Consider the following 49,285-nt stretch of genomic DNA (forward strand, 5'->3'; position numbering starts at 1 on the left):
TGTGTTAATGGACTTTACATCCTTTGTTAAGACCAATTATACTTTCAAACAATTCTGAAACAACAAAATTGTAAGATTATCTAACGAGGTTTTTGGAGTAAGCCCTTACAAGGTAGGTAGAGATAAATAAAATAGGAGCGAGATTTATATATCCGCTCCCCATTACAAACATCATATAAAATCAAAACGAGCCCCTTCATCCAATTGCTGTAAGAATTTCAACAACAGTTGTTTCGTAGCTTCCACATCATTTAGGTCAATTACCTCTACTGGAGAATGAGCATATCGAGAAGGTATGGACAGAACTCCCGTTGGAATACCTTTATTTGCTAAGCTAACCGCTCCGCCATCTGTACCTATCCCAGGGAAAATCTCTAGTTGATGAGTGATATTGTGTTTTCTCGCTACACTAACTAATTTCTCCTTTACGGTAGGGTGTGAAATTAAGCTCATGTCCAATATTTTTACACCAGTACCTGCACCAAGCATTAGCGTATTATCCATTGTTTCTTCTGGTGTATCACTCACGGCCGTAGTATCTAAGGCAATTGCAACATCAGCATCCACACCATAGGCTGCTACTTTCGCCCCCCGTAACCCTACTTCCTCTTGAACAGTAAACATTGTAACTAACTCTCCACAAAAATTCTCATTTTTTAAATCCTTTAATAACTCTATCATAATTGCACAACCTACCCGATCATCAAACCCTTTCCCAATTATTCTACCTGTTTGCTCATTTCCTAGAAAATCAAAGGATGGTAACCACGTAATGGGATTTCCTACTTCTACACCCATATTTTCTGCTTCTTCCTTTGTACTTGTTCCAATATCTATATACAACTGTCGATGGTTTCGGACTTTATTTGGATCATCAAATTTCACATAATGTGCTGACATTGTTCCAATAACTCCTGTAAGAAGTTGATATTTCGTACGAACTTGAACTTTTTGTGCTAACAGAATACGATCATCATGCCCGCCGAGTTTTTCAAATCGAAGTAGTCCATTATTTTCAATTTTTTTCACAATAAACCCAATTTCATCCATATGAGCAGTAACAATAACCCTTGGACCTGGTTGTTTGCCTTTTTTTCTAGCAATAACATTTCCAAAAGCATCAACATGAATATCGTCTACTAAATTTCCAATTGATTCTTTGATCCATTTAGATACAGGTTGTTCATAGCCACATGGACCATGAAGTGCAGTAATCTCTTTTAATAAATTAATCATTTTAATACCCTCACATTCATGATAAGAAATTTCCTGGGAAAGCGCAGAAAACGACACAATTATTATTTTACTAAGCTTTCAAGTAAAACCTTTAATGCATGTATAGTGATAACACAATCATGGAGAGAGGACCACTCTTTTGGATTATGACTAATCCCATCTTTACTTCGAGTGAATAACATTGCTACTGGAATAGATGTTCCCACTATCATTGCATCATGACCTGCTCCGCTCGGAAGTGTGTAAACTCTTTCACCTATCGATTCTACTGCAGAAATTGCTTTGATTTGCATATCTTCTGTTATTGGAACTGGTGTAATTCGTACTTTTTCTTCAAAAGTTACTCCGATGGAACGTTTATCACTGATTCTTTTTGCCAGTGATATAATTTCATCCACCAAATCATCTCTTCTTTGTAGGTGAATATCACGAATATCTACTGTTAAAGTAACTGATCCAGGAATAACATTTACTCCATTTGGATGAACTTGCATTCGCCCTACTGTCGCTACTGAACTATCGCTAACTTCTTTTGGTAGACTTTCTAATTGTGAAATAAACAAACTTGCAGCGACTAATGCATCTTTTCGATCATTCATTGGTGTATTTCCTGCGTGGCCCGCTTCTCCTTGAAAAGTTATTTCAAGCCAGCAAGGTCCTGCAATGCCAGTGACAACACCAACTGATACATCTTCCTTTTCCAAACGTTTTCCTTGTTCAATATGTACTTCTACAAATGCTTCGATTTCATTAAGTGAACGTCTTGTGTCAAAAAAGTTATCTATACGTAATCCGTATTGATGTAGCACTTCTTCAAACTCTATTCCATCAATATCTTTTCTATTTAGTAACTCTTCTCTTTGATTTTTTCTCATCATAGCAGAACTCCCTAACATACCACTATGGAATCGGGCACCTTCTTCATCAGTAAAAATAACAACTTCATATGATTTTCTCGGTATAAATCCAGTCTCATTCCACGCTTCTACCACTTCTAATGCGGCTAACACTCCTAACGGTCCATCAAAATGACCTCCATTTGGAACACTGTCGAGATGAGAACCAGAAAGGATAACCGGTGCATTCTGTTCCGACCCTTGCATTCTTCCGAAAACATTTCCTGCACCATCTTCTGAAATAGTTAATCCAGCTTCCGCCATCCATTCTTTTACTAAGTATTTAGCCGCTTTTTCTTCCGTAGAAAATCCAATTCGATGAGATCCAAGCTCAGATGTTAGACCGATATTAGCAATACTTGCTAAGCGTTTTGCTAAACGTTCTCCATTTATACCAGAGTGGCTATTAATGGAATCATAATCTTTCATTAGTTTTTTATATAGTTGTTCGGAGAATTGTTCCATGTTATACCTCACTAACATAATATTTAGTATACAAAGATCCATTTCTAGGATGTTGTACTGAAACAACCTAGTAAGAAAATAAGAATAAATAAAGGGGGCTTGATTTTATGAAATTTCTTCCCATGCAAATGTTGTTATTTGTTGGTTCTTCGTTACTCCACGATTATTGGATATACTATCGACTCCCGAAAGTGCAATATTGGGAATGGAAAGAAAAAGATTAGATACTATATCTTGTCCAAAACGAGTTGTATCACTTGATCAGCAGGAACGGTTGCTTCCCCACCACCTTGTACAAATGAATCATTTCCTCCACCTTTTCCATTAATAAGAGCTAAAATTCCCTCTCCCAGCAACTTCATGCTACATGTTACTGATTTTCCCCTCCCACAAATAAACTGGAGTTGATCGTCCTCTACATTTATTAACAAGACAATTCCATTAGGAGCCTCCATACAAAGTTCACGCCCCAGCTTCTGGAGCTCCTGCATCTTTTTATTAGAGAACACATTTGAAACAAAGAGATAATCCTTCATTTCTACTGCTTCATGAAGTAAACTTTGTTTTTCATACGCTACTAGTGATTCTTCCAAATGAGAAATTTTCTTCTTATTTTCTTTTCCTATTTCCATTTGCTGAATTACTGCGTCAGGAAGTTTTTCCTCTGGTGAATTTAATAGCTCCGTTAATTCTCTCATTATTCTTTCTTTCTTTTGAAGCTCCTTTAATATTCTTTTACCACATAAAAATGAGATTCTTATTTTCTTGTTTTGCTTTTCCCAACCAAGTATTTTTAATGCTTGAACTTCTCCGGTTTTGTTAGGATGTGTGCCTCCGCAACCGTTATAGTCAAAATCAGGTATAATTACAAGTCTGACATTCTCATGTGCAGCTAGTTTTTTTCGCAGAGGTAACTTATCTGCTTCTTCCTCTGTTACCCACTTCGTTTGAATGGATATATTACGAAGGATAATTTCATTTGCATAATTTTCTACTTTTAAAGCTACTTCTTCGGATAAGTCTGCTATATTCAAATCAATCGTTACATTATCCTCTCCAAGATGGAAGGCTACCGTTTCATATTGAAACATTTCTTCAAATGCTGCAGTAAGAATATGTTGTCCAGCATGCTGCTGCATATGGTCGAATCTTCTCTCCCAATCAATCTTCCCCTCCACTTCGCTGTGAATAGATGAAAGTGGATGATCTATGTAATGACGAACCTCTCCTTCTGCTTCCTGTACATCGTAAACATTTATTCCATCAATTGTACCTGTATCATGAGGTTGTCCACCACCTGTTGGGTAAAAGAGTGTTTTTTCTAAAACGATAAAATGATTACCTTTTTGGTCTTTATCCTGCTTCAATACTTTAGAAAAAAAAGAAGTTTTATAAGCATCCTCATAAAAGAGTTTTGTTTGCACTTTCCGTTCTTCCTTTCGCTTCGGATTTTTTATGTTTTATTTTAATCAACATCTATGACTTTTTACCTATTTTATAATTTATTCCTTAAAAACAAAAAATGACTATGTGAAATATTCTTTCACAACTCTTTATGATTAACAAGTAAGCCGCTAATGAAACGTATATTATCTAACACATCCTACGCATTGGTTTTTCGTTAAATGCTATGTAAACTCTTCCTTTTTCTAGGAATGTGAAAAAGGAATATCACGACAAATGATAATTACATTCCACTTCATGTTAAATTATATAACAATAGTTATACTTTATTAGTTTAACGCATTGACTTTATGCAGTTAAAACGCTGTTATGTAAGTAATTGCGCATTTATTTCATTCAACTTATAATGATTATCAGATGTTTTTTAAATTTATTGATATAATAATTGATTAAATTTTTTGATAATTCATTTAGGAGTGTTATTTATGTTACGTTTTATTAATATAGTAATTGGTTGCTTTATTGTAAGTTTCGGAGTCTTAGTATTACAAAACTCTGAAATCATTACAGGGGGAACTGCAGGTTTGGCTTTGAGTATTTCTTATTCTATTAATATATCGTTTGCAATAGCGTTTTTTTTAGTAAACATCCCGTTTTACATATTGTCTGTACGTAAGATGGGCTGGAAGTTTACACTCTCCACTTTCTTTGCAGTTTCCTTATTATCAATAATGACAGAACTGCTACAGTTTATCCCTAATTTTGAAGTCACACCTCTATTTGGTGCTATTTTAGGCGGAAGTGTTATTGGAATAGGAGTTACGGTTTTATTTATGAATGGTGCTTCTTTAGGAGGAGCTAACATCTTAGCACTTGTTTTACAGAAGAAACTCCAAATAAATCCTGGAAAAACAATGTTCCTTTTCGATTTCTTTGTGATATTGATAGGTTTATACTCTGTAGGTATAGTTAGAGGTTTTTATTCTGTTATTTCTATTTTCTTTATCTCTATCATTATTAGCTTAATGAAAGGTAAATTTGCTGTTTCTAAAACAGAATCAAAAATACCTTCAGAAGCCCAAGCTAGTGCATAATGTTTTATAAATTTTAGAAAGGGTGCACCATTTTTGCGTGCACCCTCTTTTTATTACACTTCTTCAGTCCATTGAAAAGGATCTGCTATTCTTCCAGTTTGTATACCAGTTATTGTCTCATACAGCTTACGAGAAAGTTCACCGGTTTCTCTGTTATTTATCATCATTTGATTATCTTTAAAACGAAATTCACCAACGGGAGAAATGACCGCAGCAGTTCCTGTTCCAAACACTTCTTCTACTTGTCCATTTTCATATGCCTCAATGAATTCATCGAGTGATAACTTTCTTTCCACAACAGGTATATTCCATTCTTTTAATAACTCAATAATAGACATTCTCGTAATACCTTCTAGAATGCTTCCGTTTAAAATAGGAGTTACAACCTCCCCATTTATTTTAAAGAAGACATTCATACTTCCTACTTCTTCAATATACTTCTTTTCTACACCGTCTAACCATAATACTTGTGCAGCTCCTTGTTGACTCGCTTTTTCCTGAGCGATATACCCTGCACAATAATTCCCAGCTGTTTTTGCAGTACCTGTTCCTCCTAGGACAGCACGAGTATACTCCTTTTCGACAGATATACTTACAGGATGAATTCCTTCAGGGTAATACGAACCAACTGGCGATAAAATGATAACAAATTTATAAGAACTTGCAGGAGCTACACGTAAATTAGTTTCTGTAGGTAAGATAAATGGTCTTATGTATAATGATGTTCCTTCTGCTTTAGGAATCCACTCACGATCCACTCGTACTAATTCTTTTAGTCCCCCTAGAACAACCTCTTGGTCTATGTTAGGAATACTCAATCGATCACATGAACGATTCAACCGCTCAAAGTTCTTTTCAGGTCTAAATAATAACGTTTTCCCATCTGTTGTAGAATAGGCTTTTAACCCCTCAAACACAGTTTGGCCATAATGAAATACCATTGTTGCTGGATCTAACGAGATTGGTTCATAAGGAATAACACGTGGGCTATGCCACCCTTTCCCTTTTTCATAATCCATTACAAACATATGATCTGTAAAAAACTTTCCAAATCCTAATGTATTTTCGTCTGGCTTCGTTTTTTTCTCTGTTGCTTTTACGACTGTTATTTCAGTACTCATTGTATCTCTCCTCATCTATACTTTTCCAAATTAACGCAGTAAAAATTGCTGTTTCGACTATTTTAATGAATAACCACTACAAATTACAAGGTAATTCTGAAATTTCTTTAATTTTTTCTGAAAAATTATTGACTTTCTTTATCTATTTATCAGATAATAATAAAAAATTATTGTAAAAGCAATGAGAGGGACTAGTAAATAGGTCATTTATATAAACAGAGAATGGAATTCACTGGCTGGAAAATTCCATATATAAAACTATTGAACCTACCCATGAGCTGTTAGGATAAACTAACCGTAATTCCTGCGTTAATGGAATCAAAGTGGGTAAGTAATTACCAACAAAGGTGGTACCGCGGACAATTAGCTCCGTCCTTTTTAAGAAGGACGGAGTTTTTTTATTTTTATGTATATTGTTATTTATAATTAATCAAAGGAACCTATCTTAAAAGTTATTATTTAACCTGAGATAAATGAGGGATATAACATGATGAAGCATCGTATTATCGTGAAAATTGGAAGTAGTTCTTTAACAAATGCACACGGTGGATTATGTAGAGAGAAATTATATGAACATTCAAATGCTATTGCCGAATTGAAACATTTAGGTCACGATGTAATTCTTATTTCATCCGGGGCAGTTGCTGCTGGGTTTTCAATACTCGGTTATCCTTCTAGGCCAGTAAAAATTGCTGGAAAACAAGCTGCAGCAGCCGTTGGGCAAGGGTTACTTATGCAAGGGTATGGTGAGGAATTTGCTCGACACCAAATCAACGTTGCACAGTTACTTCTTACTAGAAATGACTTCGGGAATGAGGAGCAGTATCGAAATGCTCATGCTACGTTATCAGAGTTGCTTAAGCGAAATATTGTACCAATAATTAATGAAAATGATTCTACGTCTATAGAAGAGTTAACATTTGGAGATAATGACATGCTTTCAGCCCTAGTTAGTGGCTTAGTCCATGCTAGTCATTTGATTATTTTAACGGATATCAACGGGTTGTATGATTCAGATCCACGAAAAAATCCAAATGCAAAGAAATACGCGTATTTACCTACTATTACGGATGAATTGTTAGTAAAAATTAAATCCACAACTTCAAAATTAGGAACTGGTGGAATGCGATCTAAAATTGAAGCAGCCAAAACAGCAAATTCACTAGGAGTACCATCGATATTTATCGGCAGTGGAAAAGGAGAACAAAAGCTCGTTGATATACTGAATGGTAAGGGAGATGGAACATATATTGGTAGAACAAATAATAAAATTATTACTAGTAAAAAACAATGGATTGCTTTTCATTCATCCCCAAAAGGAAAAATAATAATTGATAATGGCGCAACCGAAGCCATATTAGAAAAAGGAAAAAGCTTATTACCTGTAGGGATAAAAGATGTATACGGTGTTTTTAATGCGGGTGATGTCGTTGAGGTTATTAATACAAAAGGAAATATTATTGGAAAAGGTCAAGTTAACTTTTCCTCCGAACAATTACAAAAAATCAAAGGGAAAGACAGTCTAGTGGTTGAAAAGGAAACAAACTGTAAAATAGCTGAAGCAATACATCGGAATCAATGGATTACATTTTAATAAGGAGATGATATAGATGGAAGAATTAATTATGAAGGCTTCCCTCCTAAAGAGTATAACGGGAGAATTGGGAGCTGCTACTACGGAAAGTAAAAACGAAGCACTATTACTCATAGCTGATGAACTAGTTGCAAATACAGAAAAAATTGTATTGGCTAATGAGGAAGATTTGCGATCTGGAAAAGAAAAAGGCTTCACTGATGCACTCTTAGATCGATTAGCTTTAACTCCATCTAGAATTGAGGATATGAGCAACGCTTTGAAGCAATTGGTTCATTTAAAAGATCCTATTCGAGAGGTTCTATCAGAGGATAAACGTCCTAATAATCTATTAATTAAAAAAATACGTGTACCACTAGGTGTTATTGGTATGATATATGAAGCAAGACCGAATGTAACGGTAGATGCCGCGAGCTTATGCTTAAAAACTGGTAATGCTGTTTTGTTAAGAGGTAGTTCATCTGCTTCAAATTCGAATAAAGCACTCGTTGAAGTAATTCATACGGCTCTTGAAAAAAGTAATATTCCAAAAGAAGCTATACAGCTCTTAGAAGATACTAGCAGAGAAACCGCTGAAAAAATGTTTACCCTTAACGATTATTTAGATGTACTTATTCCACGGGGTGGGGCATCCCTCATCCAATCGGTAGTACAAAAGGCTTCAGTTCCTGTTTTAGAAACAGGAGTTGGCAATTGTCATGTTTTTATTGATAAAACAGCAAATGAAACAATGGCAATGGATGTAACGGTAAATGCAAAAACACAACGCCCTTCTGTTTGTAACGCAGCAGAAACAGTTATTATCCATGAAGAGTGGGCAAAGAATCACCTCTCCTCTCTCGTTAATAAATTGTTAGATAAACATGTTTTATTAAAAGGAGATGAAATGTCCATACAACTCGACAATAGAATTGAACCTGCTTCTACAGAAGATTGGGACACAGAGTTTTTAGATTTAACCTTAGCTATTAAAATAGTGCCATCCATTAAAGATGCAATAGAACACATTAGAAAGCATGGTACAAAACATTCAGAGGCTATTATTACAGAAGATACAAATAATGTGAATACGTTTTTTACATTTGTTGATGCTGCCGCTTTATATCACAATGCTTCTACACGATTTACAGACGGATTCGAATTTGGTTTCGGGGCAGAAATAGGGATTAGTACACAAAAGCTTCATGCTCGTGGACCAATGGGATTAGAAGCATTAACATCAATTAAGTATTTAATCTTAGGAAATGGGCAAACAAAATAATATTTGTATAGGTGTCCAAAACAAATTGTTTTGGACACCTATTATCTTTTATTAGGTTACCCTGAAAATACGCGTATCAGACTAATATGGAATACTAACTTTGTTGGTTGTATTCCATTCGCTTCTGTCCACTCCTTTCCAGTGGGGAGTTGCCGAGCCTCCTCCACGACTACATCGCTCCGGTGTCTCGCCTCTACTCTACTTCCCACTGGAGTTCGTGGGCTTACGCTCATTCCATCATTAGTTTATTGTACTAATAACTTCAACTATCGTATTTTCATTCCCCATGGTGAAAATTTTCACATTCATGGAAGTCTACCCTGAAAATACGTGTATAAGTCTAATATGGAATACTAACTTTGTTGTTTGTATTCCATTCGCTTCTGTCCACTCCTTTCCTGTGGGGAGCTGCCGAGCCACCTCCCACTATTAAAGGTCCCTTCTACCACTCATGACCATTTGTAGGGTGCAGGAACAAATCAACCGTGGTCATTAACATAGGCTTGCGTTAAAATGTAAGTACGTACAAAAAAGGGGGCAATGACTTGAAGCCACTGAAAGTTTTAATAGCAGATGATGACCAAAATGTCTGTGAAATTTTAGGTCTATACTTACGAGAAAATCATTTTACAGTCATTGAAGCGAATAATGGTACAAAAGCAATGTCAGTATTTCAATCGGAAAAACCAGATATTATCCTACTAGATATTATGATGCCTGAGATGGATGGTTTAGAAGTCTGTAAGGAAATACGAAAGAATTCTACCGTTCCTATAATAATGTTAACTGCAAAGGACGAAGAATTTGATCGAGTTCTCGGTCTAGAAATCGGTGCAGACGATTATGTAACAAAGCCGTTTAGTCCTAGGGAGGTAATCGCAAGGATTAAAGCAATCTTTAGGCGTTTACCTGCTTTAGAAAAAACAAGTAGTGACGATGGTGAGAAATATAACTTTCAACGTTTTAGCATCTCTGTAAATCAACGTGAAGTGTTAGTTAATAATAAAAAATTGTTTTTCCGTCCTAAAGAATTTGACTTACTACTATACTTAGTTAGACATCCAAATGTTGTGCTTACTAGAGAACAATTATTAGAACATGTTTGGGGCTTCGATTATGCGGGTGAAATGAGAACGGTCGATGTACATGTTAAGCGAATTCGTGACGAATTTGCTCAACACGAAATCCATTGTATTCAAACTGTATGGGGAGTAGGCTACCAGTTTCAACCGAAAGAAGAGGAGTGATGATACACAAAGATGAAGTGGCTAAATCAAAGTTTATTTCGCAGATTGTTAATTAGCTATTTATTTATATTTATTTTGGGTTTTGGTTTAATTGGTATCGTTACTTCAATATCTACAAGTGATTATATAACAGACCAGAAAAGGCAGGATATGCTCCAGCAAGCAACTAGTATCAATGCGATCATTCATCATAGTAATGTTGTTACAGATGACATAAAACAAACTATTGAGCAATTAGGACAGTTTCTAGGCTCTACAATTTGGATAATTGATCGAAACGGACAAATTGTCGCTACCTCATCTATGCAAGAATTATTCATGGGGGAAATAATGGATGATGCACTTATCGAAGATATTTTAGCTGGTAAAAATCGTTTTCAAGTAATGAATATAGAAGAAGAAGATCGGCCTATGCTCTCTGTCGTTGTTCCATGGGGAACTTCTGAAGAAATATATGGAGGGATTATTCTTCATTCTCCCATTTCTGGTATAAATACTACCGTACGAAATATACGAGAAATTATCCAGTGGGCTATTATAAGCGGTTTAGTTATCGTTAGTGTTCTCGTCTCCTATTTATCTTGGTCTATATCCAAACCATTAAAAAAAGTCGAGGAAGCAGCAAATGAAATTGCCTTAGGTAATTACAAGAAACGAGTAGAATACCATGATTCCGTACCAGATGAAATTTCAGCATTGTTATATTCCTTTAATCGGATGGCTGAAAAATTTCATAAAATAGAAGAAGAACGTGACCTTCTAGAAGAACGAAGAAATGATTTTATCGCAAACATTTCTCATGAACTTCGTACACCACTAACCGCGATGAAAGGATACTTAGAAGCTTTACAAGATGGCCTAGTAAAAGATAAGGAATCGCAACAAAAGTATTACACCATTATGTACCAAGAATCTGAACATTTAAATCATTTAGTGGATGATTTAATGGATTTAATTAAATTAGAAAGCAGAGAAGTTTCATTAGATTTATATTATGTTAAAGTGGATGATGTACTAAAAAAGGTTTTCCTCCATCTAGAACAAGCTATTCAAGAGAAAGAAAATAATATTCAACTTCTTATACCCGACAATGTACCACAGTTAATTGCTGACTCCGTTCGATTAGAACAAATTTTTACAAATCTCATTCATAATGCTAATAAATTTACATCAAATGGTTCAATTACAGGAGAAATTGAGGTTGATTCATCTCACTTAATAGTTACCATAAAGGATACTGGTATTGGGATACCCTCTCACGACTTAGAACGAATTTGGGAAAGATTTTTCAAAGTTGACCGGGGGCGTAATAATAGAGGAAGACGAGGAACTGGACTAGGATTAGCGATTGTCAAAGAATTAGTTATTTTACACAACGGAATGATTAGTGCAAAAAGTGAACTAGGGAAAGGTACAGCGTTTACTATGAAATTCCCGCTTTATGAACAAAGAAAAAGTAATTGAAAATACTTAGAATCATAATGATTCATAACTTAAAAAGGATGTCTCAAAAGGTTTATATTTAACTTTTGAGACATCCTTTTAATTTGTTTTAACAGTTTTTTAATAAATTACTTATAGTTTCCTCACAAGTTTTTTTTACAATGGTACTTACAAATAGTAAACCGAAGAATTTTTATGTTTAAATAAAAGGCTCTGTTTAAAAGTTAATGTTGATTTTTACTCTTGGTTGATCGCTTCCTTTAGGCGCGACCCGCACCCTCCTCCCAATTCGGCCTGTGGGCAACTGCCTCATTACCCCATCCAGGCTCCGCCCCTGTGGGGTCTCTCGTAATCCGCTTATCACCTAGGAGACTCTTCCTATTCCGTAAAAATCAACATTAGAGATAAATCAACATTGTCCTTTAACATAACCAAATAAAAAAATAGGTGGGAATAACGATGAAACCTATGATAAATGAAATATTTGTTTTAAGGAGTATCGCTTGCCTGTGTGTGGTAGCAGTTCACGCCATCGCTATCGGCTTAACCTCTATGCCAACAGTATTTAGCGGAGAACCTTTATATTTCGTATTTGATTCCATTAACATCCTACTTTACTTTGGCACTCCATTATTTATCTTTATATCAGAATTTTTAATCGCGTACTCTTATAAAGAAAAAAAACTACCTGATAAATTTATGCGAAAGCGATTTGCGTTTTTGTATTTACCTTTTTTGTTCATGGCACTATTTTATTCTATCCCATATATGACAGCGTTAGATAGTTGGTCTTTAAAACTTTTTCTTAATATCATAATTGGTGATTATCATGGATATTTTATTTTAATTATCTTTCAATTTTATTTGTTACATTTATTGTTTCATAAACATTTAAAAAAATGGAGTCCTAAAATAGTTCTACCTATCTCTTTCATGATCACGTTTGGGTATTTAGTAATTTTTAATTTTACAACACCATTAGGATTTTCTCATGCTACGTATGTATGGGATCGATTTTACTGGGTTCCATTTCTAGGTTGGCTTTTTTACTTTACTCTCGGTTTTTATTGTGGACATCACTATCAATCTTTTATATCACTATTAAAGAAGTATAATAAAACAGTACTTGTAGCTCCTATTTTCACAAGTATTAGTTTACTTCTTCTTTATCATACAGACTTATTAATTGTACACAGCTCAAAAAGAATTGACATGTTACTTCATACAACTGCCATATGTTTTTTCTTGTTTTATATTGGTTCACAAATAAAAAAAATACCGCCTTTTCTCATATATATAAGTAAGTATTCATTTGGCATATACTTGCTTCATTACTTCTATATTTCTGTATTAGATTTCTTATATCAGGTATATCCAATAAATATAGGCATTGCCTATATTTTCATCCTATTCGGTGTTAGTATTTATCTCTCCATTGTAACAGTAAACTATTGTTTAAAATGGCAATATGGAAAATATATTGTTGGGAAAATTGGTGTTGGTATACAATCAAACCCATCAAATCAAGAGTCACACGAACGAGTGCCACAAAAACGATATGTTACATCGACATAAAGATAGTGCCTCATAGCAAGTCATGCTAAAAGGGCGGTCTTAAGGTGTAATACACCTTTAAAGACCGCCCTTTTTCGTATCTAATTTATAAGTTTCTCGGATTTACCTCAGGAGCCATCTTTGCATCAATCACTAATTGTAATAGTCGCAAACGATCTGGTTGACTTACACTTCGTGGTATAAATTGAAACGTCCGTCTATTTGAATCAACTCGATGAACAAAAACTAAATTTAATTCAGGGATAATATCAATGGATTGACCATATCTACCAACTGCTGAATACATTCCTAAATCTTGAAATGGGCCAGACGTTGCTACCCACCACATAAATCCATAATCAAATACATCATTATAAGGTACGTGAGCATACGCTTGTGTACTTTGTTTTACCCAATCCTTTGGGATAATTTGCTCGTCACCCCACATGCCATTTTGTAGATACAACTGACCAAATCTTGCCATGTCTCTCGCAGAAATACGAAACAAATAAGATGGATGAATGGACCTACCTAACTCTCTACGATATTCAGTATTTTCTAATGAAAAGTCTTCCATTCCTATCGGATCTGCAATTTTTTCTTTGAACTCAACAAATAAATCTGAATTTGTTTGTTCGTTTAAAATAGTTCCGAGAGCATTAAAATCCCAATTGTTATAATAAAAATAACTACCTGGTTCGTTACTCTCTCTAAAAGGTCTTTTCCTTCTCATTGATAAAGTTTCCTGACCAGCAGTATGATACACACCAGAGCTAGAGATTAACAAATCATGTATTGTAGCAGCTTTTTCTGCATCACTCAACGAACGCTGATCATCGATATTTAGTTCATGGAGACTACTTTGTAAATCAATCTCTCCTGTATCTTCATAAATACCGTATAATGCACTGAGAAAGCTTTTTCGAATGGAATGACCATTTGTATTAGCACTAATGTCTCCCCAAGCAAAGAGTACTTTCCCATCTTTAATAGCCATAGCTGCAGTAGAATTTATTGAATTATAGTATTCCCATGCATCCTGCAGTTTTTCCGATGACCACCCCGCATCTTCTGGTGTCTCATGTGGAACCCAAGTTGTTATTGGGTCGTAGTTAGAAGATGTTGTATTACTAAAATAAATAAATGCAAACATAATTATGACACCTATAATTGAAACAATTTTTAACACAAAAACCATCCTTAAATACCAAATAAGTTTAATTTTATAAGTTCCCTTTACTCAGGATTTTCAAACAAGTAACATTACCTACAATGCTATCCATAGAAAATCTAAGAGAATTATTCTACACTTCTCAGAACACAGGAATTTTTTTAAAATTAACAAACTTTTAATATGAAAGCAAGTATAAAATAGCAGAATTAGAAAAACTTTGCTTTCGCAAAACTTATAGTAAAAGCCTTTGAAATTCTTGTAGTTTCATTCTTTTGCGAAGTTAAACATTCTGCTTAAAGTATAAATAAAAAAGATTCCTATAAAGGAACCTTTTTTTATGATAAAAATTATTTTTGAACGTTTGCAGCTTGAGGTCCACGTTGACCTTGCTCGATTTCGAAGTTAACTGTTTGACCTTCTTCTAATGATTTGAATCCTTCACCTTGAATAGCAGAGAAGTGAACAAATACATCATCTTGACCTTCAACTTCAATAAATCCAAAACCTTTTTCTGCGTTAAACCATTTTACTGTACCTTGTACCATAACTTAATTTCCTCCTGTGTGGACCATTTCCACTTTATAGATTACTAATATTGCTCTTTATATGCACTCCAGACGAAACTATCTTATTACTAATTTCTTCTTTCACGTATACAGCGAACAACAATGAGCCATTTAACTATAACATACTTTTTGGTAAAATGATACAAATAAGCCTAATAATATTAAGAAATTTCTAAATATTATGGTTTCCTAAGTCGTTATTTACATTCCTTTAAGGATAATTCGGACATAATATTATCAATAATTGTCTTTACTGGTAATATATCATTTATCTCATGAACTCTTGATCCACTAAACACTAGACCCTCTTCTGCATCTCCATCTTTCGAAGTTAAAAGAGAATCATAGATACAAAATCGATGTGAACATTTCTTTAAACAAGAATAACATTTATCAATTTTCACTTTTTTATCATCACTTATTTTCTCTGTAAACTTATTTTTAATAGCTCTTCCCTCTAAACCAACTACAGACTTAATAAGTGTTGTATCTCCTTCTTTAGCTTGTAAGTACTTTTCTTTGAAAGATTGAGGTGCGTCACACTCCTCACTTGCAACAAATCTAGATCCCATTTGTACACCTGCTGCTCCCATTTCTAACGCTTTTCTTATATCATTTCCATTAATAATACCCCCTGCAGCAATCACAGGAATATCTACTACCTCAACTACCTCTGGCAATATATCAAATAAAGGACGGTCTGTACCTAAGTGACCACCAGCCTCATACCCTTCAACAACAACTGCTGCAGCACCTAATCTTTGCGACATTTTTGCTAATTTTGCAGAAGATACAATAGAAATTACAGGAATTCCAAATTCCTTCCCCCAGGAATACATATCTCTTGAAATTCCTGCACCCGATATAATAAAGTCAACTTTTTCTTCCATAGCAGCTTTCATCATATCTGCAAAATTAGTCATTGCAAATAAGACATTCACACCAATATAGCCTTTCCCTTTTGTTAAATCTCTTGCTTTACGGACATGTTTTCTCATCTCTTCAACAGAAATTCCAGTGCCCGATATTATCCCTATTCCCCCTGCATTTGCAACTGCTGATGCTAACCCACTTAATGATATTCCAACACCCATTCCCCCTTGGATAATTGGAAATTTCGGAGTCATATGTGCAATCTTTAATTCTGGAAAATTCATTAACTCACCCTCTTTAAATAATGTCAGTAGAAAACTTTCATTGTTCTTTGTTAATCGTATCAGTTGTTTATTTTCTGTAAAAGTGACATCTGTCATGACCAGGTCATAATAATTGGTTATTAATGTGACATTTTTGTGACACACCGATCAAATTGGATAATCTTCCACTTATCTCCTAATGAACTATCACTTTATACCTGTTAGTCTAGTAATCGAGCAGCTTACTACAACTAGATAAATCTAGGAGGTTATATTTTGCGAAAAATTATTGCTAGTTTAACATTAGCAGCTTCATTATTTTTTATAGGGAGTACAGATATTGAAGCTTCCACTACGCACACTGTAAAAAGCGGGGAATCTTTGTGGATTTTAGCTAATCAATATGGTGTATCTGTAAACGAGATTAAGAGTCTAAACAATAGATCAGGTAATACTATTTTTGTTGGTGAGCGTTTAACAATACCAAGTGCATTAACAGCCTACGAGAAACGTCTTCTTGCACAATTAGTCACTGCAGAAGCGAAAGGGGAACCTTATGCAGGTCAAGTTGCCGTAGCTACAGTAGTCTTAAATCGAGTTGATAGCAATAAATTTCCAAATTCGGTTCACGGTGTTATTTATGAATCAGGTCAATTTACACCAGTAAGAACTGGTTCCATCAACCAGCCAGCAACTGCCTCTGCTGTTAGAGCTGTTAATGAAGCAATTGCATTTCGAGGACAAGGAAGCGGATCATTATTTTTCTATAATCCAGCTATAGCAACAATTCATTGGAATGCAACTCGTCAACACACAATTACTATTGGGAACCATGTATTTTCAAAATAAAAAAACTCGGCCGATTGGTCGAGTTTTTTTACTTTATATGAAAGCTAGCACCATCTATAATTTCAACTTCGGATCTTTCTTCTAATTGTTCCATTAACCGAAAAAGTGCATGATCTTTTTGTTTTGCTTCAATCATACAGTCAATTGTATCTACACTACCAACAATCGTATTTAAGAATTTCATTAACATGTCTATATCAATATAGTCTGAATGGTGCCTGAATTGTTTTTCACTTTTCGGACTAGAAATATGCATCTTAACAGGTAAAGGGGAATGAGACCATGTGTTTACCACTCTCTCCCATTCCTTCTCCCAGTCTTCATTTTCATTGTTTGCTAAATGATGATGATAATCAAATACAAATGGGATAGCTAATTTTTCACATAAATATAATGTATCTTGTAAGTGAAATGATTTATCATCATTTTCTAACATAATCATTTTCCGAATATCTTCTTCTATATGTCCCCAATTTCTTATAAAACGATCTAATGCAGACTCCTTGTTTTTATAGCTTCCTCCAACATGTAAAACACACCGATGTTGCAAATCAATATGTAGACTCTTTAAAATATCAGCATGGTATTGAAGCGTCTGTAATGAATTCTTCAATATGTCAGATTTAGGCGAATTGAGTAATACATAGTGATCCGGGTGAAAGTCTATTCTCATCTTTTTTTCTATTATAAATGTACCGATTTCATTTAATATTGATAATAGCGGCTTTATATAATTCCAGTCAGATAAGTCATCATGAGTTGCTAGTGGAATTAACTTTGAGCTTAGACGAAAAAAGCGTATATCGTGAGCTAGATTATGTTTCAATAATCGGAAACAGTTTTCTAAATTCGATAAAGCAATTCTCTCTAATTTTCTAATTGCCGCTTCTCTATTAGGAATGGTTTGAAATTGTGTGTATGTCATTGTTTGAGAAGGAGAACTGTTTTTAAGCTCCATACTCATTGCTACGTATCCTAAGCGTACTTTTGTCAATATAAACCTCTCCCTCATTCTCTTTCTATTTTAGTATGAGAATAATAAGCTTAATTAATTCATTTTGAGGGATATATACACTTTATTAGAAATGCTGTGGGGATAGAAATGAAAAAGTACTAGCATAATTAATTGCTCATAAACAAAAAATAAGCCTAAGTATTTCTTATATTTCTAAAATAATGCTAAAATAATCTTTTATAATATATTGTGTAAGGAAGGATGTACGAATCATGTCTAGACAACAAATTGGGGTACTTGGAGTAGGTGTCATGGGAAAAAGTTTAGCGCTAAACTTTGAAAGTAAAGGTTATAGAGTTGCTATCCATGATATCTCAAAAGAAAAAATTGATGAAATAGTACAAGATAATAAAGGAAAAAACTTATTAGGAACCTATAGTATAGAAGAATTTGTTCATTCACTAGAAACTCCTAGAAAAATCGTTTTAATGGTACAAGCTGGAAATATAACAGATAAAGCAATTGATTCTTTATTACCATTCTTATCGAAACAAGATATTCTTATTGACGGTGGTAATACGTTATATGTTGATACGATTCGTCGCAATACAAAACTAGCAGAAAAAGGAATTCACTTTATTGGTACTGGTGTTTCAGGTGGTGAAGAAGGAGCATTAAAAGGTCCGTCTATTATGCCTGGCGGGCAAAAAGAAGCGTATGATTTAGTTGAGCCTATGCTGAAAGATATTTCTGCTAAAGTAAATGGTGAGCCGTGTTGCACCTATATTGGTCCAAATGGAGCAGGTCACTATGTGAAAATGGTGCACAACGGCATTGAATACGGAGATATGCAATTAATATGTGAAGCTTACTTTTTAATGAAAAATATTTTAAAGTTAGACACAAATGAGTTACATACTATTTTTTCTCAGTGGAACGATGGAGAACTAAACAGTTATTTAATTGAAATAACTGCTGATATTTTCACAAAATTTGATGAAGAAACTGGAAAACCATTAGTGGATATGATTCTTGATACTGCTGGCCAAAAAGGAACTGGCAAATGGACAAGTAAAAGCGCCCTAGATTTAGGTGTGCCTCTTCCATTAATTACGGAATCAGTTTTCTCCAGATTTTTATCTGCAATGAAAGAAGAACGTGTTTTAGCTAGTAAACAATTAACTGGTCCTAAACAAGTACCTTCAATTGAAAATAAAGAAACGATCATAGAAGCAATTCGTAAAGCATTGTATTTAAGTAAAATTTGCTCCTATGCTCAAGGGTTCGCACAACTAAAAGCGGCATCAGACGAGTATGATTGGGATTTGCAATATGGTAATATTGCTAAAATATTTAGAGGAGGATGTATTATCCGTGCTGCATTTCTTCAAAACATTATGGATGCATATGATAATAATCCAGATTTGGCAAACCTTTTACTAGATCCATACTTTAAGAATATTACCGACGAGTATCAACAAGCATTACGAGATGTTATAAGTATCGCAGTTCAAAGCGGGGTACCTGTTCCAGCTCTGTCTTCTGCATTATCTTACTTTGATAGTTATCGTTCAGAAGTACTTCCTGCAAACCTTCTACAAGCGCAACGAGATTATTTTGGTGCCCACACATACCAAAGGATTGATAAAGAAGGAAGCTTCCACACAGAATGGCTGAAAAAATAAATGGAAGGGTGAGTTTTGTATTTTAGATACAAGCTCACCCTTTTTTGTCCTCATACAAAATACATTTGTACATACCCTACTTTGGCATTTTAATTAAATTATAATCCTTTCACAAAAAAACATAAATATATTTCAAAAAAATGTAAATGATATTGTCGAAATTTATCAAATAGCTTGTAAATGCTACAATTCGGAAGGAATAAAAAAGATTCCCCCCTCTCACTTACTTGAGGGATACCTTATCCCACTTTAGAGCAAATAATCATAATTAAACCGATTTGATTATATTTACAGAAATCAATACGATTAATAGTGTTAATGTTAAATTATTTACTAAACTTCAAGGAGGCGGTTTTCTATTTCTTATAAAAATTCTCTACAACGAGGTGGAAAATCCTAAATGAGTAATAAATCACAATTAGTAATTGACAAAGTTTCGTTCAGTAAACCAACAGCAAAAGATGGTTCTTCCATGTGGGAGTTAGTAAAAGAATCAACACTCGATTTAAATTCTCCATACAAATATATAATGATGTCCGAATATTTTTCAGACACATGTATTGTTGCAAAAGAAAATGATCATCTAGTTGGTTTTATTACCGCCTTTATTTTACCAGAAAAACAAGATGTATTATTTATATGGCAAGTTGGAGTTCATTCCTCCCAGCGAGGCAAAGGAATTGCCTCGAGAATGTTAAATGAACTACTTTCTAGAAACGAAAGAAAAAATATTCGTTTCGTAGAGGCTACAGTAACGCCAACAAACATTGCTTCTCAGTCACTATTTCAACGCTTAGCCCGCGATCATTCTACAGAATGTATTGTGGATGAATGCTTTCCAGCTGATTTCTTTCCTGGAAACGGACATGAAGCAGAGCTAACATATCGAGTTGGACCTTTTTCTAAGCAGTCCAATTGATAATGTGTTTTAAAACAAAAACGGAGGTATTATAAAAAATATGATGAAAAATGACCTAAGTATATTTAAAGAAATAGAATCCCAAGTACGTAGTTATGTAAGAAGCTTCCCAACTGTTTTCACAAAAGCTCAAGGGTATAAAATGTGGGATGAAGCTGGAAGAGAATATATAGATTTCTTCGCAGGTGCAGGAGCACTTAACTATGGACACAACGACCCAAAAATGAAGAAGAAATTAGTTGAATATATTATGAGTGATGGAATTACACATTCATTAGATATGGCTACAAGTGCCAAAAGAGAATTTCTAAATAAGTTTAATGAGGTCATCTTAAAACCACGTAACTTAGATTATAAAATAATGTTCCCTGGACCAACTGGAACAAATACAGTTGAAAGTGCACTAAAATTAGCAAGAAAAGTTACAGGTAGAACAGATATTGTTAGTTTTACAAATGGATTTCACGGCATGACAATCGGTTCTCTATCTGTTACCGGAAATTCTTCTAAACGTAAAGGGGCAGGGATTCCCTTAAACAATACAGTAACAATGCCGTTTGATAATTATCTTAGTGAAGATCTCGATACTTTGGAGTATTTCGAACGTTTCTTAGAAGACAGTGGTAGTGGTGTAGACACTCCAGCAGCTGTTATTGTCGAAACAGTCCAAGGTGAAGGTGGAATAAATGCTGCCAGATTCGAATGGATTAAGAGATTAGATGATATTTGTAAACAATATAATATATTATTAATTATTGATGATGTTCAAGCAGGTGTTGGTCGTACTGGAACATTCTTCTCTTTTGAACCTGCTGGTATCACTCCTGATATCGTATGTTTATCTAAATCAATCGGTGGTTACGGTTCGCCATTAGCACTAACGTTGTTTAAACCTGAATTAGATATTTGGGGGCCTGGTGAACATAATGGAACATTCCGAGGAAACAACCATGCATTTGTTACTGCAACAGAATCTCTTACGTATTGGGAAAATGATTCATTTGAAAAGAGTATTCAAGAGAAATCAGAAAAAATCACTGATTTTTTAAATTCTTTAGTGACAAAATATCCAGAACTAGAAGGTGAAGTTCGAGGACGTGGCTTTATGCAAGGTATTGAATGCCATGTTGATGGTTTGTCTTCAAAAATTGCAGAAGCTTCCTTCGACCGAGGCTTAATAATGGAAACTTCAGGAGTAAATGATCAAGTATTTAAACTATTCCCTCCTCTAACAATTGATGATCAAGGATTAGAAAAAGGGTTTACTATTATAGAAGATAGTATTAAAAGTTTATTAAAGAAAAAAGAATTAGTTGCAAATTAATATTAGGAGGAAATCAACATGAAAGTAGTCAAACTAGAAGATATAATTGGTACAGATCAGGAAATCGATGGAGGTAATTGGGTTAGTCGTCGTCTCCTATTAGCAAAGGATGGAATGGGTTATTCTGTTCACGATACAATCATTAAAGCAGGAACAGAAACGCATATTTGGTATCAAAATCATTTAGAGGCAGTTTATTGTATCGAGGGTGAAGGTGAGGTAGTTACGCTAAAAGATAACAAAGTGCATGAAATTAAAGCAGGTTCCATCTACGCTTTAGATGAGCATGATGAGCACTTATTACGTGGTAAAACAGATATGAGAATGGTATGTGTGTTCAACCCACCTATTACAGGGAAAGAAATACACGATAAAAATGGAGTTTATCCATTGGTGAAAGAATAAATAAAAAAGCCACAAGCTGTTGTTAAATAACAGCTTGTGGTTTTTTTTCAGTTTAAGAAAGTATAAAATTTTTGTACTTAGAAAGTTGTCTAGCTTCAGTCTCCTTACGCTTTCTTTCTTATTACAGAACCATTCCTTCTATTAATAGTACCCTAGCAGGAGATGCATCCGTGCCTACTAATTTTAAAGGAGCAGCAACCATAAAATACTCCCCTTCTTCCACGTCCTTTAAACGGAGCCCTTCCATTACAATAACATTATTATGAAACAATGCTTTATGTGTTGGGTGATTAGGCTGTGCTCGCTCCACTCCTAGAGCATCAATCCCTACCCCTCGAATCTTTTTTTCAGCTAAGAGCTTTGCTGCATCTTCCGCAACATAGATGAATTCAAAATTAAATTCTTCTTCAAATGAATTTTGTGTTTTGAATAAAATGAAATCCCCTTCTACAATATCTTTATTTCTTATATCATCAGCTGTTATTTTTTCTTTTATATTCGTTAAATCAAACACTTTGCAAGTGCCAACTAATTTTTCTAACTCAATTGACTCAAATGTTTCTCCGTCATTGATCATATGTAGCGGGGAATCAATATGCGTTCCTGTGTGAACATCTAAATCCAATCTTGATTCCGTTACATGTCCGTTCGTTACTGTATTAATTTTCGGTTGTTTCTCAGGCTTATTTTTATAAACTGCCATTCCTTCATATATAGATGTAGTAATATCGATTATTCTCAAGATACCTTTCCCCTTTTCAATTTAATGTAAGTCTTCTTTTTCAATCGGCCACCAATGATGCCCGTCTTTCTCTAATAAATCATCAGAATCTTTTGGACCCATAGTTCCTGAGTCGTAATTTGGAAATGTCGCTTGATTCTTTTCCCAAGCGCTAGAAATAGAGTCTATAAAAGCCCAGGATAATTCTACTTCATCCCAATGAGTAAAGTTTGTAGCATCCCCTATCATACAATCATATAACAACCTTTCGTATGCCTCAGGTGTATTGTAGCCATCACTACCAGTATTACTATAATCTAGTCTCACTGGTGTGGTTTCTCCTGTAGGGCCAAATTTCTTCCCGTTCATTACAATGGAAATTCCTTCATGTGGTTGTATATGAATAATTAATAAGTTCGGATGTAGTGTTTTCTTCTTGTCATAATATAAATTCATTGGAAGGTCTTTAAATTGAACGACAATCTTTGTTGATTTCATACTCATTCGTTTCCCTGTTCGAATATAAAAGGGAACTCCCGCCCAACGGTGATTATCAATTAATAATTTCCCGGCAACAAATGTCTCTGTATTCGAATTTGGATCTACATTTCCTTCGCTTCTATATGCTGGAACTTCCTCTCCATTTGTTTCCCCTTTGCCATATTGTCCTCGAACGAAGTATGAACCCATCTTTTCTTCTTTAATGGATCTAAGAGAACGAAGAACTTTTATTTTCTCGTTTCGAATTTCGTCTGTATTGAGTCGAATTGGGGGATCCATAGCTAATAAAGATACCATTTGTAAAATATGGTTTTGAACCATATCTCTCAACGCACCTGAGGTCTCATAATACCCTCCACGATCTTCTACACCTAACGTTTCACTAGATGTAATTTGAATGTTTGAAATGTAACGGTTGTTCCACAGTGGTTCAAACATAGCATTGGCAAAGCGAATTACTTCGATATTTTGAACCATTTCTTTTCCTAGATAATGGTCAATTCGATAAATTTGTTCTTCTGAGAAAGCTTCTCGTATCTCTTCATTTAATTTCTGTGCAGAAGGAAGATCGTGCCCAAATGGTTTCTCAATAACAAGTCTACTCCATCCATCTGTTTCTGTTAAACCTTCTGATTTTAAGTTTTGTGCTATCGTTCCGAAAAACTCTGGTGCCATCGCCATATAAAAGATTCGATTCCCTGGAATGTTAAATGTACCATCTAAATCAGTTAGCAGAGATTTTAATTCAGTGTACGAATCCTTGCTAGTGACATCAAATGGTAAATAATAAAAATGGTTGCAGAACTCATCTAAACTATCTACATCACAACCTATTTCATTTTTTATTGATTTGCAAACATTTTCTCTTAATACTTCATTAGACCAGTCTCTTCTTGCTACTCCTACTACCGCAAAGTCTTTCGAAAGATTTCCTTTCTTATATAAATTATAAATAGAAGGAAAAAGCTTTCGTTTGGCTAGATCTCCTGTTACTCCAAATATTACGATAGATGTTCTAGGTTCTACTTCATTTGTCATTTCACAAAGCCTCTCTTTTCTTTGCAATTTCTCACATCATAATTTCCCCATTTTGTTACTAAATTATCATGTTAAGAAAAACATGAAAAATTAGCAAGTAAAGTGTCTTAAAAATAAGAAAAAGCGCAAGGCGGACACCTATCGGTTAAAGTAAATGTTCTGCCCAATAAAAAGTGTTCTTTACTTTTAATCGGGCACGTAAATTAACACGAGCCAAGTACTTGCTTGAATAAGCTTCTTCGCACCTTTGCGAACGAGTTTACGAGGATCAGATGGTGCCTGAAGCTAAACAACTTTCTAAATCAAAAAAAGTTATGCTTTCTTTTTAAAAATGGATGTGCTTAAAATTAATAAGCCACATCCAAATTTATCATTATTCTTTTGTAATTAAAGGTTGCAATTTCGCCTCAATTTCATCACGTTTGCTTTCAAGATAAGGTGGTAACGCAAGTTTCTCTCCTAATGTATCAAAATCTTCATCTGATTCAAAGCCTGGTCCATCTGTTGCTAATTCAAATAATATGCCATTTCGATCTCTGAAGTATAAAGAACGAAAATAAAAACGTTCTACAAACCCTGAATTTTGTATATTAAAGTTATTTAATCGATCAACCCATTTCAATAATTCTTCTTTGTTTTCAACACGAAATGCTACATGATGGACACTTCCTCTACCTGGTTTCTCCCTAGGCTGATCTGAAAGCACAATCACATGAACTTCTGCACCAGTACCACCTTCCCCAGTTTCAAATACATAAACATCGCGTTCCAAATCGTCTATCCTTGTGATATAACCTTCCTTTCGTCGAAAACCTAATAAACTAATCAACACTTTTTCTGTATGTTCTAACTTTGATACAGTCAGATAGATTGGTCCTAATCCAGTGATTCCATATTTAACAGGAACTGTACTCTTTTCCCAAGGTCTACCACCCATTACTCCTCTGTTATTCTCATCTGATACTAAGATAAGCCTTTGCCCTTCGAAATCTTGAAATGCTAGTGTGGCACGATTACCAACATTACGGATTTCCTCATGATTTACTTCATACTTTTCAAATCTTTTCTTCCAATATTGGAGTGATTCATCATGTGATACTCTCAAGGAAGTAGCGGAAATACTATTTGTACCTTTATAAGTTCTGCCAGCATTTTTTATCTCAAAAAAAGTAAGGTCTGTTCCCGGATTTCCTCTTTCATCTGCATAAAACAGATGGTACATGGAAGTTTCGTCTTGGTTCACTGTCTTTTTAACAAGTCTCATTCCTAAAATTGTTGTATAAAACTGATAATTTTCTTTAGCATTCGCCGTTATTGCAGATACATGGTGAACTCCTAATAAATGCTTGATATTCATCTTACCCCCTCCAAACTTTATCGAACTTACTTAATAAAAGTTATTTACTATATTTATTATAGTTCATTTTGTCACATATGTAAAATAGAATGGTATCAATATGTTACAATAATTATAACTTAATTTTAGGAGTTTTGATTATGAAGAGAACATATATAAAAGGCTTACTAGAAACCTTACTAATCGGTCTAGTTGGAGGGTTTCTATTTAATTTAGGCAATTTACCTCTACCGTGGGTTCTTGGTCCCATGGCATTTGTTGCCTGTTGGCAAGGAATTACAAAAAGAATCATTAACTTACCCATACACTTTAAGAACACTGGCTTACTAACACTTGGAACATATTTTGGTTTATACTTTACAAAAGAAACTTTCTTAATTATTGGACCATATATAATCCCCTATATTGTTGTTACAATAGCCCTTATTTTTATAAGTATCGTGAATAGTTTGTTGATCACAAAATGGATTCCCATTGATAAAGTTACCAGTGTATTCGGTTCCATACCCGGTGGTTTATCCGAAATGGTTGTTGCCAGTGAAGCATTACATGCAAAATCATCGTTAGTTGCAATTTTCCAAACGGTACGTCTCATAACTGTTTTATTTACCGTTCCTTTCATTATTGTCATGTTGTTTAATGGGGATGCCTCCCTTGTAGATGAGATCGCTCACTCAAGTATAAACTTTCAATTGAGTTATTTCTGGTTTCTCCTTCCTATTGTCGGTGGAGTACTCCTTCGAAACATAATGCCAGCTGGTATTGTCATTATCCCCTTGTTAATTACAGCTGTTATCAATAGTGTTATTACCCCTATAGGAAACTTGCCACCAACGATATTGATTATTGCACAATTACTTGTTGGAATAAGTATAGGTAAAAATATCTTTTTCAAAGATTTAAAGCTAGGGGGAAAGTATTGCTTTATGTATTTTGCTCTAACACTTGTTCTTATTGCGGTTTCCCTCGGTTTAGGTGTTTTATTATCATTATTTACTACATTATCATTAGCAACAGCCATGTTAAGTATTGCACCTGGCGGGTTAATTGAAATGGTATTAGTAGCTACTTCTGTTGGAGGAGACCCTGCAATAGTAAGCTCTCTTCAATTAATAAGAATTTTAATCATTATTGTATTTGTTCCCACCGTTTTAAAATGGTACTTTAAAAAAACAGGATTAAAAGAGGCTGCATAAAAGAGGACGTCCACATAAGAAGCCGCTAAAAAGTTTAAAACAATTTTTAAGTGCAGCTTCATATAGACGTCCTTTTTTATATTTTATCAAATTTACCTGTCATATTTTTCTGGGAAGAATTTGGATTCCTCTTTACCGCAGAAGAAAGACCTCGAGTAAACCTTTCTAACTGCTTCATTATTTTATATTGATACAATCTCATAGGCTTTTTATTTTCTAATGGTGGGTATGGATCAGATATCCCATTTACAATAAGGGTGACTTTTAACTTGGTTTCCGATTCATTTAAAAAGTGGCTCCCTAGTTTAAAAATTTCTGTTTTATGAAAGAGGTCATTTAAACGTAAATTTATCTGTCGGAACGTATTCATATCAACATCTTGCGTATATCCGATATTAATAATGATTTGACTTCCTTCCGTATAATTCTTAGATAAATATGGAGCGGAAATTAAATCTCTCAAAGGCTGATCAAATGAATGACCTTCAAATGTTCTTACGAAAAGACTCCCTGGCTTGTTGTGGATAAACGATTTTAAATCTTGTACGTCAATATTGATATCTCCGGTTTGATGTAACATCTCTCTTATAGCTTGTATAGGAACTTGTTCGAATTGATCAAATTGCCTTTTTGCATCTTTAATTGATGTACTTTCATCTAGCATGTCCATCATTCCATCACTATAAAAATAGATAATAGCGTCACTAATTTCCTTTAAATTAAAGTATTGTTCAATGGCTGCATCCATTCTACTTTTTCCTTCGAAACGAAATGGAAATCGAAAAATTACAAATAAAAGAATATTACTTTCTTTTAATCGAAACAATTTTTTTACTATTGATTCGGTTTCACTTCTATTTCCACCTGTGAAGCGAAAAAAACAAATATTATCTTTTTCCATATCTAAAAGGTAATCAAGATCATTATCATGCAAATCTTGGTTAATCTCATATATCGTAATTGCACTCTCCATATTAACAGCCCCCTTCCTAATCTATTATAAAAGGAAAAGTCTAAAAAACCTGTCAATTGCCGTCGCTCATCCACTTGCTTTGTTTGTCAAATTTAATGATTTTACCTTCTAAATTGTAGAATAAGTTGAAAATTGACTAAATTTATTACATGATTGCCTATCTTTATGAGTTCTCTAACATGTTAGTAATCTTCAAAATATATCTCTCTTCACTCTATTTCTCATAGAATTTCTCCTATCTAGCTCGAATGATGAATAAAAAAATATAATAATAGTATAAATGATAAAGCAAAGATTAAAATGCCCATAGTGAAAAGGAATCGAAAACAACGAACAAATTTAGTTTCCTAGATAGGTTGATACTGTTGACTTTTTTAGTTTCAGCGTAGATTATTTGGCACAAGATGTTCTTTCCTGGAGCTAGAAATTGATTAAAAAAATTTATCTTTCTTATCTTTTAGAAAAAGAAGGTGTGCATAGTGAACACATTTCTCCCCTACCCATTTTTAATAACAAGAAACTTAATCCCTGAAAATCAAGAGGCTCCAATACACTTTTTACAAAGCAACTTTATTCATGAAAACTATTTTTATCTTAGAAGCCACTTTCATTATCCAGTAATAAAGGAAATAGATTATTGTTTAAAAATAATTGGTGAAGTTTTTAAAGAAGCACAATTCAGCATTCATGACTTACTCAATCTTCCATCTAGGTCATTGGAAATTGTATTAGAATGTGCAGGAAATAAACGTTCACTTTTTGATCCAAAGGTTTTTGGGGAACAGTGGGAAAATGGCGCTATAAATTATGGTACTTGGTCTGGGGTTTCATTGAGAGACCTGCTAACTTTCACAGGTATTAAACAATCTGCTTTGGAAATTACTTTTACTGGTCACGATGATGGTATAGAGAAAGGAAAAGAAGAGAAAGTGTCCTACACTAGAAGTCTTCCATTATGGAAAGCGTTACATCCAGATACGATAATTGCCTATGCCTTTAATAATAAGCCAATTCCATTTAAACATGGTTCACCTTTTCGTTTAATTGTTCCACAATGGTACGGTATGGCTTCAGTAAAATGGTTAAAAGAAATCAAAGTAATTAACCATCATTATGAAGGAAAGTTCCAGACTGATGACTATATGTACTATCCAAATATAGAAAATGATGAAAATGTTTTTCCAGTTACTGAAATAAATGTCAACTCTACTATTCAACAACCAATAAATTTAACTACTTTTAAAGTGGGCGTTATTGAGGTTAATGGAATAGCTTGGACTGGTAAAGGAATGATACAGCATGTTTTCATTAGTATAGATAATGGAGACACCTGGGAGAAAGCAATGCTGCATTCTAAAGGGAAATATGGTTGGGTGAGTTGGAAATATTTATGGAGAGTAACGAAAAAAGGGGAATATACTGTGCTTTGTAAAGCCGCAGATTCGGAAGGGAGAACTCAACCGGAAGTTCCATATTGGAATAGAAAAGGCTATGGATATAATGGAGTACATAAAATACAAGTAATGATAGAATAAAATGAACGATTTCGATTAATGATTACAAAATAACGACAAATATTACTTTTTGCAGCTAAAATCCATTCAACAAGGCAGGTGAGCAAAAGTCCTGCCTTGTTGAATGCTAAACATAAATACGCTCCCCTTCATAGAATGGGTGACATAAGACGAGATATAGATTCTTTAAATCTAATTTTTCTTGAGCGTTGGTCATAAAGTTCCTGTGTTAATTCTCTCGAGAAGTGCATGTCTTCCTCAAACATGTTTGCTAACGTTTCGGATGTCGTCATATCATAAATAAATGCATTCACCTCAAAGTTCAATTTAAAGCTTCTCATATCTATATTCGCAGTACCTACCGAGTTTATTTTCCTATCAACAACAATTGATTTTGCATGAATAAAACCCTTCTCATAAATATAAACTTTTGCACCTGCTTTAATAATTTCACCAACATAGGACATAGTTGCCCAATATACAAATGGATGGTCTGGTCGATTAGGGATCATAATTCTTACATCTTTCCCTGATAATGCGGTAATTCTTACTGCATCCAGTAACGATTGATCTGGGATGAAATACGGTGTTTGAATATATACAGACTTTTTGGCTGACATAATCATATTAATATATCCATTCTTAACTTGTTCCCACTCAGAATCTGGTCCACTAGAAACAATTTGCATCGCAGCACTTCCAATGGAAGTTTTTTGGGGGAAATAACGTTTCTCATAATGAATATAATGGCGTTTTGAAGCTTGATTCCAATCCAAAATAAACCTCGTTTGAATTGCATCTACTGCTGGCCCCATAATTCGCAAATGGGTATCTCGCCAATATCCAAACTTTTCTTTTAGACCAATATATTCTTCACCTACATTGAACCCACCAACATATCCTATTTTCCCATCTATATTAACTAACTTACGATGGTTACGATAATTTAACCGTAAATTTATAAGTGCAAACTTAGAGGGAAAAAAAACGCCAACCTCTCCCCCTTCGGAAAGAAGTTCCTTAAAATCTTTACGTCTCAACTTTCTTGATCCAAGTTCATCATATAATATACGGACATTGATCCCTTCTTTTGCTTTCAACGTTAATTCCTTTATTATTTTTGCACCTAGTTTATCGTTTTTGAAAATATAATACTGAATATGTATGTGGTCTTTTGCTTGTCTAATATCATTTATTAATGATGTAAACTTCTCTGTACCATCATTAATAACCTTGATTTCATTACCTTTTGTTAATGGAGAATCATTATTTACTAAGTGCATATATATTAGGTCACGATATTCTTCAACTGTGCTGTTTTGAAAAGAGAATGAGGTATTACTTATATCTTCCATTTGCTTTTGAATAAGTTCTTCCATTCCTACTTTTTTAATGCCTTCCCAATGGAACAATCTTCTTCGAGTTAAATTTTGTCCTAAGAATAAATAAATAATGAATCCAAGAAAGGGTATAAAGAAAAGAATCATTAACCAAGCCCAAGTTGCACTAGCATCCTTACGTTCTATAAAAATAATTACACTAGCAAAAAGTATATTTACAATAAATAATATCGTCAGAAATATTGATAAAATATCCATATATTCTCCAATCATTTTCAATTCTTTTGTTATTTTATCATGTATTGAATGGATAAACACGATTTAAGTATTACTTTATAAAATGCATCAGCTATATAGCAATTTTTATTTCTCCACAATTTATCCATAGAAGTCTGAATCTTAGAAAACAAAGCATCTTTATCTTATCATTTCCATTAAAGGTGATAAAATTAAATATTGCTTTATTAAACGGAGGCAACACACACTCTTCTATTCCAAATGATAACAAAGAAAATACAATGAAGTATCTATCTGGTAATTCAAATTAGAAATGTATAAATGGTTGGGTTCCCATAGGTGTTAAAGATGATGATTCAAAAAGGTTTTACCCTTTGGGATCATCATTTTTTTCTTTTTATCGTTTAACTTTGCTAAAGGATAATGTATAAGAAAATCAAAAAAGAATAATCCAACTTACTTTGTAAGTTGGATTATTCTTTTTCACTTTGTCGTAATTTTATCTCGCCCTAATAAAGAGTTGAACCCATGCACCTTGATAAAACCCTACCCCAATCGTATCAAAATTACCATTAAGTATATTTTGGCGATGACCAGGTGAATTCATCCAAGAGTTCATTACTTGTTCTGGTGTTGTTTGTCCTTTGGCAATATTTTCTGCTGCAGCTTGATAACTAATTCCAAACGTTCGAATCATATCAAAAGGTGAACCATAGTTTGGACTAGTATGAGAGAAATAATTAGATTTTATCATATCCTCTGCTTTTTTATGAGCAACATTTTTCAAGTCTGCTCTATGCTGCAGTGGCTGTAATCCTCGTTGAGCCCGCTCTCTATTTACTAGTTGAACAACTTGACTTTCAAACTGACTATGGTGCTCAGCTGCTTCTTTTAGTCTGATCACTTCACCAACCTGCATATTGTGAGGATCAATCTCAGGATTAAGTCGCATTAATTTTCGATAATCAACGTTATAACGTTGCCCAATAAACCAAAATGAATCACCTCTTGAGACTTTGTAATGCTCAAAAGGGGGTTCATCAAAAAACTGAACTTGAGCTTGTGAAATCATTGGGAAAATGAACATGAAAGCTAATGTAGACAATGCAATTTTCTTAAACATATGTTTTACCTCCATTTAACCTAGTTAATTTTTCTTATATAGTTTGTAACAATGAAGTTAATACCATGTATATAAATTTAATATTTTTCACTTTTAGGTTTGTAGTGAGGTATTTTCAATAATAAGGCTACCCAGAAAATACTTGTATCAGACTATCTTGTGATACTAATTTTGATTGATGATATTAAGTTCGTTTCAGTCCTGGAGTAAATATCAATGTTTAACATACCCAATAATAAAACAAAAAAGCCCGTTATGATTATGGATCATAACAAGCATAAGTCGTACTAATTATACGAAAAACTGCGATGACTAATTTCAACTTACTTTACTTTCACTTTATAAGACATTCGCTTCCATTGATAATAAAGAAAACATCCAACACAAAAACCTAATAACGCAATAATAGATGCTACTAAAACCATGGAAACAAATAACCAACCTATCCAATGTCCAGAAGTAAAGAGAGTGAGAAAGCCAATAGAAAGTAACGAAGCAGCAATTGTCTGATTAAATCTTGTAAGGACAATTGATTCAGTATCATCATGTGAAAAATCTTTCTTTAGTAATGAAGCGATTCGAAAAGCTACATTTGCTTTTGGCCCTATAAACAATGAAGCATAAACAAGTAGTAATGTTATTCCAACAACCCAATTGCTTTGAAATAAAATTGCTATAAGGGTTAGACTCGCTAGCATAATTTGATTTGCTTTTACTAACGTAACGGGAACTTCCTTCATAAAATACCTCCTAACATAAATATTTAATACATATATGATTAGTATGAATTATCTCAAAAAACACCCCTCACTTCAATTTTAAAGTCTTAATGTACGAGAATTATTTGTATTTTCATTACATATTTAGTATAATACAAAAATTGTGTGAGCATTCATTCCTAATTTACTATCACTTTTTTCATTATTTCATAAACTAATGATAAGGAAAATCAAACAAAGGAGAGGAAAATTTCGATGAATTATACTCTATCTGCCTTTGAGAGTAAAGAAGATAAAAAGAAGGAAGAAATTATCGAAGAATTTGAAGATTTAGAATTTCAGATATTCCGAATGCGTGAAAATATAAAAGAAATTGCGAAACGTAGCCAAATACTAGGTATTGATCAAACAAAGGAACAAAAATGGGTTATTGTATATGCTGAAGATGACGGTAATTTATGTAAAATAATGCTACATGATTGTGAAACTCCGTATAATGGTAAATGGGATTTTAGTATACATGCACAATATGATGAAAACAAGATTCATATAGACGATATTCGTGGTGAGGAAAACCGAGGATTCGGAACTGTTTGTATGAAGTACTTAAAAGAACATGCCGAAGACCAAAATGTACAATACATTACTGGCGATATTGTCAAACGTGATTGGGATCACCTTGATCGATTAATTCACTTTTATAAAAAGCATAATTTTCAAATCGATATTGAACACGAAAAGAAACAAGGAGAAATTTATTGGAATCCAAGCTTTTAAAATCACTACAGAAAAAATAAGGGAGATTCGAGAGTCTTAATTGGCTCTTTACGTCTCCCTTATTTTCATAAATTTTAATTAGATCTTAGTTTCTTCATTGACGATTCCTGTAACAACGTTATCACAGGAATAGTTAATAAAGAAGTTATTACCATTGTAGTCCCAGCGCCTGCTAACAGTACCCCCACTCTTCCAACTACAAGTGTACTAACAGGGATAAACAATACACCTAAAATAAACATACTCCATGAAGGAATAAACTTTATCCATGCTTTTATTTGGTTTAGCTGAGAAATCCAAATTACATAAATTAATTGGAATAAGATAAGAATGCCACCGAACATTAGAAATGAGTACAAAAACGATCACTCCTTCTATGTCATTCTTATTGTACTTTCTAATTTACCTACATCGACACCTAAATCCAACATTTTATTTGTTAACCTCGTATAATACGTTCCTGTTACTCTTCCATACGAGCCTCTTAATATTTCTAGTGCATAGTGATCTGGAGGGGCAATCTCTTCTTCTTTTGATACTACAGTAAAAGAAAAGATATCCTTATAAACCTTATTATTTATTTCTACATCAAGAAAAATTGGCCTATAAACATCATCTAATACACCTTCGCGATCAAGTAAGTAATCTAATGCTGCGATAGGTAGCTCATACACAATTCCTTCTACAGAATCATCCGTTTCTTTGATATCTGCTCTCCCTCCATCAGGTCTGTGAAGTGAAAAAGAAAGTTCATATTTTTGTAATTTCCCTACACCGATTACCTTTTTAAAATAATGCACTACATCGTGAGTAATAAACCTTTCCTCATCCATGCAGGAACCATATGCAAAGTAATAAAATATATCCGGTCTATTAGACATCCATTGATATAACTTCCAGTCGCCCGAAGCTATTCGTTTCTTAAGCATATGCTGATTAGAAGTATTCATTACATAAACAAAAGCTTCAAGTACTCCCTCATCTGTATATATTTCCTTCTTTTTGCGAATGTATAGGTTTTCCTTTCTTGATTCATCATACCCTTCTAATTCATCAAGTTTTTCCAAAACTTTCTCATTAATCTCATAAACCTCTCCATAAGTAACTCCTATTTCTTGATCAGTTATCATAGGATAACCCATGCCTGTATCGTATAATGTACCGTTAATCGAAGCTTGTGAGATAAGAAGTTTACTATCTTCTAATAATGAATGATTATATTCATGTTTCCGTAAAGTTCCATATACAAAGACCCTATATTTTAGTTGCACAATAATCTTCTCCTCCCACAAACCATTTCTACCTATTATAAAGATAAACGTGGCATATGAACAACACAATTATATAATATGCAAAAATACTTGTTAAGTAACACTAAAACTTACGCATTTTCTAATAAATCAAATCGCCTCTTTATTACTGTTTCGAGATTCTCTTCTAATTCACTTAAATCTCTTTCTAACCTAAATAACATGGAAGATACATTTTCTTTCATTTTTAAAGCTTGGTTTAATGCATCTGAAATTTTCCCATGAACCATCCAGTCAACAATTAAACTATTAAAAAAATAATCAGCAAAAGATAACATGTTCCCTATTTCTAAATTAACATGAAAATGATTTTTAATATCTAATAATTCTTCTTGAAAATGTCTCAATTGACTTTGAACTTTATGTATATGATCTCTCGCTTCATCTAGATGACTGTGTTTGATTGCAGTTGTAATCATACCTCCACCAAACATATCAAACGTTGACCAATTTTTCGCCTTATCTAGTGATCCTATAGCAACTTTTAAGCTATTAAAAGCTGAACGACCAGCTGAAACCGCTTCATGATACTCCTTTACCATTGACTCCATTTCTGCCTCTTCTTCCAGTAGTTCATACAGTTCTTGTGTCCAGATCGTTGAATCATCTTTAATTAACGTTTCTTTTTCGGAAAGAATTTGATTATACTCCTCCGTACTTCCTTTTACTGTTAATAACAACTGTTGGTATTCTTTTATTTCTTTTTCTAAATCCTTTAAGGTCGTTACTGATTCTTGATACTTCAATTTTGCTGTAAGTACTTCTCGTTTTTCTTCTTCCAATTTCTCCAGCTTTTTTCCTGTAATGGAATAGAATATATTTGCTAATGAAAAACTTTCTAACCTCTCCACATCTTGTTTTTCCTTTTCTAGTAAACTTTGTAAATCTCTTTTCTTCTTCTGTTCTTCAGTGAATAAATTATTTGCTCTTTGTAAATGTTCTTTCCACTTTTTCTGTTTCCGGCAACGTTCCTTTACTTCCTTCAATTTATTATTTAGATCTGTAAACATATAAACTCCTCCTTTTTCTTACATTCTGTTACGTTACAAGATTTAATAATGTTTCACTTTCATTTTGTCTATCCTCGAAAATATGCTTTGAATATTGAAAATAAACTATTTAGTATTACTAAATTTTGTCTGTTTATATTCCATTCGCTTCAGCTTGCTCGGGTTCCTGTGGGGAGTTGCCGCTCCCCCTCCGCCACTAAGTCGCTACGGGATTTCGCCTCTACTCTTACTTCCCACTGATTCCTCGCTGGCTTGCACTCATTCCATAGAAAAATGAATGTTACTAAAATACTTCTTAACGTATTTTCATCCGACATGGTGCGAAATTTCACTTCCATTCATACTATAGGGCTTAGAAATAGTTAAGTCGTCCAGTCCAAAATAAAGAGAAGTGATTTAGACATCACTTCTCTCCATTTGTTTTACTTATTTAATGCCTTTGAACGCATTTTTATATATTTCTACTAACTCAGTTACTAAAGGTAATTTCGGGTTAGCTGTTGTACATTGATCTTCAAATGCACGATCTGCTAACTCTTCTACCTTTGCATCAAAGTCTTTTTGGGCTACGCCACACTCAGCAATACTCATTGGTATGTTAAGTTTTTTTGCTAAATCAATTACTGCTTGAACAAGGCTTTCAACACCTTCTTCTGTAGTTTTTGCAGGTAAACCTAACATTCTTGCAATTTCTGCATAACGCTCATCAGCCTTAAAGTGGCCGTATTTAGGAAACGCAGTAAACTTAGACGGTTTCGTTGCATTGTAACGGATAACGTGTGGCATTAAGATTGTATTAGATCTACCGTGAGCAATATGGAATTCCGCACCTAGCTTATGCGCTAAACTGTGGTTAATTCCTAAGAATGCATTGGCAAATGCCATACCAGCGATTGTAGAAGCATTATGCATTTTCTCACGAGCTAATTCATTGTTGCCATTTTCATATGCTTTTGGTAAATATTCAAATACAAGTTGAATTGCTTTTATTGCTAATCCATCTGTATAATCATTAGCCATAACAGAAACGTAAGCTTCGATTGCATGTGTTAATACGTCCATTCCTGTGTCAGCTGTAACCCCAGGAGGAACTGATTTCACATACGTAGGATCAATAATAGCTACATCCGGAGTTAACTCATAATCTGCTAAAGGATACTTTGTTCCTGAAGATTTATCCGTAATTACAGAGAATGAAGTTACTTCAGAACCAGTTCCAGATGTTGTTGGAATTGCAATGAATTGAGATTTCTTACCTAGGTTTGGATATTTAAAAACACGTTTACGAATATCTAAGAATTTTTGCTTTAAACCATGGAATTCAATTTCTGGGTGCTCATAGAACAACCACATTCCTTTAGCAGCATCCATAGGAGATCCCCCACCAAGGGCGATAATCGCATCTGGCTGGAACTGAGACATCATTTCTGCGCCTGCCATTACTGTTTCTATAGATGGATCTGGCTCTACATTAGAGAATACTTCATATTCCACTTTATCTTGACGCTTATTTAAGTAGTAAAGCACTTTATCAACGTACCCCATTTTTACCATCATTTCATCTGTAACAATTAATACACGTGAAATGTTCGGCATTTTTGCAAGGTACTGTGTTGAATTCTTTTCGAAATAAACTTTTGGTGGAATTTTAAACCATTGCATGTTATTTTTTCTCTTTCCAATCTTCTTATAGTTTACTAAGTTCACTGTTCCTACGTTTTGAGATACAGAGTTTCTTCCGTATGATCCACAACCTAATGTTAATGAAGGTAGAAACCCATTGTATATATCACCGATAGCACCTTGAGATGATGGACTATTTGTAATAATTCTTCCTGCTCTCATTCGAATACCATATTGTTTCATAATTTCGTCATCATTTGTATGAATAACTGCAGAGTGTCCTAACCCACCCAACTCTAACATTTCATTTGCACGTTGGAACCCCTCTTCTGTACTACTTACTTTATAGCAAGCTAACACTGGGCTTAATTTTTCTCTAGATAATGGGTATTCCATTCCTACACCTTTTAATTCTGCAATCAAAATTTTCGTAGCAGGGTCTACTTCAAAGCCAGCCATTTTTGCAATTGTCGCTGCAGATTGACCGACAATGTCACCATTAATTGCACAATATGTTCCTGGTGCAGCACTGCTTCCAGGGAAAACTAACTCTTCTAATTTCTTAATCTCGTCTTTCGTTAAGAAATGGCATTTGTTGTTAATTAATTCTTGTTTCGTTTCATTGTAAATTTCTTTGTCGATAATAACAGCTTGTTCTGATGCACAAATCATTCCATTATCGAATGTCTTTGATAAAATTAGATCATTTACAGCTTGCTTCACTGTTGCCGTTTTTTCAATATAACATGGCACGTTACCAGGACCAACACCTAAAGCAGGCTTCCCTGTACTGTAAGCTGATTTAACCATTCCAGCACCACCAGTTGCTAATACCACAGCTACTCCTGGGTGATTCATTAATTGTTGTGTTGCTTCAATAGATGGCAAACTAATATATTGAATGCAATTCTTTGGTGCTCCAGCTTTCACTGCTGCTTCATATAGAATGTCAGCAGCTTTAGCGCTACATTTTTGAGCGGATGGATGGAAAGCAAAGATAATTGGGTTTCTAGTTTTAATAGAAACTAATATTTTAAACATTGTAGTTGATGTAGGATTTGTTACAGGAGTAACACCTGCTACAACACCTACTGGTTCTGCAACTTCAATAATTTCTTCAAACTCATTTTCAGAGATTACACCAACAGTTTTGTTATATTTAATTGCGTTATGAATGTACTCTGTTGCAAATATATTTTTAATAATTTTATCTTCGTAAACACCACGTTTTGTTTCTTCAACTGCCATTTTTGCAAGTGGCATATGTTGATTCAATCCTGCTAACGCCATTTCCTTAACAATCAAGTCAATAGATTCTTGATCAAAGTTTAAGAATTCTTGATGTGCTATTTTCCCGTTTTCAACTAACTCATTTACCATTTTCGTTACATCTTGTTTTTGTTTTACTTCTTTTTCTACAGTAGCCATTATATGACCTCCCAAAACTTTATTTGTGAATGTTTTCACATAAATAACTTATATTATATCGGAATAACATTGTTATTACTGTTTTGCATTTTTCCTATCGCAATAACCTTCTGTCATTCCCTTACAACCCTATTATAATTCAATTTCCGTGAAATTGTTTGACACATTTGTGAACTGTTTCACATTTTCACTTGATAACGTTTTCAATGTGTCTATTCTGTTAAATGTAATCTTATATTTTTTACTATTTAAAGTGTTTTAACTATCTTAAGTATACTATCAACTCTGATCAGTAGATATACTAAATTATGTCTAAATCGTTTCAAATATTTGACATTGTTTGCCATATTTAAAGTTTTTTAAAACAAATACGAAAAAAAGAAGGTACTCGTATGGTGATAAACACTCGAGCACCTTCTTAACATTTTCTTTTATTTTAATCTATTCAGATACAATTCCATCTAAAATGGAAGTATCAACAAATCCATCTAAATCAGGATCAACATCCATAAATTTCAATTCATACGATGCCGTTGCCCATGCTTGTAATGCATCAGCATGTGTTTCCGTTGTTACTACCATACGCTTCCAAGCTTTTTCTAATACATGTTCAGGAAGACGACTTTGAGTTAAGTTGAAAATTAAATCATTTACAGTATTAAGTGTATCTTCTGTATTTTCGTGCGTATAATCTACAGCTCGTTTATGAGCACGTAACGCTTGCTCAACTGCTTCTGGATTATTTTCTAAGAAACTATTTGTTGTAACAATAACAACACTTGCTAATTCTTCCCCTAAGAAAACGTCATTCCACTCAGCTACTACATTGGCATTGTGTTCTTCCACAAGTAAAGTTCCCCAAGGTTCCGGAGCTGCTGCTGCATCAATTTGTCCTTGTTCAAACATAGCGACCATACTTGCTGGGTTTACACGTGATTGATGTTCTACTGTTCCGCCTAGACGATTAGATACTAGACCAATTTCATTTAACATAATTTCTAACTGTACATTATGCGTACAACCATTACCTGGAGTACAGAAAGACTTACCGTCAAAATCTTCTAGTGATAATATACCAGAATCTTCACGAGATACAATTAATGTCGCGCCATTTGCGGCAGCTCCAATAACAACTACATCGCCCCCGTTTAAAAAGTAGTTAATAGCGGGGCCTGGTCCAACATAACCTAATTGAATATTACCGACATCTAAAGCTTCAATGAAATCATTTCCATTTGGGAAGTGTGTAAAATCTACATTATAATTTACCATTTCTTCTTCAAAGTACCCTTTTTCTTTTCCAATAATACCAGCAGCGTGATCTAAGTTAGGAAAGTAGCCAATTGTAACATCTCCACCTGTTACTTCCCCACCATCTGTTGCGCCTGATTGATCATTTGAGTTTGAATCCCCTTGCCCACATGCACTAATAACTACTAAACTTGTAAATGCAAATAATAAAGTTCGTAACTTCTTCATGTTGCTCCTCCTCATATTTATAAAAGATTTATTTATTTTGATAATCCCCATCTAGCTAACACACGTTTCTCAATCTTACTAAATACAAAGTACTCCATAATTAACCCTATAACAGAAATAATAATCATGATTGCGATAACAAGTTCCATATTAAAGAAGTCTCTAGCATCCATTAACGTTCTTCCTAATCCACCGCGTCCGATTAATTCTGCAGCCATTAAAGCTCTCCACGCAAAAGCCCAAGCTAGTCTTGCGCCCGTTATGGCAGATGGTATAGAAGCTGGTATCATTACTTTCCATATTAATTCTGAACGATTATACCCCATTGTTCTAGCAGCTCTCACTAAAATGGGTTGCACATTCTTAATTCCCATTCTCATATTCATTGTCATCGGCCAAGTTCCACCAAGTACGACTACAAAAATGATAGCGCCAGGTCCTCCATGAAACATAACTAGTGCTAAAGGAAGCCATACAATACTCGGAACTGATTGTAAGGCAATTACTAGAGTACCTAACGTTTCATCAGCTATTTTAGAGACTCCTATTAAAATCCCTAAAGTTGCACCAATAAAAACAGCTAAGCTAAAACCGATGGCAATACGTTGAATACTTTCTGTAAGTGCCACAGCTAATATTCCCGTTTCAAAAAAACCAATGTACAGCTGTTCTACAGATAGTAATGGAGATGGGAATAATCGTGTAGACCAAAATTGCAAATCTAAATTTACTCTATATATGATCTCCCATATTGTGATTAGAGCCGTAAAGAAGAGAAGCCTTCTTACTGTTGAAATCATCACCCATCTCCTCCTTCATTACTTTCTCAATTTCCCCACCGAGTATGGACATAATATCTTCTTCTAGCTTTGCAAATTCTGGTGATGATGGAGTTCTTGGTCGAGGTAAATCTACTGGATATATTTTGCGAATCCCACCTGGGCGTGTTCCCATTAGTACAATTCGATCTGATAACAGAATTGACTCTCTAATATTGTGTGTTACAAAGATTATCGTTTTTTTCGTCTCTTGCCAAATGAATTGGACTTCACGATGAAGCATCGTTCTAGTTTGTTCATCTAAAGCCCCAAATGGTTCATCCATTAATAAGATTTGAGGGTCCATTGCTAGCGCTCTTGCAATGGCAACTCGTTGTTTCATCCCACCAGATAGCTCATGTGGATAAGAATTCATAAATTTAGTTAAATGAACAAGTTTCAAGTACTTTTTCGCATGTTCTTTCGCTTCACTTTTCTTCATATTTTTCCTAAGTGCGAAAGCCACATTTTCTATCGCCGTTAACCATGGCATTAAAGCAGCTTCTTGGAAAACTACGCCACGATCGGAACCTGGTTTTGTTACTTTTTTATCTCCAACATACACTTCTCCATTTGAAGCTTCATCAAGACCTGCAATAATATTTAATAAAGTCGATTTACCACAGCCCGATGGACCAAGTAAGGAAACAAACTCCCCCGGTTCCACTGTTAAAGATATATCATCAAATACAGTAAAAGATTGATCTTTTTCTTTATTATGGAATGTTTTCTCAACATGATCGATAAGAACCTTTTCCATCCTTTATCCCCCTCGTACTTCCTCCTAATAAACGAAAGACTATAATTCTTATAACCTTTATCGGAATTAATATATTTAGTATATGATGGTATTAGAAACGTGTCAATAAAAAGATAAATTTATTAAAACTGTGTTCCATTACTTCTATATAAATAAGTTTTTCTAAATTTCCTATATTATTCTTTTATCTTTTACTCCTCGTTGTCATTTTGGCTAATCTAACTTGCTTTAATAAAGTTACTCTTATCTAACATTAATACATATTTTTTTATTAAGAGTAAAAAATATCATTATTATTTGTGTAAATATAACGTTCAACATATTGTAATAACTTTTGAAAAAAATACATTTACGTTAGTGGTTACTTACGATAATATGTTTATTTGGAATACAAAAACAAACGAAGGAGTACATATATGGATATCATTGAACAAGTAACACATTTACAATTATTGAATCAATTTTGGATTATTTTATTATTTCTTATTCCTATGGTTTTAATCTCACGAACAGTTGTTGCAGGTACTCGTTATTCCCCTATATTGATAATAGTTATTTTCGGTCTTGCTATGGGATATATATTAGTTCTAAGTGATGTATCATCACCAGGTTTACCTGAATTCCCATTTGTTAATCTAATGGCAGGAACAACAATTATTGCACTTATTGCATCATTTTTTGTGGGTGGACAAGAACTCCGTAAGATATTAGGAAACAAATCAATGGATGATGATGATTTCATTATTCCATCTGACGAAGAAACAGTTCTTGGTACATCACGAACACAATTTGTATTTATCGTACGTTCCTTTTTCTTATTACTTGGTATAGAAGGTGTTTCAAGAATACTACTTTCTACAGGTACTGGAATTAATGGGTTAACAAATTATTACCCTTTAATTGCATATATCGGCTTAATAGGATCTGTTATTTTAATCGATAACAAAGCGAAAATCAAAAATAAACATCTATACATTCGCAAAGGTTTATTAGAGATTGCAGTTATTATCGGAATATTATTTTTATCATTCCATATAGCAGTATTAATCAGACCAATTATTTCACTGCCCCAAATCTTCTTTGCGATGATGATTTCGGCAGGATTAGGTGCAATTTGCTATAAATGGATTTTTGGTCCAACTTTACGAGCACTTTTATTTGCAGGTATTCCGATTGTATTAGCTGCTAACTTTATGGTTGGTGGATCTCGTATCGGGGATGCATTTGCTATTGAGGGAATGAATTCCGTTCTTTCTTACGGATTTTTCGGACAATTATTTTGGATGTTTGGTGGTATCGCTCTTCTTATGTTTTTTGCAAAAACTGCCAATACACGAAATCTTGCACCTGGTATGGCAGGAGCACTATCCCATTCCGGATTAACAGGGGCGTGTACCGCTGGTGATTTTGGAAAAATAGCAGCAAAACGTGCGCCAATAATGATTAACATCCCATTCTTTGGTCATATCTTTGTCTTCTCGATTTTAGCTGTTAGTGCAGACCGTGGAGAATTATGGTTATTACCATCGTTTATTCTAGTAGCAATTGGATTAATATTAACTGTAATTTCATTAAATAAAATGAAAAAAGCTAATGGAGATGATCGAAAGGAAGTTAATTCATTAATGATTTTCTCTTTTGGTTGGCAGATTACCGCTGTTTTTGGTGGATTAACGTTGCTTAGCTTAAGTGCTATGCAGTTTGATTATTCCATGATGGCCCAATCAAGTGCCATTTCTCACTTCGGGTTATTTGCAGCCATTCAAGGTGAAATGTTTGGTACTGAAGCAGCATTATTGATTCCCTTTATCTTTTCTATGCCATTCCTAGTACATCCACTTGTATTCTTTATGTTTGGACGAGCGATGGAAAACGATGGTAATATGCCGGTAGTTCCTGTATATATATTTGCAATACTAGGGGTAGCTGGTGTTGTATTCTCTCTATTCTTCTTTTAAAAAACTATTATAATAATATACAATTATGAAGCTAGATTTAATCTAGCTTCTTTTTTATATCAAAATATCTATATAAAATAGTAAGCCACATTCACCTCACGAGTATATATAAAAATTCAGAAAATATAGTATTATTTTCAAGATGAATATAGTATAATAATATTTAATTCGATTATCGAAACAATATTATTCTAGGAGATGATTTGATGTCTGAAGAATTAACAAAACGTCATGAAGTAGATGTTGAGGAAACATGGAAAATTGAAGACCTATTCCCTTCAGCAGAAGCATGGTTAAACGAACTACAATCATTAGAGACGTCAATTGAAACAGTAACAAAATATAAAGGTACCTTTAAAGATAGTGCATCTAATGTTTTAGCTTGTTTCCAAGCACAGGAAAAATTGGCTGAACGATTAATTCCAGTTGGTACATACGCTAATTTAAAAATGTCTGAAGACGGCACAAACCCAGAATCACAGAAGAACTATGCCATTGTAAGTTCGGCAATTACGAGAATTAATACAGCGTTATCTTTTATCGAATCTGAAATTCTTACTTTATCTGACGAAGAAATAAATAAATACTTCGAACAAGAGCCTAGTCTTAACAATTATCGTATCCCTTTAAATGACATCTTGGCTAAGAAACCTTACTCTTTATCACCAGAAACAGAAGAAGTTTTAGCATCACTAGGTGAAGTACTAGGTGCGCCTTATCGAATTTACTCTACAAGCAAATCCGCAGATATGACATTTGATTCTTTTGTTGATGATAAAGGGAATCAAAAAGCACTTTCATTTGCAAAATTTGAGGATCAATATGAACTATCTTCTAATACAGAAGATCGTCGTAATTCATACGATTCATTCGTGAAAACATTGAAACAATATGAGAATACGTATGCTACGGTGTATGCTACAGAGGTTAAAAAACAAGTATCTTTGTCTAAAGTCCGTAATTATCCATCTGTTACACATATGTTACTTCAACAGCAAAAAGTAAGTATTGAAATGTATGAAAACCAATTAGATATTATATATAATGAATTAGCACCTCATATGCAACGATTTGCGAAACTTAAGAAACGTGCCTTAAATTTAGATGAAATGAAGTTTTGTGATCTAAAAGCTCCACTAGATCCTGATTTTCAACCTGAAACCACCTATGAAAAAGTGTCTCAACTCATATTAGAATCCCTTGAAGTTATGGGGCCGGAGTACTTAGACATTATGAAAAAAGGACTAACTGAACGCTGGGTAGACCGTTCGGACAATGTTGGGAAAGCAACAGGAGCATTTTGTGCTAGCCCTTATGGATCTCACCCATTTATTCTAATGACATGGAAGGATACAATGCGAGGAGCATTTATTCTTACACATGAATTAGGACACGCTGGTCATTTTTATTTAGCGAATAAAAATCAACGTGTAGGAGATGTTCGACCATCAACTTATTTTGTTGAAGCTCCTTCTACGATGAACGAGTTGTTGTTAGCTGACCACTTATTATCCAATACAGATGATCCAAGAATGAAGCGGTGGGTAATTTTACAATTGCTAGGTACGTATTATCATAACTTTGTTACTCATCTACTTGAAGGCGAATTCCAAAGACGTGTGTATAAGCACGCAGAAGAAGGAAAGCCACATACCGCTTCAACATTAACTAGTATTAAACATGAAGTTTTATCTGGATTCTGGGGTGATTCTGTTGAGCTAGATGAACATGCTGGGTTAACATGGATGAGACAACCTCATTATTATATGGGACTCTATCCTTATACGTATTCTGCAGGTTTGACAGCATCTACTGCTGTAACGAAGAAAATGAAAGAAGAGGGACAATCAGTTGTTGATAAATGGCTCGAGGTATTAAAAGCTGGTGGAACAATGAGTCCACAAGATTTAATGAAACACGCTGGTGTTGATATGACAGATCCGAATTCAATTCGCTTAGCAGTTGAGTATGTAGGATCATTAATTGATGAGTTGGAAAAAAGTTATGAGTAAATAGTCATTTTCTAACGCCTACTAGTTATAGTAGGCGTTCTTTGTTGGACCGGGTTCCATTTGTCCTTTATAGTTTCCAGCATCCTAAGCTCACCGCTTTGAGAGACGCCCAAAAGGTCCAATAAACATCCTTTTAGGCGACTTTCTTATATATGCCAATTATCATTGAATACCACATTATTTCTAAACGAGCTTATGAAATGAAAATGCAGAAACCATACTGCGTGATTTTGTTCATCTGCTGCTGCTCTTCGAAACATATCTTTTATTGATTGCTGCATTTGGTAATCTGAAATGTTCAAGTAAAAATCCGTTGTTTCTTGCTCATCCACAAATGCTGCTCGTATTGCCTCTAAATGATTTGATGGACACTCCCTGGTAAGTTTAGGTTGGTATTGTTGACCGGTTAATGAATAATGCAAATAAGAAAATTGATTATAATGCTTTTCTTCATCTTTCCTTATGAGTTTTAATTTTTCTTTCTGCTTGTTTGTTGGTGCCATTTTTTCCATAGTTTTATACCAAGTCACTGCAGTATACTCTCCATCAATCGCTTTTTTCAAATCGTTAAGAAAAGCTTGGTTCCCCCCCAATTGAGCATCATGACGTGATGGATACACTCTTTCCACCTCCCAAAACCTTTATTAATTATTTATATGAATTAATTTTAGGCACGTGAGAGTTTTCATAATTTTAGCAAACCTCGTCATAATTGCTGGAACGTGGTATAATTTCTAAGACTTTAAAAGTAAAGGATGATTTAGAACATGATCACAGTATCAAACGTTAGTTTACGTTTCGGTGACCGTAAACTATTTGAAGATGTTAATATTAAATTTACTCCTGGTAATTGTTATGGACTTATTGGTGCAAATGGTGCAGGTAAATCCACGTTTATTAAAATATTATCTGGTGAACTTGACTCTCAATCGGGTAATGTAAGTTTGCAACCAGGGCAAAGAATGGCTGTGTTAAAGCAAAATCACTTTGAGTTTGAAGAAGTAGTAGTATTAGAAGTTGTAATGATGGGTCATAAGCGTCTTTATGAAGTAATGAAAGAAAAAGATGCTATCTATATGAAGCCTGACTTTTCTGATGAAGATGGTATGAAAGCCGCAGAACTCGAAGGTGAGTTTGCTGATATGAACGGATATGAGGCAGAATCAGATGCAGCCATCTTATTAAAAGGGTTAGGAATTAATGAAGATCTGCATCAAAAGAAAATGAAAGATTTAACTGGAAACGAAAAAGTAAAGGTTTTATTAGCGCAAACACTTTTTGGTAATCCTGATGTTTTATTATTAGACGAGCCTACAAACCACTTAGATATTGAAGCTATTCAGTGGTTGGAAGAATTCTTAATTCAGTTTGACAACACCGTTATTGTCGTATCCCATGACCGACACTTTCTAAATAAAGTTTGTACACATATTGCCGATTTGGATTTTGGGAAAATTCAAGTTTATGTTGGGAACTATGACTTCTGGTACGAGTCTAGTCAATTAGCACAAAAAATGGCACAAGATCAAAATAAGAAAAAAGAAGAAAAAATTAAAGAACTTCAAGCGTTCGTTGCTCGATTTAGCGCTAATGCATCAAAATCAAAACAAGCAACATCTAGAAAGAAACTATTAGATAAAATTGAGTTAGATGATATTAAACCTTCTTCACGTAAATATCCTTATGTACATTTTAAGCCGAATCGTGAAATTGGAAATGACGTTTTACAAGTGGAAGGTTTAACAAAAACAATTGATGGTGTAAAGGTACTAGACAATGTTAGCTTTGTTTTAGGAAAAGAAGACAAAATTGCTCTTGTGGGTAATAAAGAGATTGCAAAGAGCACATTAATGAAGATATTGGCTGGAGAAATGGAACCTGATAGTGGAACATATAAATGGGGTGTCACTACGTCACAGGCATTTTTCCCTAAAGACAATGCAAAATACTTTGAAGGATCGGAATTAGACTTAGTTGATTGGCTTCGTCAATATTCACCGGAAGATCAATCGGAATCGTTCTTACGAGGTTTCTTAGGGCGTATGTTATTTTCCGGAGAAGAAGCGAAAAAGAAAGCAAATGTTCTATCTGGTGGAGAAAAGGTACGTTGTATGCTTTCAAAAATGATGTTAAGTGGTGCGAACGTTTTAATCTTGGATGATCCAACAAACCACTTAGATTTAGAATCAATTACTGCTCTTAACAATGGTTTGATAAACTTTAAAGGTGCAATGATCTTCACATCACATGACCATCAGTTCAATCAATCTATTGCAAATAGAATAATTGAAATAACGGATACAGGCATCTTTGATAAAGAAGTTTCGTACGATGAATATATTGAGTTAAAATCAAAAGTAAAATAAAAGTAGTAAGAAAAGCGCTTGGAGCTAGACAACTTTCTAAGTGCAAAAATGTTATACTTTCTGGCTTATCTTAAAAAAAAATCTTCAAGCAACGATGCTTGAAGATTTTCATTTTTAAACAGCTATTAGAAGGCGAGCCATTTTTTATGCGGAGCATTCATTAGTTTCAAAAGTAAACCCTGTATCTCCGTTCCTCTTTAGGAGCTTGGAGAATTTTACTGCATTTAAGTTTACATGACCGTATATATGTGGAAACATTTCTCCCGATTCAGAAAGGTCTTCGAATACACAAAGGCTTTCTAATTCGTTTGAATAAATTTGCAATAAGACAATTTCAGATTCATTTGGATACAGCTTATTCCCCTTTTCTAATAGCTGTTCCTTTGTAAGACAATGTACAAACCCTTCCTCGTCCAATGACTTCGGCCAATAAACATCTTCTTGTTTTGCCTTCTCCCATGCTTCCTTTGTCAAAAGATGATAAATCATGATTTAGTTCCCCCTATATTGAACATTAACACCTTGATTATAATGCTTTTCAAAACAGTTGTGTATACGAATAACTCATGATTTCATAATTTATCAAAAGTTTGTTACAATTTTATGAACTTTCTATTGAAAGGTGCTTTTAATGGCTTTCTATCGTCACTTGACTTCCCATTTCCCCAGATTCTAACTCTGCTACTGATACAATTAA

The 49,285-nt window shown here is 34.1% G+C and carries 41 protein-coding genes and 1 other annotated feature; of the genes, 17 read left to right on the forward strand and 24 right to left on the reverse strand.

Features of this window, described 5'->3' with window-relative positions:
• Positions 1 to 171: 171 nt before the first annotated feature.
• The 3 genes from ACERII_RS22460 to ACERII_RS22470 form a co-directional block, all read right to left on the reverse strand.
• Entirely contained in the window at positions 172 to 1,236 is a 1,065-nt protein-coding gene (locus ACERII_RS22460; RefSeq protein WP_373645215.1) for a M42 family metallopeptidase, read from the reverse strand.
• 62 nt (positions 1,237 to 1,298) lie between these two features.
• Positions 1,299 to 2,597 carry a Zn-dependent hydrolase gene (locus tag ACERII_RS22465; RefSeq protein WP_373645216.1) on the reverse strand — a complete coding sequence of 433 codons (1,299 nt, stop codon included), beginning with the start codon at positions 2,595 to 2,597 and terminating at the stop codon, positions 1,299 to 1,301.
• 227 nt (positions 2,598 to 2,824) lie between these two features.
• A complete protein-coding gene (locus ACERII_RS22470; protein ID WP_373645217.1) occupies positions 2,825 to 4,021 on the reverse strand; it encodes an alanyl-tRNA editing protein in 1,197 nt (398 codons plus the stop codon).
• Positions 4,022 to 4,486: 465 nt separating this feature from the next.
• Here ACERII_RS22470 and ACERII_RS22475 point away from each other — a divergent pair, with 465 nt between their 5' ends.
• Positions 4,487 to 5,095: a YitT family protein gene (locus ACERII_RS22475; protein ID WP_373645218.1), complete on the forward strand. Its 609-nt coding sequence runs from the start codon at positions 4,487 to 4,489 to the stop codon at positions 5,093 to 5,095.
• Positions 5,096 to 5,148: 53 nt separating this feature from the next.
• Here ACERII_RS22475 and ACERII_RS22480 read toward each other — a convergent pair whose 3' ends face one another.
• A complete protein-coding gene (locus ACERII_RS22480; protein WP_373645219.1) occupies positions 5,149 to 6,216 on the reverse strand; it encodes a branched-chain amino acid aminotransferase in 1,068 nt (355 codons plus the stop codon).
• Between the two features lie 172 nt (positions 6,217 to 6,388).
• Positions 6,389 to 6,596: a binding site (T-box leader), on the forward strand.
• A 107-nt stretch (positions 6,597 to 6,703) separates the two neighbouring features.
• Here ACERII_RS22480 and proB point away from each other — a divergent pair.
• From proB to ACERII_RS22505, 5 genes are all read left to right on the forward strand, one after another.
• Positions 6,704 to 7,810: a glutamate 5-kinase gene (proB, locus tag ACERII_RS22485; protein ID WP_373645220.1), complete on the forward strand. Its 1,107-nt coding sequence runs from the start codon at positions 6,704 to 6,706 to the stop codon at positions 7,808 to 7,810.
• 16 nt (positions 7,811 to 7,826) lie between these two features.
• Positions 7,827 to 9,071 carry a glutamate-5-semialdehyde dehydrogenase gene (locus ACERII_RS22490; RefSeq protein WP_373645221.1) on the forward strand — a complete coding sequence of 415 codons (1,245 nt, stop codon included), beginning with the start codon at positions 7,827 to 7,829 and terminating at the stop codon, positions 9,069 to 9,071.
• Positions 9,072 to 9,616: 545 nt separating this feature from the next.
• The gene (locus ACERII_RS22495; RefSeq protein WP_373645222.1) at positions 9,617 to 10,318 is read left to right on the forward strand and encodes a response regulator transcription factor; all 702 of its coding nucleotides are present in this window, start codon (positions 9,617 to 9,619) and stop codon (positions 10,316 to 10,318) included.
• Between the two features lie 12 nt (positions 10,319 to 10,330).
• A complete protein-coding gene (locus ACERII_RS22500) occupies positions 10,331 to 11,782 on the forward strand; it encodes a sensor histidine kinase (protein ID WP_373645223.1) in 1,452 nt (483 codons plus the stop codon).
• Between the two features lie 438 nt (positions 11,783 to 12,220).
• Positions 12,221 to 13,336 carry an acyltransferase family protein gene (locus ACERII_RS22505; RefSeq protein WP_373645224.1) on the forward strand — a complete coding sequence of 372 codons (1,116 nt, stop codon included), beginning with the start codon at positions 12,221 to 12,223 and terminating at the stop codon, positions 13,334 to 13,336.
• An 85-nt stretch (positions 13,337 to 13,421) separates the two neighbouring features.
• On the opposite strand, the gene ACERII_RS22510 is transcribed toward ACERII_RS22505, so the two are convergent.
• The 3 genes from ACERII_RS22510 to ACERII_RS22520 all read right to left on the reverse strand — a co-directional run bounded on the left by ACERII_RS22510 (position 13,422) and on the right by ACERII_RS22520 (position 16,212).
• Complete coding sequence (locus ACERII_RS22510) at positions 13,422 to 14,468, reverse strand: serine hydrolase domain-containing protein (RefSeq protein ID WP_373645225.1); 1,047 nt, start codon at positions 14,466 to 14,468, stop codon at positions 13,422 to 13,424.
• 368 nt (positions 14,469 to 14,836) lie between these two features.
• Positions 14,837 to 15,034, reverse strand: a complete 198-nt coding sequence (locus tag ACERII_RS22515; RefSeq protein WP_373645226.1) for a cold-shock protein — start codon at positions 15,032 to 15,034, stop codon at positions 14,837 to 14,839.
• 218 nt (positions 15,035 to 15,252) lie between these two features.
• Entirely contained in the window at positions 15,253 to 16,212 is a 960-nt protein-coding gene (locus ACERII_RS22520; RefSeq protein WP_373645227.1) for an NAD(P)H-dependent flavin oxidoreductase, read from the reverse strand.
• Positions 16,213 to 16,464: 252 nt separating this feature from the next.
• Between ACERII_RS22520 and ACERII_RS22525 the strand changes: the two genes are divergently transcribed.
• Positions 16,465 to 17,040 carry a cell wall hydrolase gene (locus ACERII_RS22525; protein WP_373645255.1) on the forward strand — a complete coding sequence of 192 codons (576 nt, stop codon included), beginning with the start codon at positions 16,465 to 16,467 and terminating at the stop codon, positions 17,038 to 17,040.
• A 28-nt stretch (positions 17,041 to 17,068) separates the two neighbouring features.
• Here the strand turns inward: ACERII_RS22525 and uvsE are convergent, their stop codons facing one another.
• Positions 17,069 to 18,034 (reverse strand): UV DNA damage repair endonuclease UvsE, encoded by a 966-nt coding sequence (gene uvsE, locus ACERII_RS22530; RefSeq protein ID WP_373645228.1) that lies wholly within the window; start codon positions 18,032 to 18,034, stop codon positions 17,069 to 17,071.
• A 233-nt stretch (positions 18,035 to 18,267) separates the two neighbouring features.
• On the opposite strand from uvsE, the gene gndA reads away from it, so the two are divergent.
• The 4 genes from gndA to ACERII_RS22550 all read left to right on the forward strand — a co-directional run bounded on the left by gndA (position 18,268) and on the right by ACERII_RS22550 (position 22,328).
• Positions 18,268 to 19,680: an NADP-dependent phosphogluconate dehydrogenase gene (gene gndA, locus ACERII_RS22535; RefSeq protein ID WP_373645229.1), complete on the forward strand. Its 1,413-nt coding sequence runs from the start codon at positions 18,268 to 18,270 to the stop codon at positions 19,678 to 19,680.
• Between the two features lie 400 nt (positions 19,681 to 20,080).
• Positions 20,081 to 20,599: a diaminobutyrate acetyltransferase gene (gene ectA, locus ACERII_RS22540; RefSeq protein ID WP_373645230.1), complete on the forward strand. Its 519-nt coding sequence runs from the start codon at positions 20,081 to 20,083 to the stop codon at positions 20,597 to 20,599.
• Between the two features lie 40 nt (positions 20,600 to 20,639).
• Entirely contained in the window at positions 20,640 to 21,923 is a 1,284-nt protein-coding gene (ectB, locus tag ACERII_RS22545; protein WP_373645231.1) for a diaminobutyrate--2-oxoglutarate transaminase, read from the forward strand.
• Positions 21,924 to 21,941: 18 nt separating this feature from the next.
• Entirely contained in the window at positions 21,942 to 22,328 is a 387-nt protein-coding gene (locus ACERII_RS22550) for an ectoine synthase (protein ID WP_373645232.1), read from the forward strand.
• 121 nt (positions 22,329 to 22,449) lie between these two features.
• Here ACERII_RS22550 and ACERII_RS22555 read toward each other — a convergent pair whose 3' ends face one another.
• The 3 genes from ACERII_RS22555 to ACERII_RS22565 all read right to left on the reverse strand — a co-directional run bounded on the left by ACERII_RS22555 (position 22,450) and on the right by ACERII_RS22565 (position 25,945).
• Positions 22,450 to 23,070 (reverse strand): cyclase family protein, encoded by a 621-nt coding sequence (locus ACERII_RS22555; RefSeq protein WP_373645233.1) that lies wholly within the window; start codon positions 23,068 to 23,070, stop codon positions 22,450 to 22,452.
• A 21-nt stretch (positions 23,071 to 23,091) separates the two neighbouring features.
• A complete protein-coding gene (zwf, locus tag ACERII_RS22560) occupies positions 23,092 to 24,588 on the reverse strand; it encodes a glucose-6-phosphate dehydrogenase (RefSeq protein WP_373645234.1) in 1,497 nt (498 codons plus the stop codon).
• Positions 24,589 to 24,961: 373 nt separating this feature from the next.
• Positions 24,962 to 25,945 carry a ring-cleaving dioxygenase gene (locus ACERII_RS22565; protein ID WP_373645235.1) on the reverse strand — a complete coding sequence of 328 codons (984 nt, stop codon included), beginning with the start codon at positions 25,943 to 25,945 and terminating at the stop codon, positions 24,962 to 24,964.
• Between the two features lie 140 nt (positions 25,946 to 26,085).
• On the opposite strand from ACERII_RS22565, the gene ACERII_RS22570 reads away from it, so the two are divergent.
• Entirely contained in the window at positions 26,086 to 27,141 is a 1,056-nt protein-coding gene (locus ACERII_RS22570; RefSeq protein WP_373645236.1) for an AbrB family transcriptional regulator, read from the forward strand.
• 76 nt (positions 27,142 to 27,217) lie between these two features.
• On the opposite strand, the gene ACERII_RS22575 is transcribed toward ACERII_RS22570, so the two are convergent.
• Positions 27,218 to 28,114 (reverse strand): FtsZ/tubulin family protein, encoded by an 897-nt coding sequence (locus tag ACERII_RS22575; protein WP_373645237.1) that lies wholly within the window; start codon positions 28,112 to 28,114, stop codon positions 27,218 to 27,220.
• Between the two features lie 479 nt (positions 28,115 to 28,593).
• On the opposite strand from ACERII_RS22575, the gene ACERII_RS22580 reads away from it, so the two are divergent.
• A complete protein-coding gene (locus ACERII_RS22580; protein WP_373645238.1) occupies positions 28,594 to 29,649 on the forward strand; it encodes a sulfite oxidase in 1,056 nt (351 codons plus the stop codon).
• A gap of 128 nt (positions 29,650 to 29,777) precedes the next feature.
• Here ACERII_RS22580 and cls read toward each other — a convergent pair whose 3' ends face one another.
• From cls to ACERII_RS22595, 3 genes are all read right to left on the reverse strand, one after another.
• Positions 29,778 to 31,226: a cardiolipin synthase gene (gene cls / locus ACERII_RS22585; RefSeq protein WP_373645239.1), complete on the reverse strand. Its 1,449-nt coding sequence runs from the start codon at positions 31,224 to 31,226 to the stop codon at positions 29,778 to 29,780.
• 478 nt (positions 31,227 to 31,704) lie between these two features.
• Positions 31,705 to 32,328 (reverse strand): CAP domain-containing protein, encoded by a 624-nt coding sequence (locus tag ACERII_RS22590; RefSeq protein ID WP_373645240.1) that lies wholly within the window; start codon positions 32,326 to 32,328, stop codon positions 31,705 to 31,707.
• 323 nt (positions 32,329 to 32,651) lie between these two features.
• Complete coding sequence (locus ACERII_RS22595; RefSeq protein WP_373645241.1) at positions 32,652 to 33,068, reverse strand: DUF4395 domain-containing protein; 417 nt, start codon at positions 33,066 to 33,068, stop codon at positions 32,652 to 32,654.
• A gap of 234 nt (positions 33,069 to 33,302) precedes the next feature.
• On the opposite strand from ACERII_RS22595, the gene ACERII_RS22600 reads away from it, so the two are divergent.
• Positions 33,303 to 33,824: an N-acetyltransferase gene (locus ACERII_RS22600; protein ID WP_373645242.1), complete on the forward strand. Its 522-nt coding sequence runs from the start codon at positions 33,303 to 33,305 to the stop codon at positions 33,822 to 33,824.
• A 74-nt stretch (positions 33,825 to 33,898) separates the two neighbouring features.
• Here the strand turns inward: ACERII_RS22600 and ACERII_RS22605 are convergent, their stop codons facing one another.
• From ACERII_RS22605 to ACERII_RS22635, 7 genes are all read right to left on the reverse strand, one after another.
• A complete protein-coding gene (locus tag ACERII_RS22605) occupies positions 33,899 to 34,183 on the reverse strand; it encodes a hypothetical protein (protein ID WP_373645243.1) in 285 nt (94 codons plus the stop codon).
• Positions 34,184 to 34,198: 15 nt separating this feature from the next.
• Positions 34,199 to 35,095: a gamma-glutamylcyclotransferase family protein gene (locus tag ACERII_RS22610; protein ID WP_373645244.1), complete on the reverse strand. Its 897-nt coding sequence runs from the start codon at positions 35,093 to 35,095 to the stop codon at positions 34,199 to 34,201.
• 110 nt (positions 35,096 to 35,205) lie between these two features.
• A complete protein-coding gene (locus ACERII_RS22615; protein ID WP_373645245.1) occupies positions 35,206 to 36,144 on the reverse strand; it encodes a hypothetical protein in 939 nt (312 codons plus the stop codon).
• Between the two features lie 426 nt (positions 36,145 to 36,570).
• Positions 36,571 to 39,195, reverse strand: a complete 2,625-nt coding sequence (gene adhE, locus ACERII_RS22620; RefSeq protein WP_373645246.1) for a bifunctional acetaldehyde-CoA/alcohol dehydrogenase — start codon at positions 39,193 to 39,195, stop codon at positions 36,571 to 36,573.
• A 441-nt stretch (positions 39,196 to 39,636) separates the two neighbouring features.
• Positions 39,637 to 40,674 (reverse strand): aliphatic sulfonate ABC transporter substrate-binding protein, encoded by a 1,038-nt coding sequence (locus ACERII_RS22625; protein WP_373645247.1) that lies wholly within the window; start codon positions 40,672 to 40,674, stop codon positions 39,637 to 39,639.
• 32 nt (positions 40,675 to 40,706) lie between these two features.
• A complete protein-coding gene (locus ACERII_RS22630; protein WP_373645248.1) occupies positions 40,707 to 41,474 on the reverse strand; it encodes an ABC transporter permease in 768 nt (255 codons plus the stop codon).
• Positions 41,407 to 42,252 (reverse strand): ABC transporter ATP-binding protein, encoded by an 846-nt coding sequence (locus tag ACERII_RS22635; protein ID WP_373645249.1) that lies wholly within the window; start codon positions 42,250 to 42,252, stop codon positions 41,407 to 41,409. The genes ACERII_RS22630 and ACERII_RS22635 overlap by 68 nt, the downstream gene beginning before the upstream one ends.
• 416 nt (positions 42,253 to 42,668) lie before the next feature.
• Between ACERII_RS22635 and ACERII_RS22640 the strand changes: the two genes are divergently transcribed.
• Positions 42,669 to 44,210 carry a hypothetical protein gene (locus tag ACERII_RS22640; protein WP_373645250.1) on the forward strand — a complete coding sequence of 514 codons (1,542 nt, stop codon included), beginning with the start codon at positions 42,669 to 42,671 and terminating at the stop codon, positions 44,208 to 44,210.
• A 206-nt stretch (positions 44,211 to 44,416) separates the two neighbouring features.
• On the forward strand, positions 44,417 to 46,222 hold the full coding sequence (pepF, locus tag ACERII_RS22645) for an oligoendopeptidase F (RefSeq protein ID WP_373645251.1): 1,806 nt from the start codon (positions 44,417 to 44,419) through the stop codon (positions 46,220 to 46,222).
• A gap of 146 nt (positions 46,223 to 46,368) precedes the next feature.
• Here pepF and ACERII_RS22650 read toward each other — a convergent pair whose 3' ends face one another.
• Entirely contained in the window at positions 46,369 to 46,842 is a 474-nt protein-coding gene (locus ACERII_RS22650) for a ferritin family protein (RefSeq protein ID WP_373645252.1), read from the reverse strand.
• Between the two features lie 147 nt (positions 46,843 to 46,989).
• On the opposite strand from ACERII_RS22650, the gene ACERII_RS22655 reads away from it, so the two are divergent.
• Positions 46,990 to 48,588: an ABC-F family ATP-binding cassette domain-containing protein gene (locus ACERII_RS22655; protein ID WP_373645253.1), complete on the forward strand. Its 1,599-nt coding sequence runs from the start codon at positions 46,990 to 46,992 to the stop codon at positions 48,586 to 48,588.
• Between the two features lie 144 nt (positions 48,589 to 48,732).
• Here the strand turns inward: ACERII_RS22655 and ACERII_RS22660 are convergent, their stop codons facing one another.
• Positions 48,733 to 49,077 carry a DUF952 domain-containing protein gene (locus ACERII_RS22660; RefSeq protein WP_373645254.1) on the reverse strand — a complete coding sequence of 115 codons (345 nt, stop codon included), beginning with the start codon at positions 49,075 to 49,077 and terminating at the stop codon, positions 48,733 to 48,735.
• Between the last annotated feature and the right edge of the window lie 208 nt (positions 49,078 to 49,285).

This window comes from Evansella sp. AB-rgal1, from assembly GCF_041820985.1.
In the GTDB taxonomy this organism is placed as follows: domain Bacteria; phylum Bacillota; class Bacilli; order Bacillales; family Salisediminibacteriaceae; genus Evansella.

Excerpts from the sequence above, each read along its gene's own strand:
- ACERII_RS22460 (WP_373645215.1), bottom strand. The coding sequence starts at position 1,236 with ATGATTAATTTATTAAAAGAGATTACTGCACTTCATGGTCCATGTGGC.
- ACERII_RS22465 (WP_373645216.1), bottom strand. The coding sequence starts at position 2,597 with ATGGAACAATTCTCCGAACAACTATATAAAAAACTAATGAAAGATTAT.
- ACERII_RS22475 (WP_373645218.1), top strand. The coding sequence starts at position 4,487 with ATGTTACGTTTTATTAATATAGTAATTGGTTGCTTTATTGTAAGTTTC.
- ACERII_RS22480 (WP_373645219.1), bottom strand. The coding sequence starts at position 6,216 with ATGAGTACTGAAATAACAGTCGTAAAAGCAACAGAGAAAAAAACGAAG.
- proB (WP_373645220.1), top strand. The coding sequence starts at position 6,704 with ATGATGAAGCATCGTATTATCGTGAAAATTGGAAGTAGTTCTTTAACA.
- ACERII_RS22490 (WP_373645221.1), top strand. The coding sequence starts at position 7,827 with ATGGAAGAATTAATTATGAAGGCTTCCCTCCTAAAGAGTATAACGGGA.
- ACERII_RS22500 (WP_373645223.1), top strand. The coding sequence starts at position 10,331 with ATGAAGTGGCTAAATCAAAGTTTATTTCGCAGATTGTTAATTAGCTAT.
- ACERII_RS22505 (WP_373645224.1), top strand. The coding sequence starts at position 12,221 with ATGAAACCTATGATAAATGAAATATTTGTTTTAAGGAGTATCGCTTGC.
- ACERII_RS22510 (WP_373645225.1), bottom strand. The coding sequence starts at position 14,468 with ATGTTTGCATTTATTTATTTTAGTAATACAACATCTTCTAACTACGAC.
- ACERII_RS22515 (WP_373645226.1), bottom strand. The coding sequence starts at position 15,034 with ATGGTACAAGGTACAGTAAAATGGTTTAACGCAGAAAAAGGTTTTGGA.
- ACERII_RS22520 (WP_373645227.1), bottom strand. The coding sequence starts at position 16,212 with ATGAATTTTCCAGAATTAAAGATTGCACATATGACTCCGAAATTTCCA.
- gndA (WP_373645229.1), top strand. The coding sequence starts at position 18,268 with ATGTCTAGACAACAAATTGGGGTACTTGGAGTAGGTGTCATGGGAAAA.
- ectA (WP_373645230.1), top strand. The coding sequence starts at position 20,081 with ATGAGTAATAAATCACAATTAGTAATTGACAAAGTTTCGTTCAGTAAA.
- ectB (WP_373645231.1), top strand. The coding sequence starts at position 20,640 with ATGATGAAAAATGACCTAAGTATATTTAAAGAAATAGAATCCCAAGTA.
- ACERII_RS22550 (WP_373645232.1), top strand. The coding sequence starts at position 21,942 with ATGAAAGTAGTCAAACTAGAAGATATAATTGGTACAGATCAGGAAATC.
- zwf (WP_373645234.1), bottom strand. The coding sequence starts at position 24,588 with ATGACAAATGAAGTAGAACCTAGAACATCTATCGTAATATTTGGAGTA.
- ACERII_RS22565 (WP_373645235.1), bottom strand. The coding sequence starts at position 25,945 with ATGAATATCAAGCATTTATTAGGAGTTCACCATGTATCTGCAATAACG.
- ACERII_RS22570 (WP_373645236.1), top strand. The coding sequence starts at position 26,086 with ATGAAGAGAACATATATAAAAGGCTTACTAGAAACCTTACTAATCGGT.
- ACERII_RS22575 (WP_373645237.1), bottom strand. The coding sequence starts at position 28,114 with ATGGAGAGTGCAATTACGATATATGAGATTAACCAAGATTTGCATGAT.
- cls (WP_373645239.1), bottom strand. The coding sequence starts at position 31,226 with ATGGATATTTTATCAATATTTCTGACGATATTATTTATTGTAAATATA.
- ACERII_RS22590 (WP_373645240.1), bottom strand. The coding sequence starts at position 32,328 with ATGTTTAAGAAAATTGCATTGTCTACATTAGCTTTCATGTTCATTTTC.
- ACERII_RS22595 (WP_373645241.1), bottom strand. The coding sequence starts at position 33,068 with ATGAAGGAAGTTCCCGTTACGTTAGTAAAAGCAAATCAAATTATGCTA.
- ACERII_RS22600 (WP_373645242.1), top strand. The coding sequence starts at position 33,303 with ATGAATTATACTCTATCTGCCTTTGAGAGTAAAGAAGATAAAAAGAAG.
- ACERII_RS22615 (WP_373645245.1), bottom strand. The coding sequence starts at position 36,144 with ATGTTTACAGATCTAAATAATAAATTGAAGGAAGTAAAGGAACGTTGC.
- adhE (WP_373645246.1), bottom strand. The coding sequence starts at position 39,195 with ATGGCTACTGTAGAAAAAGAAGTAAAACAAAAACAAGATGTAACGAAA.
- ACERII_RS22625 (WP_373645247.1), bottom strand. The coding sequence starts at position 40,674 with ATGAAGAAGTTACGAACTTTATTATTTGCATTTACAAGTTTAGTAGTT.
- ACERII_RS22630 (WP_373645248.1), bottom strand. The coding sequence starts at position 41,474 with ATGATTTCAACAGTAAGAAGGCTTCTCTTCTTTACGGCTCTAATCACA.
- ACERII_RS22635 (WP_373645249.1), bottom strand. The coding sequence starts at position 42,252 with ATGGAAAAGGTTCTTATCGATCATGTTGAGAAAACATTCCATAATAAA.
- ACERII_RS22640 (WP_373645250.1), top strand. The coding sequence starts at position 42,669 with ATGGATATCATTGAACAAGTAACACATTTACAATTATTGAATCAATTT.
- pepF (WP_373645251.1), top strand. The coding sequence starts at position 44,417 with ATGTCTGAAGAATTAACAAAACGTCATGAAGTAGATGTTGAGGAAACA.
- ACERII_RS22655 (WP_373645253.1), top strand. The coding sequence starts at position 46,990 with ATGATCACAGTATCAAACGTTAGTTTACGTTTCGGTGACCGTAAACTA.
- ACERII_RS22660 (WP_373645254.1), bottom strand. The coding sequence starts at position 49,077 with ATGATTTATCATCTTTTGACAAAGGAAGCATGGGAGAAGGCAAAACAA.